A 57,494-nucleotide genomic window follows, 5' to 3' on the forward strand; every position below is an offset into this window, starting at 1 on the left:
CCGAGCCGCCCACCCGCCGAGCCACCCGCCCGCCAAGCCGCGCGCCCGCCGAGCCGCCCACTCGCCGAGCCGCCCACTCGCCGAGCGCTCCGCGCTACGTCGTGTCGTGGTTCCGTTCCGCCTCCGCGATGCGGGCCACCGTCTTGAGGAAGCTGTCCGGGTTGAGCGAGATGGAGTCGATTCCCTCCTCCACCAGGAAGGCCGCGAATTCGGGGTAGTTGCTCGGCGCCTGCCCGCAGATGCCGATCTTGATGCCGGCGGCGTGAGCCTTCTGGATGGCCTCGCTGATCATCAGCTTCACGGCGTCATCGCGTTCGTCGAAGAGGGCGGCAAGATCCTCGGAGTCGCGGTCGACACCCAGCACCAGCTGGGTCAGGTCGTTGGAGCCGATCGAGAAGCCGTCGAAGCGCGTGGCGAACCGCTCGGCCAGGATCACATTGGCCGGGATCTCGCACATCATGTAGATCTGCAGTCCGGCCTCGCCGCGCACCAGCCCGTTCTCCGCCATCACCGCGAGCACCTTGTCGGCCTCGGTCGTGGTGCGGCAGAACGGCACCATCACGATCACGTTGTCAAAGCCGATCTTCTCCCGCACCTGCTTGATCGCCCGGCATTCCAGGGCGAACCCCTCCCGGTAGCGCTCGTCGTAATAGCGTGAGGCACCGCGGAAGCCGAGCATCGGGTTCTCCTCCGAGTGCTCGAAGACCGACCCGCCGATCAGGTGCGCGTATTCGTTGGTCTTGAAGTCGCTCATCCGCACGATCACGGGGTCCGGGTGGTAGGGCGCGGTCAGCTTCGCGATGCCGAGCGCGAGCGCCTGTACGAAATATTCCTTCGGGTCCATATAGCCACGGGTGAGCTCTTCGATCTGACGGATGGCGGACCGGTCGGTGACCCGCTCCGGGTGCACGAGCGCCATCGGGTGGATTTTGATCAGGTTGTTGATGATGAATTCCATCCGGGCCAGCCCCACACCGTCGGCCGGTAGCCGCCACCACTCGAACGCCGCGGCCGGGCTGGCGATATTGACCATCACCTTGGTGCGGGTCTTCGGAACGGTGCCGAGGTCGATCTCCTCGGTTTCGAAGGCCAGCTGACCCTCGAAGACGTAGCCCTCGTCGCCCTCGGCACAGGAGATGGTGATCAGCTTGCCATCCGTGAGCGTGTCGGTGGCGATGCCCGTGCCCACGACGGCCGGCACGCCCAGCTCGCGGCTGACGATCGCGGCGTGGCTGGTGGGACCTCCGTGGTCGGTGACGATGCCGGCCGCGCGGGTCATGATCGGCACCCAGTCGGGGTCCGTCATCTCGGTGACCAGGATGGCGCCGTCGACGAATTTCTCGATGTCGGCCGGGTCCTTGATCACGCAGGCCACGCCACTCGCGATGCTGTCGCCGATCGCGACCCCGGTCACCAACAGCGGCCCGGTTTCGGTGAGGGTGCTCACCGTGAACCGGGTTCCGCTCGCCTGCGAGTGCACGGTCTCCGGACGCGCCTGCACCAGGAACAATTCGCGGGTCACACCGTCTTTGGCCCACTCCATGTCCATCGGGCGGCCGTAGTGGTTCTCCACGATCACGGCCCAGCGCCCCAGTTTCACGATCTCTGCGTCGGTCAGCACGAACGACCGCCGCTCGCGCTCGGGGGTGTCGATGGTTCGGGTGCGGGCGCTACCGCCCTTGGCGTAGACCATCTTGCGGGCCTTCTCGCCGAGGGTCTTCTCGATGATGGGCGTGGCGCCGGGTTGGTCGAGCAGCGCCTTGAACACCAGATATTTGTCGGGATTGACGGTGCCCTGCACCACCGTTTCGCCGAGCCCCCAGGCGGCGCTGATCACGGCCACGCCCGGAAAGCCGGTGTCGGTGTCGATGGAGAACATCACCCCGGAGCCGCCGACGTCGGCTCGGATCATCCGTTGCACGCCGATCGAAAGCGCCACATCCAGGTGGTCGAATTTCTTCACCTCGCGGTAACTGATCGCTCGGTCGGTGAACAACGAGGCGTAGCATCGGCGGCAGGCGTCGAGCAGGTCGCGCTCGCCCGTCACGTTGAGGAACGTCTCCTGCTGCCCGGCAAAGCTGGCATCGGGCAGGTCCTCGGCGGTGGCACTGCTGCGCACGGCCACGGGCAGGTTCGGGTGACCGGCCTTCTCCGACAGCTCCCGATACGCGGCACGGATGCCGTCGGCGACGTCCGCGGGAAACTCACCTCCCAGGAACAGCTCGCGCAGAGCCTCACCCGTGACGCGCAGCGAGGCGCGGCCGGCGTGGAACAGGTCCAGTTGGCGCCGCAGTGCCGGTTCGATCTCGTTCGCCGCGATGAACGCGCGATAGGCGTTGGCGGTCGTCGCGAACCCGTCCGGCACCTGCACGCCGTCGTCGCTGAGGGCACGCACCATCTCGCCCAGCGACGCGTTCTTGCCGCCGACCTGCGGAATGTCGCCCAGACCGATCTCGTTGAACCACACCACACTGCTTTCGAACATTGTTCGTCTACCCCTCTGTGAAGGTCCGGCCCATATCCCCGGGTCGTGCCACGTAGTGGGCAACCTACTCCCCCGACTGTGGCCCCGGTGAGTTGAGCCGCACCCCGAGCGAATTCGACGGAGATTTTGCCCAAAACGACCCCGAGCAGGCTGAAAAGCCGCCTTTCCTCCAGAATCTCCGTCGAATTGGTTCGACGCCGGGCATCCGTCCTGGCCGTGTGCCGCCGGGCATCCGTCCTGGCCGTGTGCCGCCGGGCCGCCGCCAATGTCAGTGGCTCCTGAGACTCTGAAGTACTCCCCACGAGGGAGCCTCAACCAGGAGGTACAGATGACTGATCCCAACTACACCGCTCTGCTGCTCGTGATCGACCGGAGCGGCTCGATGTCGAGCATCCGTGACGACATGGTCGGCGGCCTGACCGCGATGCTTGCCGAGCAAGCCGCTGAGCCGGGCCTGCTCACCGTGGACGTCGTCACCTTCGACGACGAGATCGAGCACACCCACACCCTCGCCGCCCCGAACGAGATCACTATCGAACTCGACCCCCGTGGCATGACGGCCTTGCACGACGCGATCGGCATCGCCGTCACGGGGTTCGGCGAGACGCTTCGGGTGCTGCCCGAACACGCCCGCCCCGGCACCGTGCAGGTCGTGGTCGTGACCGACGGCGGCGAGAACTCGAGCAGCGAATACTCCGCGGCTGCCGTGCGCGCCCTGATCAACCGGCAGACCGAGACGTACAGCTGGGACTTTGTGTTCCTCGGCGCCAACCAGGACGCCGTGCTCACCGGTGCCACGCTCGGCTTCGACGCCGCCAGCTCCATGACGTTCGCCGCAGCTCCTGGCGAGGTCGCCGCGATGAGCGCGAACCTCGGTCGTTACGTGACGGATGTGCGCAAGAAGGACAAGCGCGGCTTCACCGTCGAGGAGCGCGCCGAAGCCGGCGGTGAGGCCGTGTAGACAACGATTCCGCGTCTGAAGGAGCCCGGCGCAACTCAGCCGAGCGGCTCAGGCGGGCGCAACTCAGCCGAGCGGCTCCGGCGGGCGCAACTCAGCCGAGGGACTCAGGCGGGCGCGGCTCGGCCGACGCCTCGTCCAACTCCAACGCGAGGCCGAGCGGCGCGGCCGGAGCCATGATGCGGTTGCGGCCGGCGGCCTTGGCGGCGTAGAGCTGGGCATCGGCGACGTCGACGAGTTGATCAGAACCACCGAGTGGTCCGGAAGCGCAGCCTCCGCTGACGGTGACAGCGATCCCCACGCCCGCCGCGACGATGGGCGTCGCCGCGACGACCCGACGGATGCGGTTGGCCACCGAGAGGGCGCCGGCCAGGTCGGTGCGCGGCAGCACCACGAGGAACTCCTCGCCGCCCCACCGTCCGGCCACGTCCCCATCGCGCAGCTCCTGCCGCAGCCTCTCGGCGAACACCGCGAGCACGACATCGCCCGCGGGATGCCCGTAGCCGTCGTTGACGCGTTTGAAGTGGTCGATGTCCAGCAGCAGCACGCTCAACGGATCCCCGTGGCGCATGGCGCGCGAGTGGTGGTGGGCGAGTTCCTCCTCCAGGTGACGTCGATTGTGGAGGCCGGTGAGCACATCCGTGCGACTGAGCAGGTCGAGTTCGGTGTTGCGCTGGCGCAGCTGGTCCTGCAACTTCTTGACGTGCGCGGCCGCGGCGACCCGGGCTACGAGCTCGGCCGGCTCGAACGGCTTCTTGAGGTAGTCGTGGGCTCCGCCGCGCAGCCCCCGCAGCACACTCTTCATGTCGGTGAGTGTGGTCAGGAAGACCACCGGGAGGTCCCGAAGCAGCGGGTCGGCCTTGAGGATCGCCAGCACCTCGTAGCCGTCGAGCCCCGGCATTTCGATGTCGAGCAGGATCACATCCGGCGGCGATTGTCGGCACCGGTCGAGCGCGTCCAGACCCTCCATGGCCTCGACGACGGTGTAGCCCTCCAGTTCGAGGTGCGAACGCACGACGGCGCGGATCACGAGCGAATCGTCCGTGATCAGCACGGTGATCCCGGCCCCCGCCTCCCCGGTCACAGCACGGTCTGTCACAGCACCGCCGGTCACAGCCGCGCCGCCAGGGCCTGCGGGTCGGCGACGAGCATGAGTTCACCATCCGTGTCGAGCGATCCCGAAACGAACGCACGCCCGTGGCCCGTCGGCAGCGGCCGGATCTCGGCTTCTTCGATGCGTCGTAGCCCGGAAACGCTGTCCACGAGCAGCCCAAACGTTGTCTCGGCGCTCTCGACGACGAGCACGTGGCTGCCGCCGTCGCCCAGCGCCGACATGACCGTCAAGGGCACGGCGCCAGGCAGAATTCCGACGATATCGAAGGCGGCACCCGGCAGAGAACGGATGCCGTCACTCGTGCGCACAGCGCGGGTGGACTCCACGGGAAGGCAGTACGCATCCCCGGCAGCCCGGAAACAGACCATGGTCATCATCAGCTGAACTCCTGCTGTTTGTCGGGCCGCCAGGCGACGGACTGGCCGGTGGCGGAAGGCACCGCGTCGGAACGCGCGGTCTCGGAACGCGCCGCGTCGGGCTGCCGGCCGTCGAGCAGCGCGCGCAGTTCGGCCGCGTCGTAGCCGCCGACGGCGGCGCTGATCTGAGCCGGATCCGACTCGAGCAGGGCACGGCGGGAGGCCCCGAATGCCCGGTGTGCGGAGGCCTGGTCGCCGACTGCTTCGAGGGCGAGGGCGAGATGCAAGTGGGCAAGCGCGTCGTCCTGGGCGAGGTACACCCATTTGCGGAAGAGCACGACGGCGGCCTGGTCGTTACGCGCCGCGAGGGCATCCTGCCCGTCCCGCACCAGTCGGGCGATCGCCGCGGAGTCGTCCGCAACGTCGGCCCCAGACCCGAACCCGGCCCGAGACCCGGTTTCAGGCTCACTCTCAGCGCCAGCCGCCGAGGGCAGCCTCAACACCGATCCCGCCGCCACCGACCCGGCGGCCGGCATCGCCGACACCACCGCGGGAATGGCTCCCTCCTCAACCCGCGGCCGGTAGGCATACGCACCGCCGATCCGCACGGTTTCGTAGCGGTCACCGATCGACCAGATCGTCTCGGCCGCCCCGAGGAACACCCACGCGGTGGGCAGGGCGTTCGCGATCCGGTCGAGGAAGATCCGGGCATGCTCGGTGGAGAAGTAGATCAGTACGTTGCGGCAGAACACGACCTGGCTCCCGCGCGCCTGATCGGGGACCGGTGCGATCAGGTTGTGGTGCAGCGTGCTGACCCGGTCCCGGAGCGACTGGTTGACCTGCCATTCCAGGCCGGCGCGGGTGAGGTGGCGCTTGATGCGTGTGGGTGTGAGGCCACTGATCTCTCGGTCCGAGTAGCGCGCGGCACTCGTGCGACGCAGCGCCGCGGTCGACACGTCCGTGGCGATCACCGAGCCGTCGATCCCGAGTTCCTCCAACAGCATCACCAGGCTGAACGCCTCCTGGCCGTTGGCGCAACCGGCGCTCCAGATCGTGAGCGGCGGGGTCAGCGTGGGCAGGATCTCGCGCATGAGCACGTCGAAATGCTCGGGGTGACGGAAGAACCCCGTCTCCTGCACGGTGACCCGGTTGAGCAGGGCCTGGCGCAGCGTGGTGCTGGTCGTGAGCGCCTGAATGTACGTCTCGGCATCCACGGTCAGGCGGGCGGCCTCGTCACGGATGCACCGGCGCAGCCGGGCACGCAGGGTCGGCTCCGGCTTGAGCCCGACCGCGGTGCGGAGGAGTTCGGCCACCCGGTCCACGATGGTCTCCGACGGGTCGCCGCTGCTCATGACCACACCGGCGTCACGGCGCGCAGGATCTCGTCGGCGAGCTGATCGGGCGGCAACAGACTGGTGACCGCGCCGAGGCGGTGGGCGGCCTGCGGCATCCCGAAGACCGCGCAGGAGGCCTGGTCCTGACCGAAGGTCTTACCACCACGGTTGCGCAGCTCGAGCAGCCCCCGGGCGCCGTCGTCGCCCATGCCGGTCAGGATCACGCCGACACCGGCCGGCCCGGCGTGCTGCGCCACCGAGCGAAAGAGCTCATCGGCGGACGGCTGGTGGATCGAGACGGGAGTGCTCGCCAGCTCGAGGCGCAGGTTAGCGGCCAGCCTCAGGTGGGTTCCACCCGGAGCGAGATAGACGCACCCGGCCCGGGCGATCTGGTTGTGCACGGCCATTTCCACCGGCAGCGCGGAATCGCGGCGCATCCAGTCGAAGAGTCCACCGGTGAAATCCGGATGCAGGTGCTGCACCACGAGCACCGGCGCGCGCAGTCCGCCGAGCCCGGCCAGCACCGTGGCCAGAGCCTTGGGGCCGCCGGTCGATGCGGCCAGCGCCACGACCGCGCGCTGCACTCCGCCGCGCGGCGGCGCATCCGAAGCGGTACCAGCCGAACCCGCAGCAGTAGCCGCAGCACCCGCACCCGGACCCGGACCCGGAACGCTCACACTCCGCAGTTGTCCTCCGCGCGGATGCCGGATCACATGCACCTTGCTGAGTTGGCGAACCGTGTGCCGCAGAGCGGCTTCGCGCTCGGCGTTCCAGACGCCCGGCAGCGGCAGGGCCTCGAGTGCCCCGGCGACGAGGGCCTCGGTGGCTGCCGCCGAGTGCCGATCCATGATCAGGGCGGAGAGCACCAGGATGGGTGTGGGAGCGTGTGCCATCACCTGCCCGATGAAGCACTGGCCGGCGGCGTCGGCCGTGCTGAGGCCGAGAATGATCACGTCGGGCATCTCACTGAGCACCCGGGTGAGCACGGCGTCACCGGTCACGCTCTGGCCGAGCAGCACGATGTCTCCCTCGTGCTGCAGGGCGCGGGTGAGCGGACCGGCCTGGGTGGGAGAGTCCTCCACGAGCAGTACCCGGATCGGTGTGCCGGGCTGTGCCTTCATCATGTTCTCTGGCCAATCAGTCGGTTCACGGCGGTGAGCAGGCTTCCGGCATCGAAGCCGCTCTTCGGGATCAGCCCGTCGGCGCCGGCGTCGAGGCCGCGCTGCCGGTCCGAGTCGCTCGAGCGGGAGCTGAGGATCAGCACCGGGATATTCGCCAGTGCCGGATGCGCGCGCACCGCCTCGGTCAGTTCGAACCCGTCCATGTTCGGCATTTCAATGTCCGTGAGGATCAGGTCGCTGGGTTCCTCGGCCAGGCGCGCCAGGGCATCCGTGCCATCGACCGCGACCCTGACCTGGAAACCGGCTCGTTCGAGGATGCTGCGCTGCAGTTCCCGGATGGTCAGGGCGTCGTCGACGACCAGGATGCGCTGGGCGCCGGTGCCGGCGGCCGCGGCATCCGGTTTCCGCGCGCTCGGGCCGCGGCCCGCCTGCCGGGCGCGTTGGATGAGGCCGGGCGGGTCGAGCACGATCAGAATGGAGCCGTCGGGTTCGACACTCGCGCCCGCGACCGCGGGAAAGTGCGCCAGCAGTCCGTTCAGGCCTTTGACCACCACGTCACGCTGGCCGACCAGGCGATCCACCTGGAATCCGTGGCGCCTGGCGGTGTCGGCGAGCACCACGATCGGGCCGGTCCCGGGCCGTGTTCCCGCCTGTGTTCCAGCCGGCGTTTCCGCCTGCGTTCCCGGCTGTGTGGCAGGCAGGCCGACGGTGTCGGCGAGGATGGAGACCGGCACCGGCTGGTCCTCGACGAAGATCACGGTGCGCCCCTCGACGCTGGACTGGGTTGCCGGGTCGAAACGTCTGGAAAGCACTACGCGGTGAAAAGGCAACGCGAACCGCTGACCGCCCGCCTCCACGAGCAAGCAGCGCATCACGGCGAGGGTGATCGGCACGATGATCCGGAACTCGGTGCCGAGCCCCAGTTTGGAGCGCACCTCGACCCGGCCGTGCGCCGCCTCCACGTTGGCGCGCACGATATCGAGGCCGACCCCGCGACCCGAGACGTCCGTAACGAACGTGGTGGTCGACAGCCCCGGGTGGAACACCAGGTGCAGGAGGTCGTCCTCACTGAGCCCCGTCGTGTCGATCCCCTGGCGTTCGGCCTGCTCCCGCACGCGCAGGGTATCGATACCGTCACCGTCGTCGGTGACGGCGATTATCACCTCAGAGCCCAGCTGCATCGCGTGCAGACGGATGGTTCCGCCCACCGGTTCGCCGGCCTCCGCCCGCACCGCGTCGGCCTCGATGCCGTGGTCGACGGCGTTACGCACCAGGTGCAGCAGTGAGTCGGAGAGTTGCACCAGCACACCGCGGTCGAGTTCGGTGTCGGCGCCGCGCACCTCCCAGTGGATGGTCTTCCCCTGCGCACGCGACAGGTCCCGCACCGCCCGCTGAAGCTTGTCGGTGATGGTGGACAGCGGAACCATGCGTGTGCGCAGGGCCCGATCCTGCAGTTCGTTGAGGGTGCGGGACAGGTCGTTGAACTCGGTGTTCAGGGTCGGGTCGACGCCGAATTTCTCGGTCAGCATCCGGCCGACGCGCAGGTGAGCGGATGCCGACTCGCCGATCAAGCGCACCAGCTCATCGAGCCGTTCCATCGGCACCATGACGACACCGCCCACATCGCGGGCTCCGGCAGCCTCGGCGGCGGCCGCCCCGGGGGCGACGGGCGGAACGTCGGCGGCGGACGGCAGGAGGACCTCGAGCTGCACCAGCTCACTGCCGGCCGGCGGATCGGGCAGCGACTCGGGCTCCGCCGCGACCGGCAGGCCCGCGACCGGCAGGCCCGCGATCGCCTGGCCGAGCCGGTCGGCTCCGGCGAGCAGAGTGTCGATGATCACCGGCGTGACCACCTGGGTTCCCGCACGAAGGCCCTCGACGATCTCCTCGAGCCCGTGCGCGATGGCGCTCACCTGGTCGAGGCCGGCCATGGCCGAGGACCCCTTCAGCGTGTGCAGTTCCCGGAAGATGGAGCGAATCAGGGTTTCGTCGTTGCGGGTCTGTTCGAGTTGCAGCAGCAGCCGGTCGAGGTGCGCGAGGCGCACCTCCGCTTCCTGGGAGAACAGCTCCCGGATCTGGTCCAGGCCGAGCACGCTCATGCGTCCACGCGGCTCGGGGCGACGATCTCACTGCTCGGGGCGCGCCCGAACCGTTCGGCGGCGAGCAGGGTGTCGGGGTCGAGGAGCACAGCCACCCGTTCCCCCACCCGGAAGGTTCCGGCGGTGCCGACGAGTTCCGACGGACCAATCAACCCGTCGAGCATGGCCCGCCGGGGGAATCCCGTCACGGCCAGGCCGAGCAGACCGTGCCGGGTCTGCAGCACAACGGCGAAGGCGACCGCATCGATCACCGGCAGGCCGAGCAGGGCCGCCGTGTCGAGCAGCGGCACGATCTGGCCGCGCAGGTTGAACAGGCCGAGCACGAGCCTGGGTGCGGTGACCAGCCGGGTCAGCGGCGGGGCCGCCACGACTTCCCGGACCCGATCGATCGGAACGGCGAAGAGATCCGGTCCGACCGGGAGGAGCACGGCGTGCACGGATGTCATCGGCTGCTGCTGCCGGCTCCTGCGGTGGACTCGAGATTGTGGGCAAGGTCGGCAAGGTCACCGGCGGAGTCCGCGATCTGCTGCGCCGTGATCGAAACCTGGCGGCTGGCATCCGTGAGCTGTTCCATGGTCTCGACGACCTGGGCGGTGGCACTGCGCTGCTGCTGGGTGGTCAGGCTGACCTGGCCGTTGGCATCCGTCACCGCTTCGAGCAGTTGCAGTCCCTGCTGCATCTGTTTGGCACCCTTTTCCATGGCCATCACGGTGGCGTTGGTTTCCCGCTGCACGGCCGTGACGATCACGGCGATGTCGCCCGCAGAGGTCTTCGAACGTTCGGCCAGGCGGCGCACCTCGTCGGCGACCACCGCGAATCCGCGGCCGTGTTCGCCGGCGCGGGCCGCTTCGATGGCGGCGTTGAGGGCCAGCAGGTTCGTCTGGTCGGCGATGTCATTGATCAGCACCAGCAGAATGTCGATGTCGTTGACCCGGCCGGCGAGGGCGAGGGTGCGTTCGCTCGACCGGATGAAATCGCCTTCGGCCCGCTGGAGGTTATGCCGGGTTTCCGTGGTCTGGCGGGCGACGGCGTCGACGGTGTCCGCGATGGCGACCGACGAGCGGGCGAGTTCCTCGGTGGTTGCGGTTGCCTGGGTGACCGCGGCACTCTGCTGGGTGGTGATCGCCGCCAACTCGTCAGAGGATGCCGACAATTGCGTGGCCGCAGCATTCACGTCGACCCCGGCCGAGCCGAGTTGGGCGATGAGCTGCTGGGAATTGGTGAGCATGGCGTTGAAGGATTCCGCCAGCATGCGCAGTTCCACGGACCCGGTGGGGGTGGCGCGAGCCGTGAGGTCACCCCGCTCGACCCTCCGGGCCACCGCGGTCAGCCGGTTGACGGAACGGGTGGTGCGCCAGGCGAGCCCGATCGACACGGCGACGGCGAGTGCGGCGCCGACCGCGACCAGGAGGATGGCCCGCTCGCGCTGGGCTTCGACGGGGGCCAGCACGCTACTCGCGCGTTCCCGTACGATGAGCACCCAATCGAGGCCGTAGACGGTGTCAAAACCGCCGATCAGGTCGACGCCCTCCTGGTTGGTGTAGCGGGCGGAGCCGGGTTCACCACTTTTCGAGGCCAGTCGGATGGCGGCGTTGTCCACGACGGTGCTCAGCACCCCGCCGGCCAGCAGAGCCGCGTCATCGGTTGCCGCTGACAGGCTCGCGTCGTAGATCAGCCGCTGGTCGGCATCCACGACGACCACGCCCTCCGTTGACCCGAGGTCAGGGTCGAGCAGGCCGGGCAGCATGCCCGGGTCGAGGTTGGCAACGACGACGGCCAGCACGGTTCCGTTGTTGCCGAGCACCGGCTGGGCTAGAACCCACTCGATGCGGTCGCCCCTGCGCAGCATGGAGGTGAGCACCCGGTCGCCGGCGAGCGCGGTGGCGAACCAGTCTTCGCCGACCGTGGCGAGGGCGCCGTCGGGGCGACTGGTCGACAGAACGGTGCCCGAGGGATCCACTATCTGAACCAGGGTGTAGCCGCCGAACGGTTTGTCAATGGCCGCCAGCCGGGCCGTGGTGGCCGGGGTGTCGAACTCGGTGACGGTTTGGGCGATCAGTTTCAGGTCGCTGTGGCGCTCGGCCACCCAGTCCTCGAGGCGCAGCGCGGCCGCGCGCGCGAGGGTGACGCCCTTGCGTTCGGCGGCCGTGGACAGGCTCGCCGATGACTCGGTCGTCAGGAGCACCGCGAGCACGATCATGAGCGGCACCGAAACCAGCAGCATGGCCGAGACCATCTGCACGCCGAAGCGGCGGGGAAGGGAACGCCAGCGGCGCCTCGCGTGCGTTGCCATGTTCTCTTACCGGTCCTTAATTCTGCGGCTGTGCAATTCCGTGCCTGCGTCGATGCAGTCGTTGAGGGCGGTGTTTCCGCGTGAATCCGACGTTCTAAAAGCTGTGGGCCGGGCACCTGCGCGCTGGCCGTTCAGAGGTGTGAAACAAGCATGCGATCGAGAACCGAACCCGAATCGATTCCCGATCGCAATGCCATATCAGGACAAGATCCCTAATCTTGCCCGGCTTCCACCGTTACAGTCGCGCGCCTACCCAAGGGGACGACGTGACGGAGGTTTTGTCCACCGCGCCACGAGGGGACAGAGCCAGGCCTGGACGGCCGCATCTCGTGTCGGCCTCGAGGGAGGTGAAGTTCATCTGGGGCGGTTCCTTCTCATTCGGTAGGCCGGCTAACCCGAGGGTTCCGTGCCTTTGCGACCCCGCCTCACGACGAGTGTGCCCTTGCGATTGACGTGAAAGTGACCGTCTCTCCAGCGACCAGTAGGTCACCTGAGAAAAACTTATCAGTCCGATTCGGCGCACAACCGCCCCGGCGAGAATAATCGCCTCCGAGAATCCCCCCAAATCGAGGGGCACGGCCACCAGCGCGAAAGATGATGCCTTCCGCGGCGCGATTTCTCCGAAAACGGCTTCTAGCACCAAACCTGGGCCCGGGCTAACGTTGCAGACGTGGGTCAGCCGCTCGCACTGTTCCGTTCGTACTGCCAAGGGGGTCTCCATGACAATCACCACCGACGATGCCTATGTCGCCACCGCACAAGCAATCGCCATAGCCGCACATGAAGGCCAGGTCGACAAGCTCGGCGCAGCGTACATCGACCATCCCCGTCGCGTTTCCGAGCGCCTCAACGACCCGCTCGAGCAGGCCACCGCCTGGCTGCACGACGTGCTCGAAGACTCGAGCATCACCCGCCACGACCTGCTCGAGGCCGGCATTCCCGGCGGCGTGGTCGAGGCTGTCACGGTGCTCACCAGAACGGATGCCGTCAGCGACGCCGATTACTACGCCGGCATCCGCGCCAACCCGATCGCTCTCGCCGTGAAGCGGGCGGACATCGCCGACAACCTGGAGCCCTGGCGCGTGGAGCAGCTGGACGCCAGCATGCAGGTGCGGCTCGCGGCGAAGTACGGGGCGGCGCTGGCCGCGCTCAGCTGAGGCCGCCTGGACGGCGGTGAGGCGACAGCTTTGGGGTGTGGCGGCATCCGTGCCCCCAAAGTTGTCGGCTCGCGGCCGGGTGAGGGTCAGGACGAGTAGGTTATGGGAACCGCGAAGGCCTCGGCGCTGGCGAACTCGATGCCGACGAACGGCTCGTCACCCACGACACGGGCGTTGTGGCCCGGCGGGATCGTGTATGAGTCTCCGGCCGAGATGGTGGCCGCAGTGCCGTCGTCCAGCACCGTCTCCAGCGTGCCGGAGACGCAAAAGCCCACGTGCAGCAGCTGGCAGGAATCCGTCTGGACGATGGGCCTGATGCAGTCCGCCCAGGTCCAGCCGGGCTGCATCGTCAGGCGTCCGATCGTGTATTGCCCCAGTCGATTGAGATCGAGGTTGGTCTTCTGCGGCGTGCGGCGTTCGTCGGGTGAGTCGAGAGACTTGACCCGCAACTCGTGTTCTGTGGCAGACATGGGTACTCCTTCGTGCCTCTGGAGGGCCGATCGACAGGGGCCCAGACGACGCGACTCTCCGAGCGTCAACGGTCTGTGCGCAGATCAGGGTAGCCCCGAAGAGGTGAGGGCGAAAGCGGTCTAGGCCTCCATGTCGTCGTGGGTGACGATGCGGCCCAGCTCGATGCCGCCATCCGGGAGCTGCCAGAAGTGCATGCGGCGCGCGGCAGGAGTGTTTTGCTCGATCGAGACGCGCATGCAGCGCGCGCCGTCCCAGCGCAGCAGGTGTGGGTCGGCCGGCCCGGCGCCCTGGCGCAGTGCGTGCAGGTGCCTGCCCTGGAGGGTCTTCACCCGGCCGGTCAGCACATCCACGGATGCCTTGAACGCCTTGGCCAGCTGGCCGTCGTCGAGCCCGGTGAGAGATTCGGCGAACCGCTCCCCCAGCACGTAACTCTGCGGCAACTTCCACTCCTCGCGGTCCGATTCCGGAACCCGGTCGACCCAGGCCAGGAGGATCTCGTGCCGCACCCAGCCGGACGGTTCCTCCCAGGCGCCTCGCCGCGACTCGTACTCACTGACCGCGGCATGGGCGGGGGCGGTGCGGCGGGATTCGCGCAGCATCCGTCGTTGGGCGCGCTGGTCGTCGCGCAGCTCCGCTACCGTGTGGCGCAGGGTGGCGAGTTCGACGAGGGTGTCCCGCAACTGCATCTGGGCGGAGCGGGCCTGCTCACGGAGCTTGGCGATGTCGGAATCGGTGGCGCCGGCCTCAACCAGCTGGGTCTCCAGCCGCACGATGCGTGACTTCGCCTCGGCGAGGGACAGTTGGGTGGACTGCAGCGCCGAATGCGGCGCGGGAGCCGGAGTCGGCGTGACCCGGAACGGGATGGCCCCCGTCGTGGCCGGGCGCAGGGCGTGCACGCGCCCGGGCCCGGGCGACGGGCGCGGGTGCAGGCGGTCCGATGTCGGTCCGGCGGTGATCAGGGCGGAGGCACCGGCAGCGCCCGCCGAACCGAAGAGCCCGGCAGCACCGGCAGCAGGGCCGGCCGCGACGAGGTCGACCACCACCCGATGGCCCGTCGATGCGGAGGCTCCCACGAGCGCGGGTTGGCCGTCGAGTTCGACGACCGCGGCGGCGCCTTCGTCCTCCTCGACCAGAGGCAGCAATGGACGGTTCTCCTGCAGCCAGGGCGGACCGTTCCGCACGGCGCAGAGCGGCGGCAGCACCGTTTCGTCGTCGTCGACGTCGCTCAGGCACAGGTGCAGGGCACCGCTGGGCAGGTGGATGACCCGCGCCGCCACGACGTCGCCCTCGGAGAGGAGGGCGTCGACCTGGTCGAGCGGGTTTGCGGAGATGTCAGCCCGGGTGATCGTGAGGGCCAAGTGCGGGTGCAGGGCCAGAACCGCCCGCCGCGCGCTGACCTTCTGCACCAAAGCGAGGGTGATGCTGCCGTGCGGGTAGCGCCTCGCGATCGCGGCCACGGAGGGCGGCTTGATCTCGACATTGAGGCGATGGGTGGGCGCGTCGAGCGCACCCTGAATGCGCTGGCCGGGCTTCAGGGTCCAGTCGAGGGGAACCGGCGGGTAGGTCAGCTCCTGCCAGACGGTGGCCATGCCGCCGCCGTCGAGTTCGACGAGGGCGCGGGACCCACCCAACATGAACCCCTTGACGGTGCCGTTCACGGTGATGACGGATGCCGGGGCGAGCGCGAAGAGGCCTGCCTGATGCGCGTGGGCGAGGGCATCCGTCACCAGCTGATCGGTGGCATGCTGCGGGTCGCCGTGCGTGAACCGCAGCCGGGACCGGGAGAGTTCGGCGAACGCGTCGCCGACGGGGTAGGACCGGCCGGCGCTGCCGTAGACCTGGAACTGGGCCGGGAGCAGGTCGCCGAGTTGGCGGGTGAGCTCTCCGGTCCCGATCAGGAAGACGCGCGCGACGTCGCCGATCTGGCCGGCGAGCTGGTCGATGCCGATTTCGGGTACAGCAGTGCCGAACGGCGACGACACCACAACCCAGGGACGATCACGGCCCGCATGGTGCAGACCGTTAGCGAGTTGTTGCACCGCGACGCTGGTCTCAACGCGGGTATACACCACTGACTCCCCTTCCAGCCTTCGTGACGGGCTGTGAATGAAGGGTACGCCTGTCGCCTGCGAGAATGACCCCGCGCGTTAAGGTTCAGGGTGTATGCAGCCCGACTCCCCGCTTCCTCACTGGGCTGCGAGTATCTCCACAACCATCGTCGTCGCCGCGTTGAGCACGATGAAGGCGGCCACGGCCGCCGCCGCCGTTTCGAGCGGCAAGAGCACCCTGCGCTGCAGGGCGGCGCCGCGCACCTCGGCGTCGAGACGGGTGAAACCCTCTATCAGGCCCTCGCCTGACCCCAGCGGAACGTCGATCCACATGTCCGGGTCGTCCAACAGTTCGATGATGCCCAGGCGATCCGCCGGTCCCAGCACGATCGGCAGCGCCGTCAGCCACGGAACGAGTTCCTCGGCGTCGAGAACCGTCACGGGAGCCGGCGACGAGCGCACGTGGATGCTGCGCGCCCCGACGAAGACGACGAGGCCGATCACGGGAGTGGACAGCGGGCGGCGCTCTTCCAGCAGTGTCGTGACCCGCTCCGCCTCGAATTTTGCGTGGCGCAAATAGGGCACCGGCCGGGTGTCCACGAGAACGCTGCGTTGCTCCACGATCACGCGCTGGCGGCGGTGCTGCTTGGTGTTGACGGTGACGACCCCGCCGGGGCCCACCAGCACATGGTCGATGTCCCAGCCGTGCCCACCGATCGGCAGCGCGTGGAAGACCGCCCATTCCGGTGACAGTGCGGCCAGCTTCTGGCCCACCTCGATCTCACCCTGGGCACCCAGGTACCAGCCCTCGCAGTTCATGCCGAGCGGGGAACGTCCCAGAAACCGGGCCCACAGGGTTCGCGGAGGTGTGCTGCCCTGCTCGCGCAGCAGCTTCTCGATCATGAACTGGGCCGCGAAGCGCCGGCGCATGGTGGTGCTTTCCAACGTCATCTGTCCTGGTCCCCCATCGTTGAGTGTAACGGCTCACCTCAACGGGTGGCACCCGCTCTGGGGCACGCCTGAACGCCCCCCCTACGATGGTGGGATGGTCAACAACATGAGGGTCGTGCAGACGCAGCTCGGACTGCTGGAAAGCCACATCAACACGATCAAAGAGGATGCCGCCGCACCCCGCGGGGTGGAGGAGTCACTCGTGGCCATCTGCACCGCACTCGACGCGCTGACGGACGAGTTCCGCCGCCGACTGCCCGAGTAGGGATTTCAGGCGGTCGCGAGCGCCGCCTGGACGAGCTGGAACACCGCGTAACCGGCGAGGGCGGTTCCCGCCGCGGCGATCAGGCCCCACAGCATCCGTCGGCGGCCCACCGAGGGAACCCGCGGGTAGAGCGCCGGGAACGGCTCGCGCAGATCGTCGGGAGGGGTGTCGGGCAGTGCTCGCCAGACGTTGGGGCTGTCGAGAAGGTCGGCCACCTCCTGCACCTCACCGGCCGACAGCACCGGATGCAGCCGCACCAACCATCGGCGCAGGTCTTGGGCGTCGAGCACCTTGACCTGCTGGGGCTTCTGCTCGATGGTCAGCAGCCCGGGCTCCACGAACACGAGCACCGGCTGCACGGGCGCGACCAGCGGCATCCGTTCTCGCACCAGGTTCGTGATGCGCTCGGCCTCGTATTCCGCGTTGCGCAGGTAGGGCACCGACTCGCCGTCGATCTGCAGGGAGTCGCGGGCGACACGGATGTCATGGATCGGGTGGCGCTTCGTGGTGATCGTGAAGATTCCGCCGGGGCCGATCACGAGGTGGTCGGTCGCGGCGTTCGGGCAGTCGATCGGCACCGCGTGCAACGCCGTCCACTCGGGCGGCAGCGACGCAAGGATGGTGCCCACCACGATCTCTCCTTCGGCCCCGCGGTACCAGGACATGCTGTCGACGCCGAGCGGGGGACGGCCGAAGAACCGAGCGAACAGCGGGCGGCGGGGCGCGCATCCCTGCACCCGCAGAAGCTGCTCGTCGACCGACTGCGCCTCGAAGCTCCCCTGCATCGTGGCACTGTCGAACGCCATCGCAAACCCCCCTTGCTGTCTCGAATCTAGCGACTGGGGCACGGGAGCACGCAGTCCCCGAAGGGGGGTATCCACGGCGTGGCGGCTGGCGCACCGCGTGCACGGAGCGACGGTGCGGGCACGGCTGCCGACACGGGTGCGGGCACGGGTCCGGGCACGGGTGCGGGCACGGCTGCCGACACGGGTGCGGGCACGGGTGCGGGCACGGGTGCGGGCCTCGCCTACAGCCAGACGTCCCGGTGGTCCGCGGCGAACTGCCGGAAGGTGGTTGCCGGCTCGCCCGTGAGCCGCCGGATCGCCCGGTTCGGGAACGCGGACACTCCGAGGCGAACTACCCGGTAGATCATCTTCTGCACGGCGATGAAGTCGGCCGGAGCGCCCTGCTCGGCCAGCCGGGCCAGATAGTCGCCGGAACTTGGCCGCGCATAGGTGATGCGGCGCCCGAGCACCTCCGAGAGGATCTCCGCCACCTGGTCGTAGTTCAGCGACTGCTCGCCGGACAGCGTGTACGCCGTGCGGAGGTGCCCCGGCTCGGTGAATACCCGCGCGGCGACCCGACCGATGTCGCGCGCATCGACGAATGCGGTGCGCGCCCGGGCGGCCGGCAGATAGATCTCGCCCTGCTCCCGGATGCCGTCGCGGTAGACGGTCGACAGGTTCTGCATGAAGAAGTTCGGCCGCAGAAACGTGTACGGGGCCCGCCGGAGCCGCAGGTGCTTCTCCACGGCGTGGTGCGGGGTGGCCGGGTTGAACTGGACGCCTTGCAGGGAGAGGAAGACGATCTGACGGATGCCGCGCTCCAGTGCCGTGTCGATCACCGGGATCAGGGTGTCCGCCACGTTCGCGATCGCGGGTGGGCGCAGCAGGAACAGCCGGTCGACCCCGGAGAACGCACCGTCCCAGCCGGTCGGGTCGGCGAAGTCGAAGGCGCGGGGCGTGCCGGCCGGAGGGTTCAGGGCGAATTCGGAGCCGGCCGGATTCCGCACCGCGGAGACGACGCTCTCCCCGGCGGAGACGAGCGCGGCGGCCACGGCCCGGCCGACCGTACCGGACGCTCCGGTGACGAGGATGGCGCCCATCAGATGACCGTCCGGGACGAGACCTCGGCTGCCGCGGACTGCACCTTCCGCAAGAGCCGGCCGAGCTCGGTGATTTCGCCGACGGTCAGGCAATCGAAGCGCGGTGCGAGGCTGCTCACGTAGTCCCGCCGGAAGTCCTCGAGTTCGTGCGCGGCGGCATCCGTCAGACGGATGATGCGGGCCCGACGGTCCGCCGGGTTGACCTCGCTCGTCACCCAACCGGCCGCACGCAGGGTGTCGACCAGCTGAGTGATCGCACCGCTGGTCACCCCGAGCGCGGCGGCGAGGCCGCCGACCCCGACGCCGGGGTCATCAGTGACGCCGGCATGGGCGGTGGCGGCGGCGTGGGCGGTAGCGGCAGTGGCGTCGGCGGCCTCCGAGAGCACGAACAGGATGTCCAGTTGGGACCGGCCCAGGGAGCGGCTCTTGAACGGGTAGTTGCCGCGCGCATTGAATTCCCGGGTGACGGAGCCCAGGGCCGCGAGCACCACGGCGAGACCCTGGTCGCGGCTTGCGGTGGAGTCGCCGCTTGCGGTGGAGTCACCGCGAGCCGCGGCGGACGAGAAGCCGGACATGGGCCACGCCTTTCATCGATTTCATTTAGTTTAGCTTCTAATGTAAACCGGCGGCGGAGGCTCGCGGTGAAGGCGCGTCGGAGACCGCCGTGGCATCGGGGCAGCCCGGAGTCCCCCAGACTGGGGGTGTGAATGCAATCAAGGTGCCCGGAATCCGAAAGTCGACTTGGATCGCGGCGGCCCTCGCCGCGACGGTGGCCGTGGGCGCCGGTGCCGCCGGAATCGCGGCCGCCGTGGGGCCGGGAGGCGAGACCACCCTGACCGACGCGGAAATGGCGCGCGCGAGCCGCGCGGCCCTGACCGAGGTCGGGCCTGGCACCGTGACGGATGCCCAGCGCGGCCCCGCCGCGCTTTCCGAGTCCGCGGAATCCGCCGGGTCCGCCGGGTCCTACACGGTCGACACCCGGCTGCCGAACGGGGTCGAGGTCGCGGTTCAGCTCGATGAGACTTTCACGGTCGTGTGGGTGAGCACACCCAGTTGGAGTGGCGACGCGGCATCCGTCGCCGAACCCCGCGTGCTGACCACCGCGGAGACCGCGAGCGTCGAACGCACGACCGCCGGGCAGGCCGCCCTGGCCGAGGTCGGCAGCGGAACCGTCACCGACTTCCGCAGGAGCAAGGCGCTCGACCACGCTTTCGAGGTGGAGGTCACCCTCGAGAACGGCACAAGACGGATGGTCGAGCTCACCGAGCGCAGCCTGGTCGTGCGCTCCGACCGCCCGACGCTGCGCTGAGCCGGCGCATCCGTCGCGGGCGCCGGGCCGCGACCGGTCGGCGCCAATCGTTAGCTCGCAGGTGATGACAAGCGGACCGGTGACAAAGTAACGTGGAGCAGTGGGACCGAAACAATGCCGGATTTACGAGTATCGGTTGCACGACTAGCGTCCACACGAACAACAATGACGTTGGACACACGCACCAGCGGCTCCACCTGAGTGAGCTCCCTCGGGTGGCGCCGCGCGTCCTGGTCGCGGCGTCGGCTGCGAGGCAGATGCAGCTCATCACCACGCGCAGCCCGTCACCGCTCGACGAGGATCCCGTCCTCGTCGCAGAAGATCGTGCGCCCGGGAGTGAACGTCACTCCGGCGAACCGGACGACGGCATCCGTGACGCCCTCGCCTGCTTTCGAACTCTTGCGCGGATTGCTGCCGAGGGCCTTCACGCCCAGCGGCATCTCCTGAATGGCCACCCGGTCGCGGATCGCGCCGTTGATCACCACGCCGGCCCAGCCGTTCTGCACCGCGAGCTCGGCGATCATGTCGCCCATCAGCGCCGTGTTCAGCGAGCCGCCACCGTCGATCACGAGCACCTCGCCGGCGGCGGGCGTCGACAGCACCGACTTGAGCAGGGCGTCGTCCTCGAAGCAGGTCACGGTGCGGATCGGTCCGCTGAAGCGGGCGCGGCCGCCCAGGTTCAGGAACTGAAGCGGCACGGATTGCAGGTCTTCACCGCGCTGGTCGTACAGGTCGGCGGTCAACAGCATTGGTGTCCTCCAGAGTTCGGTGTGGTGGCTCGTCTCCCTCAGGCTAGCGGCACGGCCGGCGAGTGGCACAGGCATCCGTCGCCCGTCATGGTCGGGAAGCAGCCGACTAGAACCTGATCTCAGTGACGGATGCCGTCACGCCGGCCAGCACGTCGGGCAGCACCTCCACGCCGATGCCCGGGCCCGTGGGCACGCGCAGGTGCCCGTTCTCTAGCACGAACGGCGCGGTCAGGTCCTCGGCGTAGTACCGGTTGGAGGCGGAGGTGTCTCCGGGCAGCACGAAGTTCGGCAGCCCGGCCAGGGCGACGTTCGCGGCCCGGCCGATGCCGGTCTCGAGCATCCCGCCGCACCAGACCGGCACGCCGTGCGCGGCCGCCACATCGTGGATGCGACGGGCCTCCAGGTAGCCGCCCACCCGCGACGGCTTGACGTTGATGATGCTGCAGGCGCCGAGGGTGATGGCCGTGGCCGCGTCCCGGGCGGACTCGATCGACTCGTCGAGGCAGATCGGGGTCGTGATCCGCCGCGCCAGGTGGGCGTGACCCAGCAGGTCGTCCTCCGTGAGCGGCTGCTCCATCAGGAGCAGGTCGAAGGGATCGAGCCGGGCGAGGTGGCGGGCATCCGCGAGGGTGTACGCGGTGTTCGCGTCGACCTGGAGGAGCAACTCGTCGCCGAAGCGCTCGCGCACGGCCCGCACGGGCTCGAGGTCCCAGCCGGGCTCGATCTTGAGCTTGATCCTGAGGTAGCCCTCCTCCAGGTAGCCGGCCACGGCCTCGAGCAGCTCGTCGATCGAGTCCATGATGCCCACCGAGACCCCGGCCGGAACCGTGTCGTGCACGGCACCGAGGTAGCCGCCGAACGAGACGCCGGTCTCCTTCAGCTGCGCGTCCAGGATGGCCGTTTCCAGCACGGCCTTGGACATCGTGTGCCCCTTCACCGGTTCCAGGGCGCCGGCGACGCGCTCGGCGGTGAGCCGGTCGCCGAGGGCCTGCAGCCGTGGGATCAGATGGTCGCGGATGACAAGATCACTGCCGTCAAGGAACTCCGAGCTGTAGAGCGGGCGCGTGTCGGCGGCGCACTCGGCCCAGCCCTCGGCATCCGCGGTTTTCACCCGCACGATCGTGATCTCCCGGGCGATCGATGTGCCGAACGAGGTGCGAAAGGGCCGCACGAGGGGAATATGCACGCGCCGCAGCTCGATGTTCTCGATTTTCATGGGAGTTCCTTCTTCGCGGGTGCTTCGGTGCGAGGCTGCTGCTTCGCTGAGGGTACTGCCCCGGTGCCGGTTTTCGGCGCCGCGACCCGGCCGCAACCGGGCGCAACCTGCCACGACCTAGCCTCTAACCCACGGACATAGACGTTCGTCAAAGGAGGATCCACCATGACATCCACCACGCAGACAGACACCACCGTCGACGCCCAGTGCGTCGAAACGGCGACCATGCGTGCCGTCGTCGTCACGACATTCGGTCAGAAACTGACCATCGAAGAGGTGCCGGTTCCGCAGCCCGGACACGGCCAGGCACTCGTCAAGCTGATCAGCTCGGGCGTGTGCCACTCCGACCTGCACGCGGTCGAGGGCGATTGGCCGGTCAAGCCCAGCCCGCCGTTCATCCCGGGCCACGAGGGCGTCGGCCGGGTCGTCGCGCTCGGTGACGGCGTCACCGACGTCGCGGTCGGAGACCTGGTCGGCAACGCCTGGCTCTGGTCGGCGTGCGGCAACTGCCAGTACTGCCGCACCGGCTGGGAGACCCTGTGCGAGGAGCACCAGAACGGCGGCTACAGCGTTGACGGCTCGTTCGGCCAGTACCTGCTGGTCGACGCCCGCTAGGCGGTGCGCCTTCCCGACGGCGTGGACCCGGTCGAGGTCGCCCCGGTGCTGTGCGCCGGAGTCACCGTCTACAATGGTCTGAAGATGACCGAGGCCCGGCCGGGCCAGTGGGTCGTCATCTCCGGCATCGGCGGCCTCGGCCACCTGGCCGTGCAGTATGCCCGGGCCATGGGGCTGCGCGTCGCCGCCGTCGACGTGGCCGACGACAAGCTCGAGCTGGCCCGGAAGCACGGGGCCGAGCTGACCGTGAACGCCATGAACGAGGATCCGATCGAGGTCATCCAACGGGAGATCGGCGGCGCCCACGCGGTGCTCGTCACGGCTGTGCACCCTCGGGCGTTCGGGCATGCGATCGGCGAGGCGTGCCGCGGCGGCACCATCGTCTTCAACGGACTGCCGCCGGGCGACTTCCCCGCGCCCATCTTCGATATCGTGCTCAAGGCGCTCACCATCCGCGGCTCCATCGTGGGCACCCGGCAGGACATGGTCGAGGCCATGGACTTCTACGCCCGCGGCCTCATCCACCCCACCGTGCACACCCGCACGCTCGACGAGGTCAACGAGGTGCTCGACGAGATGAAGCAGGGCAAGATCGACGGCCGCGTCGTCATCGAGTACTGACCGAGGGAGTTGAGCGGGCGACGGCACGGGGGTGGTGCCGGCGCTGGAGGGGTACCGGCGCGAAAGGGGTGCCAGCGCGAGAGGGGTGCCAGCGCGGGGGTGGTGCCAGCGCGAGAGGGGTGCCAGCGCGGGGGTGGTGCCAGCGCGAGAGGGGTGCCAGCGCGGGGGTGGTGCCAGCGCGAGAGGGGTGCCAGCGCGGGGGTGGTGCCAGCGCGAGAGGGGTGCCAGCGCGGGGGTGGGCATCCGTCGCCGGTGGCGAGGTCGACCCTCGCGGTCGACCTCGTGCCAATCGATCGCTCGATCGCCAAACTCGACCGGAACAGTCGAACTCGGCGACCGGGGCGCCGGACAGCCTCGGCCGATGCGGCCAACGTTCGCCGACAATCGCCGTTTTCGCCGAGCGACGCCGCTGCACGGGCGATTATCGGCAGAATCGGCGACACTCGGCGCAATGACGGCCGACGCGACGGCCGACGCGACGGTCGGCGGACGGGATGGGGGGACGTGGACGGGGGGACGTGGACGGGGGGGACGTGGACGGGCAACGGGCAACGGGCAAGGGGCAACGGATGCTGCAGCAACGGACGCGTGAGCAGCGACTCCTCGACAGGATGCTAGTCGACCGCGTCGACCGTGAAGAGCGCGGCCTGCTCCGGAGCGAGCAGCGGCGCGGGCAACCCGACGAGAGCGAGCACCGCACCGGTCAACGTGACGGAGCCACCGGCAGCACCAGCAACGGCACCACCAGCAACGGCACCACCAGCGCCACCAGCAGCACCAGCAACGGCACCACCAGCAGCACCAGCAACGGCACCACCAGCGCCAGCAGCAGCACCAGCACCGGCAGCACCAGCACCGGCACCACCAGCACCACCAGCACCGGCAGCACCAGCGACGGCAGCAGCAGCACCAGCACCGGGCGAGCCCGGCTCCGCCAGCCAGGCCGGCGGGGCATCCTGAATCGTGCGCGGGGGCGCGCCCAGCGGCAGTGACGCCACGCGGTAGCGCCGGTCGGGCGCGAGACCGGGGAACCGCATCCGCTCCGGGAGTGCCGCGCGCGGGGCGGCCAGCGACACCTGGGCGAAGAGGGCCGAGTTCTGGTCGGGGGCGACGACGCCGTGCAGCTCGAGAGCCGGGTCGCTGGGGTCGGCCCGCACGACGACGCCGGAGTGCAACAGGGGCCGCAGCCGCTTGTAGCAGGCGATCCAGTCGGCGATCTGAATCAGCTCGGCCTCGTTCGCACGCGTCAGGTCCCACTCGATGCCGGCACTGCCGAATAGGGCGGTGGCCAGCCGGAAGCTGAGCTCCGAGGTGCGCCCGGTGGTGTGCGCCGTGGCCGCGCCGAGGTGCCCGCCGAGGTATTCCGGCGGCAGCAGCACGCTCGAGTACCGCTGGATCTGCTGCCGTTCGAGCGGGTCGTTGGTGTCGCTGGTCCAGACCCGATCCACGCGCTCGAGGATGCCGAGGTCGATCCGGGCTCCCCCCGACGCGCAGGACTCGATCTCGATGCCCGGGTGAGCGGCGCGCACGGCGTCGATGAGCCGGTACAATGCCACCGTCTGCCGGTGGGCTGAACCGGCCAGCAGGTCACGGTTGTGGTCCCACTTCAGGTAGGCGATGGGGTACTCGGTGAGCAGAGCGTTAAGCCGGGCGAACACCCAGTCGAAGGCATCCGGGTTGCCGAGGTCGAGCACCCGCTGGAACCGCCAGGTCAGCGCAGCCGAGGCAACACCAGCACCGGCACCGGCACCAGCACCAGCACCAGCACCAACACCAACACCAACACCAACCCCAGCCGAGTCCTCCCCCACCCCGCCGAGCACCCAGTCCGGGTGCGCGCGGGCCACATCGGAGTCGAGGCTGAGCATCTCGGGCTCGACCCAGAGGCCGAAATCCATCCCGGCCGCGTGCACGTGCTCGATCAGCGGGTGCAGTCCGCCGGGCCAGGTCACGGGATCCACGAACCAGTCGCCCAGGGCCCGCCGGTCGTCCGAGCGGCCGGTGAACCAGCCGTCGTCGAGCACGAAGCGTTCCACGCCGACCGTGGCCGCGGCGTCCGCCAGGCGGGCCAGGGTGGGCAGGTCGTGGTCGAAGTACACGGCCTCCCAGGTGTTCAGCACGACCGGGCGGGGGCCGGTGATGGTCGACCAGCTCCGGATCCACGGATGCAGCCGCGCCGACAGCCCGTCGAGTCCGGCAGCCGAGTACACGGCCACGGTCCACGGGGTGGTGTGGCTCGCAGCATTGGCCACGCTCAGCTCACCCGGGGCCAGAAGTTCGCCGCTGCCCAGCGCCGAGTAGCCCAGCGCACTGTTCTCGGCCCAGGCGCGCTTGTCGCCGCTCCAGGCCAGGTGGGTGGCCCACACCTCGCCGGTGCGGAAACCGAACCCGGGCGTGCCGACCGCCATCAGGTAGGAGTCGTCGTGGCCGGGGCGGCCGTGGCGGGACTCGCGGCTCCAGACGCCGTGGCCGAGCGTGCTGCGCTGCGGCCGGCGTTCGTGGGTCCACAGCCCGGTGAAGTCGAGCAGTTCCCCGGCCCGGTCCGGCACCGGGAGGATCACGTCGAGCGAGCCGAGCTCGAACGCCGCGAGGTGAGGGTCGGTGCCGGTGTTGGTGAGGGTGTGGCGCAGTCGCAGCACACCCTCGACCGAGAGTTCGAGGTCGGTGCGCACGGCCACCCGGGCCGCGGCATCCGTCAGAAAGATCGCCAGGGACTGCGTGCCGCCCAGCACGCGGCCGGAGCCGGAGCCCCGGCCTGCCTGCACCTCGGCAAGGCGCAGCTCGAGGGCCCCGCCACCGCGCCCGCCGGGCCGGAACCCGCTCACCCCCGGACGTCCACTCCAGCCCTCCGCGAGGGTGGGCAGCAGCGAGAGCCGCAGGGGCACGTCGATCGAGCTCGGCGAGATCGCCGGCACGGATGCGTCGGCCAACGCGGTCAGCAGCTCACCGTTCAGGTCACCCAGGTCGGCACCCCAGTGCACGATGACGGGCACACCCGTGCCGCGGGCATCCAGCACGAGGCTGGTGCCCGCGGCACGGAGGTAGGGAATCGACACGGGGTCGGTCGGCGACGGGGCCGGGACTGGGTGCATCAATTCCGTTACTGCTCACTTCTCATCGTTCACTGCGGTGATGTTGCGGTACTGCCGTGACGCTGATGCTACTTGTTGACCGGGATCGACTGAGCCTCGAGTGCGTCGATCGTGCTCTTCTGGGCGCTCGTGAGAGCATCCGACAGAGTTCCGTTGCCGGTGACCGCACCCTTGAAACCGTCGGAGGTGTCGTTGTACACCTGCGTCATGGTCGGGCCCCAGATGAAGTCGGGCGAGACGTGACCGGATGCCTCGGCGAACACGTCGTAGATGGCCTGGCCGCCGTAGAACTCGACGCCTTCCTTGAGGGCCGGCAGTTCGAGGCCGCTTTTGGCGGCCGGGTACAGGTTGGCCGACTTATTCAGCATCGTGAGCGCCTCGTCGGAGGTGTTCAGCCACAGCGCGAACTGGGCAGCCTCGTAGGGGTGCTTGGAGCCAGTGAACACCGCGGTGGACGAGCCACCCCAGTTACCGGCGGCGTTGTCGCCGGCAGCCCACTGCGGGGAGAGGGCGACGGACCAGTTGCCGGAGGTGTCCGGAGCGCCGCTGGCGATGGAGTTGGCACCCCAGGCTGCGGAGTTCCAGGTCCAGTTGGAGCCGGTGTTGTAGGCGTTGTTCCACTCGTCGGTCCACGGCGGGTTGGTCGAGACGAGGTCGCGGTCGATCAGGTCCTGCCAGTAGTCGGCGACCTTGACGGACTCGGGGCTGGTCAGGTCGATGGTCCAGTTGTCGCCGTCGTTCTCGAACCAGCTTCCGCCGGCCTGCCAGACGAATCCGGCGAACTGGTTGATGTCGCTCTGCGAGAAGTTGGTGATGTACCCGCCGGTGGCGCGCACGGCCTCGGCGGCAACCGCATACTCTTCCCAGGTGGTGGGGATCGCGATGTTGTTGGCCTCGAAGAGGTCGGCGCGGTAGAACATGGCCATGGGCCCGGCGTCCTGAGGCACCGCGTACACGGCGTCGTCTTCACCGAAGTTGACCTGACCCCAGGTCCAGTCCACGAAGTCGGCCTTGGCGTCGAGAACACCCTCACAGGCGGCGAGGTTCATCAGACCGTCCTGCACGCGGAAGTTCGGGAGCGCGTCGTATTCGATCTGGCCGAGGTCGGGCGCGTTGCCGGCCTTGAGCTGGTTGAAGAAGTTCTGGTAGGTGCCGCCGTTGCCGTTCGGCCCGGTCTGCACCTTCACCTGAACGTCGGGGTTCTCCTCGTTCCAGACGGCAACGACCTCTTCCATGCCGGGGATCCAGGTGGTGAACGTGAGGTCGACCTTGCCCTCGGAGGGCTCGCAGGCGGCGGCGTCGCCGCCGGACGACGTGGTCGAACCCGACGCGCAACCGGTCAGCACGACCGTGGCCGCGGTGAGCAAGGCGACGGCGGCTGCTCTCTTCTTGATCTGCATTGTTCTTCTTTTCTCTTGGTGGGGTGGGGTGGGGTGGTGCAGCTTGAGGGGGTGCTACGTCACGGTAACCGGCTACTTCACGGAACCGGCGCTGAGGCCGTTCCGCCAGAAGCGCTGGAGTAGCAGGAAGATGATGATCAGCGGGATGATCGACAGCAGCGCACCGATCAGTACGTAGTCGCGCAGCACGGGGATCTGGTTGACCTGCGAGTTCCAGGCGTAGAGGCCGAGCGTGACCGGGAACAGAGTCTCGTCGCGCAGCATGATCAGCGGCAGGAAGAAGTTGTTCCAGATGGCGACGAACTGGAAGAGGAAGACGGTGACCAGGGCCGGCACCATCATCCGTACCGAGACGGTGAAGAAGGTGCGCAGTTCGCCGGCACCGTCCAAGCGGGCGGCCTCGATCAACTCGTCGGGCACGCTGGCGGAGGCGTAGATGCGGGCGAGGTAGACCCCGAACGGGCTGACCAGGCTGGGCAGGAACACAGACCAGAACGTGTTGGTCAGGCTGATCTGGCTGAAGATCAGGAACAACGGCAGCGCCAGGGCCGTGGCAGGCACGAGCACCCCGCCGAGCACGACGTTGAAGATCAGTTCCCGACCCGGGAAGTTGTACTTCGCCAGCGCGTACCCGCACATGCCGGCGATGATGGTGCCCACGAGGGCGCCGCCACCGGCATACAGCGCGCTGTTGAGCATCCACTTGAGGTAGACGCCGTCGCGGTACGCCATCAGGTTGCCGATGTTCTCGAACAGGGAGAAGTCGGCGAACCAGAGCGGGTTCGTGCTGTTGAACTGGGAGCGGCTCTTCGAGGCCGCCACCAGCAGCCACCAGATCGGCACCAGGAAGTAGAGCGTGAAGACGCCCATCACGATCATGGCGCTGACCCGGGCGAACGGGCTCTCGCGCTGGGCGCGCGGCGCCTTCGCCTCGGTGGAACGGATGCCGCGGGTCGGCTTGGCGGGGGTGGTGGGGGTCAGGGTGCTCACTTGGCTTCCTTCCGCTGCGTGAACTTCAGGAACGTGAAGGAGAGGATGAACGTGGCCAGGGCCAGCACCACGGAGAATGCGGCGGCCAGGTTGAAGTTCGGGATCGATGAGGTGGAGTACACCGTCAGGTTCGGGGTGAACGTGCTGGTCACGGCCGAGCTGAAGCTGCGGAACACCTGGGGTTCGGCGAGCAGCTGCAGGGTGCCGATGATCGAGAAGATCGCCGTCAGGATGATCGCCGGCATGATCAGCGGGATCTTGACCGACCACGCGATGCGCAGCTGCCCGGCGCCGTCGAGGCGGGCGGCCTCGTAGAGCTCCGTCGGGATCGCCAGCAGGGCCGAGTAGATGATCAGCATGTTGTAGCCCACGAACACCCAGGTGACGACGTTGGCGATGGCCCAGAGCACCAGGTCGGCCGAGAGGAAGTTGATGTTCTCGGTGACGGCGCTGAATGGCGACAGGTTGGGTGAGTAGAGGTAGCCCCACATGATCGCGGCGATGACGCCCGGCACCGCATAGGGAACGAAGAACGCCAGCCGGAAGAACTTCTTGCCTCGCACGAGCGGCGAGTCCAGCAGCAGCGCGAACAGCAGTGCGAGGCCGAGCATGATCGGCACCTGCACGGCGCCGAAGGCGAGTACCCGGCCGATCGACTGCCAGAACGGGCCGTTCTGGAACACCAGGATGTACTGGGTCAGCCCGCCGAACACCTCGGTGGCCTGACCGAAGGTGCCTTCGCGCTCGATCACGAGCAGCGACTGGTAGATCGCGTAGCCGATCGGCACGAGGTAGAACAGGGCGAACAGGGTGCCGAACGGCAGCACGAACGCGAGGATCGCGCCTCTGTGCTGCACGCGGGGCCTGGCGGCGCGGGGCCTCTTCCGGGCAGCGCTGCCCGGGGCATCCGTCATGGGGACGGCTGGTGCGCTCATGATGCGGGGTCCTCTCTAATCACGCGGACGGCTCCGGCCGGCACGCGCACAATTCGACCGACGGGTTCGTCGGTGACGAGCTCGTGGCCGGCGGCCGCAAGCTCGACGTCGCCGTGACCGTGGTTGATGATGAACAGATAGCTGTGGGTGGCACCCACGCGGCGCACGACCTCGATGCTGCCGGAGCGCTGCGTGGTTGCGGTGCGCTCCGGGGCGTCCGTGCGTTCCGGGGTTGCAATACGCTCCGGGCCGACGGCGGTGACGCGGGCCTCCTGGGCCACGGTGCGCACGAGGTCGCGCAGGGCGCCGGCCTCCAGCGCGGTCGCGACGTACCAGGCGGTGCCGCGTTCGTGCCGGTTGCGGGTGATGGCGGGGATGCCGGGCAGCGGCCCGTCAAGGTAGCTGGCGAACACCTCGGCGGTGTCGACGCGCAGGCGTTCGCTCCACAGGCTCGCGGCGGCGCCGGAGTCGAGGGCGAGCAGATGGCCGGGCAGCAGCGGGGAGAATTCCTCCACCGTGATGCCGAGGATCTCGCGGAACGCGCCGGGGTAGCCGCCGGTGCGCACCCGGTCGTCTTCGTCGACGATGCCGCTGAAAAAGGTGATCAGGGCGTGGCCGCCGGCCGCGACGTAGGAGCGCAGGTTCTCGGCCTGCGCGTCCGAGACGAGGTAGAGATTCGGGGCGACGACGAGGCGGTAGCCCGAGAGGTCGGCATCCGGGGAGACGATGTCGACGGTGACGCCGAGGTCGTGCAGGGCCGTGTACGCGGCATGCACCTGGTCGAGGTAGCGCACCGCGTGGGAGGGACGGGATTCTCCGTCGCCGGCCCACCAGGATTCCCAGCTGAAGATGAGCGCAGCATCCGCCACGACCCGGCTGCCGGTGACCTCGGCGAGCCGGTCGAGGGTCGCGCCCAGGGCCACGACCTCCCGCCAGAGCACGGTGTCGGTGCCGGCGTGGGGCACCAGCGCCGAATGGAATTTCTCCGACCCCTGCAGGGAGGCGCGCCACTGGAAGAAGCAGATGCCGTCGGCGCCGCGGGCGACATGGGCGAGGGAGTTGCGGGTCATCTCGCCGGGCGCCTTGGCCAGGTTGTGCGGCTGCCAGTTGACCGCGCCTGCGGCCTGTTCCATCAGCAGCCAGGGCTCGCCCTGGGCGAGCCCGCGGGTGAGGTCGGCGGCGAAGGCGAGCTCGGTGGCCGGGTCGGCGAGACGGTGGTCGAGGTAGTGGTCGTTGGCGACGATGTCCATGTCGCCGGCCCAGGACCAGTAGTCGAGGTTACGGATGTGCGCGGTGACCATGAAGTTCGTGGTCACCGCCACGTCCGAGTGGCGGCGCAACACCGCGGCCTCCAACCGGTAGTAGTCGAGCAGCTCGGCGGAGCTGAACCGGTGGAAGTCGAGCACCTGGCCGGGGTTCTGGCTGGACAGGGTGAGCCGCGGGGTGAGGATCTCGGCCCACTGGCCGTAGCGCTGGCTCCAGAACGAGGTGCCCCAGGCGGCGTTCAGGGCATCGATGGTTCCGTACCGCGCCTGCAGCCAGAGACGGAATGCGGCCGCGGTGTCGTCGCAGTAGCACAGCGCGTTGTGGCAACCCAGTTCGTTGGACACATGCCAGAGGGCGATGGCCGGGTGGTGGCCGTACCGCTTCGCGACCTGCTCGACCAGGGCGAGCGCGTGCTCGCGGAACACGGCCGAGCTCGGGCACCAGGCCTGACGGCCGCCCGGGAAGCGGGTGGTGCCGTCGTCGGTCACCGGAAGGATCTCCGGGTGGAGCGTGGTCAGCCACGGCGGCGGCGATGAGGTACCGGTGCCGAGGTTGACTCGGATGCCGTTGGCGTGCAGCAGCTCAATAATCGTGTCGAGGGTGGCGAAGTCGTACTCGCCCGGCCGCGGCTCGAGGTGCGACCAGCCGAAGATGTTGATGGCGACGAGATCGACGCCCGCCTCCCGCATGAGGCGCACGTCTTCGGCCCAGACGTCGGGACCCCACTGCTCGGGGTTGTAGTCGCAGCCGTAGGCGATGCCCTCGTGCACGAACGGGCTGGCCGAGGCCGAGGCCGTGGCCTTCCCGTCCGAAGTGGCTGCTCGCGAATTCATGTGCTCCCTGACTGTGGCTTCCCGGTTCCGCTGCCCTGCGGCAACCGGGATGTCGACGACTCTGTGAACGTGCACAGAGTCGAGAGCAAAACACACCGTCGGGCTTTCTGTGAACGTACACAGAGTAGGTAGGTTTCGGCGGCCGTGTCAAGCGCGGAGTCTGTTCGGGGGCGTTACAGTTATCAAATGGTGACCATCCCGTCTCGACGCAAACGTGCGACGATCCACGACGTCGCCGTCGAAGCCGGAGTGTCCCGCGGCACGGTCAGCCGGGTCGTGAACGACGAGCCCTACGTCTCGGCGGCGGCCCGCATCGCCATCGAGGCCGCCATCGAGAAGGTCGGCTACGTGCCGAACAATGCCGCCCGCAGCCTGGTCATGCAGCGCTCGGAGGCCGTCGGTTTCATCGTGCACGAGCCGCACTCCCTGTTCCTGGACGACCCCAACATCGGCGGTATCCTGCTCGGTGCCAACACCGTGCTCTCCCGCGCCGACTACCAGATGGTCAGCCTCGTCATCGACTCCCAGCGCGACACCGACCGCGTCGCCCGTTATCTCAGCGGCGGCTTCGTCGACGGCGTCATCATCGTCTCCGCCCGGCAGGAAGACCCGATCATCCGCGTGATCGAGAAGCTGCGCCTTCCGGCCGCCTTCGTCGGACATCCGCCCGACCTGCGTCAGCTTCCCTTCGTGGGCATCGACAACCGGGCCTCGGCGCGCGCCATCACGGAACGCCTGATGCAGACCGGCCGCCGGCGCATCGGCATGGTCGCGGCGGCCCTCGACCGCGATTCCGGCGCCGACCGCCTGGCCGGCTTCACGGATGCCCTCGGCGACCGTTTCGACCCGGCCCTGGTCGCCCGAGTACCGCTCTACACGTTCACCGACGGGGCCCTGGGTATGCGCGATTTGCTCGACCGCGACCCGCTGATCGATGGTGTGTTCGCCGCTTCCGACGCGGTCGCGGCCGGAGCCCTGGAGGCTCTCCGCGAGGCCGGGCGCAGCGTGCCCGGCGATGTCGGCATCGTCGGCTTCGACGACAGCTCCTGGGCGCTCCGCACCCAGCCGCACCTGTCCACCGTCCACCAGCCGGCCTTCGGCCTCGGCGCGGCGGCGGCGCAGTGCGTGCTCGGCCAGCTGCGCGGCGAGGAGCAGCCGGCCGGCGGCATCCTGCTGGAGACTCCGATCGTCTGGCGCGACTCCGCCTGAGCCGGGTGTGCGTTGCTGTCCGGCCAGGCGCACAGCGGGTACGGGCGGGCCCACGGCGAGGCCGGCAACGGGTCTGACGAGCATTCCGGCCGTGTCTCCCCGCCCCGTGCGGCTAACTCAGGAGAATGCTCCCGCCGGCTACGCGCATCCGCATAGACCCGCGTATTTCCGGGGGCGAAACGGATGCCCGCGCCGGATCTCCTGAGTTCGCCACCCCGCAGACGGGCAAACAGGTGGGCAGGCACGCAGTCTGACGTGGAGCCCCGCCGAGCACTGATCTGCCGAGTCTCCCCGCCCCGTGCGGCTAACTCAGGAGAATGCTCCCGCCGGCTACGCGCATCCGCATGGACCCGCGTATTTCCGGGGGCGAAACGGATGCCCGCGCCGGATCTCCTGAGTTCGCCACCGCGCAGACGGGCGCGCAGGCGGGCAGACAGACGGGCGGGCAGGCGGGCGGGCAGGCGGGCAGGCAGGCGCGCAGAGAGGCAAGCAAGCAAGCAGGCAGGCGGGTGGGCAGGCGACGGGGGCGGGTGGCGTGCGGGCCGGGTGACGACCGGTGCGGGTGGGCCGGGGGCCGGGCACACTGGAGGAATGGTTCGCAAACAGGCGGTCGTGCGTGGGATGGTGCAGGGAGTGGGGTTCCGCTACTACACCCAGGTCGAGGCACGCCGCCTCGGTCTCGCGGGGTTCGTGCGCAACCGGACGGATGGCGCGGTGGACGCGGAGCTGGAGGGCGACGCGGCATCCGTCTGGGCGATGCTCGCGTGGTTGCAACACGGCCCGCCGTCGGCCCGGGTGGAGGCGGTCGAGGTCACCACTATTCCGCCGATCGGCGAGACCGGGTTCCAGATCGGCTTCTGACCGACGACGCACGACGCACGACCCACGGCCCACGACCCACGACCCACGACCCACGACCCACGACCCACGACACACGGCCCACGACACACGGCCCACGGCCCACGGCCCACGGCCCACGACGCACGACTCACGACTCACGGCGAGGCTGGCGTAGCGTGGAAGCATGTGCGCGCGAGCAGCCGATCCCGCTCGGACGGAAAGAACGAAGCGCGTCCTCGCGCCGGCGACGGATCCGGGCATGCGCGCACTCCCTGCGGCTGCCACCCATCCGGCCCTGGTCGCCCGAGCCCCCCGGACCTTCCCCGTGCACACGGTGCGCCGCGGGTTCGGCATCGGCCGCCTGCTGCTCGCGTTCCTGGGCGTCGTGGCCCTGGCCGGCTACTTCGACTACGTGCTCGGTTTCGCCACCTTCCAGATCGCCAACTACTTCAGCTATTTCACCGTGCTGAGCGGCATGGCCGCGGTCGTCGCCTTCGTCGTTGCCGCGATCGTCGCCTTCCGGCACGCGACCGACCCACCGTGGCTGGACTGGTTCCGGCTGTTGGTCACGACCTACATCACCGTCTCGGGGATCGTGTTCCTGACCATCGTCATCCAGTCCTCAACCCGCGATTACACGATCGAGGTGCCCTGGTCGAGCCAGTTGTTGCACTTCTGGATTCCCGCGATCGCGCTGCTCGACTGGCTGACGGATGCCGGCAAGGCCCGGCTGCCCTGGAAAATTTTGGCCTGGATTCTCGTGGTGCCCTCGATCTGGGGAGTGTTCACGCTTATCCGCGGGTCGGTCGTGGGCTGGTACCCGTACTTCTTCCTGGACCCGGTGCAGGTGCGCGGACCGCTCGAGACCGCGGTCTACTGCCTGGCGGCTCTGCTGCTCTTCACCGCGATCGCAGCCGTACTCACGGCCACGTCGCGGCTGCCCCAGCCGGCATTGCGGCGCGAGCCTATAGCGGCGTGAAGGTGTATTCGCTGGTCAGATGCTCGCCCTGGCAGGCGCCGCAGTAGAGCACACCGGATGCCTGCATCGCGAGGACCCGGGGAGTGCACTGCACGACCTTGGGTCCGCAGCAGGGCGAGACCACCATGAAGGAGCCGGGGGCGGTGGGCTGATGTCCGCTCAGTCCGCGAATGTGGTGGGTGCCCTCGCAGGGCAGGTCAGGGTCGAAGTCCAGAAGGACGACTGATTCGAGGTCGATGTCGAGGAGGGTATCCATGGGGAGCACAGCAATCACGCGGTAAAGCAGAAGAGTGAAGCAGTCGCGGGCGGAGGTGGTGCATCCCGGTGGCGACCGCACCGGGATGGCCGGCGGAACGAGCCCGGTCTGGACCGGGGGTATTCACCCCTCAGGAATCCGTCGGCAGAGCCAGTCAGGGTAACGACTGGACCTCTGGGCGCTGCACCACGACGGGCTGCGCCTGCATGAAAAAGTGCCCTGAATGGGGGCCAGAATTCACCGACTGGACGTTGGAAGGAGCGTACACCACGAATCTTGGAATAGCGAAGGGTTGACTTTTGCGAGGCGCTGGACAGGTGTTTTGGCGGTGGGAGGCGTGTGAGTACCGCGTGCGGGTGCCGCGCTTACTCCGGGGCCGGCGTGGCCGTCGGCACGGTCGAGTTGAACGGCTCGAGGCTGCTCAGGGCGGCGGCCAGGAACTCGTCGTCGTCGACCTCGGCGAGGCGCAGAGCGGTCTCCGCGGCAACCAGGCCCACCAGAACCGGTTCGCCGGTGATCGGAACCATGTTGATCCAGACGCGGAAGTCGTCGTCGCCGCCGACCGTGGCCCAGAGCGGCGCATCCGTGTCCCAGAACGGCTCGTCGAACTGGAGCCAGATCTTGTCGAGCGCGCCCATGCCGAGGGCGGAGATGGCGCCGCGGTGCGTGAAGGGCAGCGGTGGGTCGAACTCCATCACCTTGGTCTTCAGCACCCCCAACGGCACGGTGACGATGACCCGGTCGGCGGACAGGGACTCGCCGTTGCCGAGGCGGAGGCTCGCGCCGGCGTCGCTGTAGGCGATCCTGGTGACCACGCTGGACCCGAGCACGTCGATGCCCTCGCTGAGGTCGGTGAGCAGGGTGGCGAAGCCGCCCAGCACGATGCGGTCCTCGCCGGGGTCGGCGTCAGGGTCGGCCTGGGCGTCTGCTTCCGAGTACCAGGAGGACTGCTCGGCGACGGGGGCACCGCACTTCGGGTCGAGCACCACGGTGATCTGGTAATCGAGCCAGTCGGCGTCGGAAACGCCGGTGTCGGCATCCGTCGTCGAAAGCTTGGACGCACCCGAGTCGGCGAGGGCCTGCGCGATGGACACGTCGGCGGGCTGGTCGGCGGCCCAGGCCAGCGCCGTGCCGACCGCCTGCGAGCCGGTGCCGGGCACCTGCAGAACCGTGCCGGCAGTCGTGCGAACCTCGGGCACAGCGGTGAAGGGGGCCGTGGCGACCCCGCGGTCGGTGAGGTCCTCGTCGAGGGTGGTCTGCCCGGTGCGCCAGACGAACGACGCGCCGAGCTCGATCGGGAACGGCCAGTCCTTGTCGGTGACGGTGTCGATGCGGCCGCCGATGCGGTCGCGGGCCTCGACCAGGACCACGTCGTAGCCGGCGTCTGCCAGGTCGCGGGCCGCCGCGAGCCCGGCGATTCCGGCACCGATCACGGCGATGCGCTCCCCCGGATTCGCGGCGGCGAGCACGTCACGGGCGGCGCGCTCCCCGGAGTCGCGGGCGCCCTGCACCGTGCCGAATGCGTCTGTGGACGTGGCCTCCCCGGCGAAGAACAGGCGGTCGTCGACGGGCTCGCTGAGCGCGGCGCGCTGCTCGGGCGTGGCGCCGACCGCAGGAAAGCTGAAGGATCCGCGGGCGAACGGGTCGGCCGACCAGGACGTGCGGCGCATGGCCGCCGGCTTCGGCACGAGCGAGGTCGTCGTCGGTGTGGGCGTGACGGATGCCGTGGGCCGCGGCGTCGGCGCCACGCACGCGGTGAGCGCGACCAGGCTCAGGCCGGAGACCGAGCCGATCAGAAAGGTTCGTCGTTTCATTGCTGTGTCCGCGCCACGGGTGGCGCCGGCGTACTCCTTTCCGAGCGGGGCCGGGCAGTACGACCAAGTTACCTCAGCGGAGGGTGAAGTGGCTGGTCGGGGCAGGGGCGCGAGGGGCGAGGGGCGCGCGTGGGGCGGAGGGGGCGCGCACGTAACTGCGGAGATTTCCGCGACACCCGGCATCCGTCGCCGAATCACGACGTGTCGCGAAAATCTCCGGGTTTACGTTCGCCGGCGGCGGGCGCGTGGGCGGGCGTCTGGGCTGACGCGTGGGCTGACGCGTGGGCTGACGGGCGGGCGATGCCGCGAGCGCAACCGGCGACCAAACGTCAGTCGAGCGGATGCTGCAGGAAGCCATCGTCGAGCAGCTCCCGCACGCGCGGGAGCAGGTCCGCGGCGAGCTCGCCCTCGTCGACGGTGAGCAGCTGGGCCAGCGCGGCGACGATCGAGCCCACGTCGAGCTCACCGTCGCAGGCTCCGACCAGCGCGGCGAGGCCGGTGTCCAGCGCGATCGAACGGCCGAAGCCGCTGCCCTGGTGCAGCGTCATCAGGGTGGGGTCCTCCAGGCCGGGCCAGTAGTGCCGTTCCTCAGTGACATCGGATGCGGCGGCGAGCCGCGCGCGGGCGAGGCGGGCGTCATCCGTCGCCGCGTGCCAGTCGTGGGCGGCGAGGCAGGCGGCGAGGTGGCTGCCCATGCCCCCCGGATTGTGGCCGAGGGCTCCGGGGATGCGTTCGAGGCGGCGAAGGGTCGGGGTGCCGGCGGCCGGGCGGCGCAGCAGCATGTAGCCGAAGCCGACCTGGCTCACGCCGCGCGCCTCGAAGTCGTCGAGCCAGGCGCCGTAGAGGCGCTCAAAGTCGGCCGTGTCGGCGCGGGTGCCGCCGTCGCGGATCCACGTTTCGGCGTAGAGCGTGGGGGCCTGCACCTCACGTTCGATGATCCAGGCGTCGAGTGCCGCGTCATCCGTGGCCTCTGCAGCCGAGGCAGCCGCGAGCTCGACCCCGACCCCGGCCCCGGCTTCGGCCCCGACTTCGGCTTCGACCCCAGCCCCGACTTCGGCTTCGGCCCCAGCCCCGGCTGCGAACGAATTCGACGGAGATTTTGCTCCCAGAGGGGGCGTCGGAGTCGAATTCGGGGTGTTTCGGGCAAAATCTCCGTCGAATTCGTCAGGGCTCACGGGGGCGGAAGCGGGGACAGAAGTCGGGACGGAAGCCGGGGCAGAAGTCGGGACGGAAGCCGGCGCAGAAGCCGGGACAGAAGCCGGGACGTCGAGCCAGCCGGTCAGGCGCTCGAAGGCGTCCTGCCCGGCGTGGTACTCCCAGTTGCCCAGCAGCTGGGCGATGCCGCCGGGGGTCAGATGGCCGGCCGCACCGCGCACCACCGCCTCGACCAGGGCATCGCCGACCAGGCCGCCGTCGCGATACTCGTAGGCGGGCACACCCGGCACCCGCGGGGTGATCACGAACGGCGGGTTGGAGATGATGTGGTCGAAACGCTCCCCCACGACGGGTTCGAACAGGCTGCCGAGGCGGAACTCGATGTTGTCGATCTCGTTCAGCTCGGCGTTCACCGCGGCGAGCTCGAGCGCCCGCGCAGAGATATCCGTGGCGATCACCCGGTCGGCATGCCGGGACGCGTGCATCGCCTGGATGCCGCAGCCGGTTCCCAGATCGAGGGCGCTGGCCACCGGCGTCGGGATCAGCAGCCCGCTCAGGGTGAGGGATGCCCCGCCCACGCCGAGCACATGGCTTTCGCCGAGCGGGTGGCCGAGTGCGAGTTCGCCCAGGTCGGACAGGATCCACCAGCTTCCCGCGCCGTGAGCGTCGACGAAGCTGTAGGGCCGCAGTTCGAGCAGCGGGCGGACGGCGCCGCCCTGATCGGGTTCAGGGAAGGCGACGACGGATGCGGCGAGGCCGAGCTCCTCGGCCCCGGCGGCGCCCAGTGCGGGGAGGGCGGCATCGAGATCCGCACGGTCAACGGGCAGGCCGAGCACGAACAGTCGGGCCAGCGTAATGCAGGGCTCGGTGTGCCCGAGCCTCTCCCGGAGACCGTCGAGCGCACGCAGCGCCGGGACCCGCTGGTTGCGGCGCAGCGCGGCATCCGCTTCGCTCCCCCACAGCCCGGTGAGGGCCGAAACCGAAAAGTTGGCGGTGGCGAGGTCGGAGCGAAGCCGGGCGATCAGGGCAGAAGTCACCCGTCTATTCAACTGCACCGGCCGCTGCACCGGCCGCCGCACCGGCCGCCGCACCGGCCGCCGGCCCCTACCGGCGCTCCTCGGCCACACTGTTGCCGCCGTCGACGACGATGGTCTGACCGGTGACGTAGGACGCGCCCGGCGAGGCCAGCCAGGCGATCACGGATGCCACTTCCGCAGCGGTCCCGCTGCGCCCGACCGGCACGAGCGCGCCCTCGACCACCTCGCTCTCCAGCTGTGACCCGGTCTCGATCCAGCCCGGCGCGACCGCGTTGGCGGTGATGCCGAGCCAGGCCTCATCCACGGCGAGCGCTCGGGTGAGCCCGGCCAGACCGGCCTTCGCGGCCGCATAGGTCAGGTCCCCGCGCGACGCCATCACCGGCCCCGAGACGCTCGACACCGTGACGATGCGCCCCCACGTCGCCGCGTGCATGAAGCCGATCACGGTGCGGGTGGCGTGGAACGCGGTCGACAGGTTGATTGCGAGGCCACGGTCCCACTCCTCCGGCGACGTGGTGCTCACGTCGCCGTGCAGCATCTCGGGGTCGCCGACCGCGACCATGCCCGCGTTGTTCACCAGAATCGTCGGGGCCAGGCCCGCGTCGGCGAGGGCGTCGGCGAGCACCAGGGCGCCGGCCTCGGTGTCGAGGGTGCAGACGATTCCGGATGCCGCGATGCCCAGTTCCGTCAGCTCGGCCGCGCGCTCGTGCACGCGTTCGGTCGTGGCGGTGAGCACGACGTCCGCACCGAGCTCACCCAGCATCCGTGCCGCGGCGAAACCGATCCCGGAGGCGCTGCCGGCCCCGGTGACCAAGGCGGTGCGGCCGGCGAGATTCCACGCGAGGGGCAGGGCGAAAGCGACAGGCACGGGGAGACCGGCAGAACCCGGGAGCCCGACGGAATCGGGGGCACCGACAACCGGGGCACCGACAACCTCAGGCAACGTCATGGCGCCATGCTAGCGGCTACCGGGCCACGTCCATCGGGATGGCGGCGAACTCCCGAACGACCAGCCGGGGAGTGATCAACCGGTGCCGAGGTTCGTCCGACTCGGGGGCCCCGTGCACCTTGCCGCCGAACTCTCCGGTCAGCAGTTCGAGCACCCCGGCGGCCACCTCGTCGACGGCCTGATCGACGCTGGAGAGCCCGACCGCGGCGGCGACAGGCGTGTTGTCGTAGCCGGTGACCGGCACGCGCTCCGGGTTGGCGATCATGGCCCCGAGGGCGAGGGAGTCGCTCGCGCAGAGCACCCCGTCGACCAGGCCGGCCTGCTGCCGCAGCCGCTGCATGGCGGCGGTGCCCTGGCTGACGCCGTCGGTGGTGACGACCTCGAGCCGGGCGAGTTCCTCGCCCGAGACCTCCCCGCGCTCCATCATCGCGTCGTACCAGCCCCGTCGGCGCTCGTCACCGGTGCCCGACGGGCTGGGCCAGCCGATGTAGGCGATCCGCCGGGCTCCGGCCTCCTGCTGCGCCCGGGTGGCCTCGTGCAGGCCGGACCAGCCGTCCACGTCCACCCACAGGTGCTGCGGGTCGTTCATGTCGTCGGCTCCCCACGGCCGACCGAAGGTGACGAAGGAGATGCCGTTCTCGATCAGCCAGCGGGTTCGCGGGTCACCGGCGAATGTCGACGTGAGCACGAAACCGTCGACATCCGCGCCGTCGTTCAGGCGCCGGAACTGGGTGATCTCGTCTTCGGGGCTCGTGGCCGTGAAGAGCAGCACGCGTAGCCCCTGCGCGTCGGCCTGCTCAGTCAGGGCGTGCAGGAACCGGTCGAGCACCGAACCGGAGATGCCGTCGATCATGGGGTCCAGACGGATGCCGATGGTCGAGCTGCGCCGCGTCCGCAGCCGGCGGGCGGAGGCGTGCGGCCGGTATCCGAGCTCCTTGATGGCAGCCTCGACCCGCTGGCGGGTGTCGGCGCGCACGATGCCGGGCGAATTCATCACATTCGAGACCGTCTGGCGGGAGACGCCGGCCGCGAGCGCGACATCCGTCACCGTGGGGAAACCACCCATAGCCGCTCCTGCCCCAAGCCTCTGCCGGACGCGCCTGCCCCCGTGGATTGAACGATCAAATACTGTTCTGCCGAGACTACCCCGTCCCGTCGGATCGCAGGGAATGAGGGCGCCGCGTCCGATCCGCCTGCCGGTCAGGGCATTTCCCGCTTACCTCCCCGGCCAACCCGGATCCCCGGAAACACGCGGATTGGATCGATCCAAAGAAAAGTTTGATCGATCAAATAAATTCAGCTATCGTGACCTCTACACAAGCAAACGCGCATCGATGCGCGACTCAAGGAGAAAAACGATGCAACGACGCAACTCCCGCTGGTTGATCGGAACCGGGCTCGCCGTGGCCGGCGCCCTCACGCTCAGCGCCTGCGGTTCCGGATCCGGCTTCGGCGACACCGCCGACGCCGGCGGTGAACTCACCAGCGACTCCGCCCAGGGACTCAACGTCCTGATCGGTTCCAGCGGCGACGCCGAGACCGCCTCCGTCAACGCGGCCGTCGCCGCCTGGTCCGAGAAAACCGGCACCGACGCCAAGGTCAGCGTCGCCAGCGACCTCAACCAGCAGCTCGCCCAGGGCTTCGCGGCCCAGAAGCCCGCCGACGTCTTCTACCTGTCGACGGATGCCCTCGCCGGCTACGCGTCGAACGGCTCGCTTCTGGCCTACGGCGACGAGCTGGCCAACAAGGATGACTTCTACCCGAGCCTGGTCAACTCCTTCACCTACGACGGCGAGTTCTACTGCGCGCCGAAGGACTTCTCGACCCTGGGTCTGGTCATCAACACCGACCTCTGGGCCCAGGCCGGGCTGACGGACGCCGACATTCCCACTACCTGGGACGAGCTCGCGGCCGTCAGCAAGACCCTCACCACCGACACCCAGGTCGGACTCGCCCTCGGCGGCGAGTACGCCCGGCTGGGCGCGTTCATGGCCCAGGCCGGGGGCAGCCTGATGAACGAGGACAACACCGAGGCCACCGCGAACAGCGCGGAGAGCGTCGCGGGCCTCGAATACGCGCAAACGCTCCTCAACGACGGAGTGATGAGCTATGCCAGCGAAATCGGCGCCGGCTGGGGTGGCGAGGCGTTCGGCAAGCAGCTCTCGGCCATGACCATCGAGGGCAACTGGATCACGGGCGCGATGAAGAGCGACTTCCCCGCGGTCAACTACACGGTCGCCGAGCTGCCCGCGGGCCCGGAGGGCCAGGGCACCCTGCAGTTCACCAACTGCTGGGGAATCGCCGCCGACAGCCCCAACCAGGCTGCCGCCCTCAAGCTGGTGGAACAGCTCACCAGCAAGGACGCCCAGCTCACCTTCTCCGAAGATTTCGGCCCGATGCCCTCGATCCAGTCGGCCGCCGACGAGTGGAAGAACGCCAACCCCACCCTCGTGGCGTTCCTGGACGGCGCCGACTACGCCCAGGGCGTACCCAATGTGAAGGGCGCCGCTGACGTCACGAGCGACCTGAACGCGCAGCTCGAGTCGCTGAAGACCGGGGACGCTCAGGCGATCCTCGATTCGGTGCAGAAGAACCTCGAAGCACTGCTGAAGTAGTCCACCATGTCGACGCCTGCACGCACGCCTCGCCGCTCCGGTATCCGGGGCGGCGAGACCGCCTCGGGGTGGCTCTTCACCGCCCCGATGATCATCCTGCTCGGCCTGTTCCTGGTCATCCCGGTGCTGATGGCCCTCTGGGTCAGCTTCTCCGACTGGAACGGCCGCGGCAGCCCCTTCGGCGGCACGGTGTCGTTCGTGGGCCTCGACAATTATTCCGCCCTGGTCGGCGGCGGCGGCCTGGCCGAACAGGACTTCGGCACTGCTCTGCGGAACAACGCCTGGTACGTCCTCCTGGTCGTGCCGATCCAGACCATGCTGTCGCTGCTGCTGGCCGTGCTGGTCAACCGGCAGATCCTGCGCGGCCGCGGCTTCTTCCGCACCGCGTTCTACTTTCCGTCGGTGACCAGCTCGGTGGCCATCACCGTGCTCTGGCTGTTCCTGTTCAGTGCCAGCGGCGCCGTCAACAAACTGCTCGCGTTCATCGGCGTCAACGGACCGAACTGGTTCAACGACCCGAGCGGCGTGCTGCACAACCTCCTGGGAGCGTTCGGTGTCGAGACCGGCCCGGCCGCACTCACCGGCAACACGTTCCTCGGCATCTCCTTCTGGGAGTGGCTCGCCGGGCCATCCGTGGCCATGAGCGCCTTCATCCTGATGGCCGTGTTCACCACCAGCGGCACGTTCATGCTGCTGTTCATCGCCGCGCTGCAGAACCTCAGCGGCGACGTCGTCGAGGCCGCCATGATGGACGGCGCCAATGGCTGGCAGCGGTTCTGGCGGGTCACCCTCCCCCAGCTGCGGCCGACGCTCTTCACCGTGCTCACCCTCGGCCTGATCGGTGCCTGGCAGGTCTTCGACCAGATCTACACCGGCACCCAGGGTGGGCCCGGCAAGACCACGCTCACCCCGGCCTATCTCTCCTACCAGGCCGCGTTCACCAACCAGGCCTGGGGCCAGGGCGCCGCGATCGCCTTCATTTTGTTCGTGATCATCGTGGTCTTCACCCTGCTTCAGCGTTGGCTGCTGGCCGAACGCGGGGTCTCAGCCCGGCGGATGCGTCCGTATCTGCCGATCCCGACATCCGGAGGTTCGAAATGAGCAGCACGGTGAAAACCCGCGAGCGCACCGTCTCCCCCTCCCGGCGCCTGCGCGCCCTGAGCCGGGAACAGCTGCCGAACCGCCAGGTCGCCGGCCGGTCGCTGCTCTACGCGATCCTGATCGTGCTCGCGGCCATCTACATCGCCCCGTTCCTGATTCAGGTTGCCACCTCGTTCAAGACGGATGGCGATGCCGCCAGCAATCCCATGTCGCTTCTGCCGCAGACCTGGTCCACGGCCGCGTACGAGAGGTTGTTCCTCAACTCGGACTTCCCGGTCTGGTTCCAGAACTCCGCCATCGTCACGGTCTTCGTCACCCTCGGCCGTGTCTTCTTTAACTCCCTGGCCGGGTACGCCCTGGCCCGGTTGCATTTCCGGGGCCGCAATGTGATCTTCGCGCTGCTCATCGCCGTGATGAGCGTGCCCGGCGTCGTGCTCCTGATCCCCAAGTTCCTGGTGATCAACCAGCTCGGCATCTACGACACCTACGTGGCCATGATCGTGCCGTTGCTCACGGATGCCGCGGGCGTCTTCATCATGAAGAACTTCTTCGAGTCGATTCCGGCGAGTGTGGAGGAGCAGGCCCGCATCGACGGGGCCGGCACCTTCCGCGTGTTCTGGTCGATCGTGCTGCCGATGGCCCGGCCTGCCCTGGTAACCATCATCATCCTGTCGTTCCAGGGGTCGTGGAACGAGCTGTCGCACTTCATCGTCGCCACGCAGTCCCCCGAGTTGACGACGCTGACCAAGGGCGTGGCGTCACTGGCCTCCGGGCAGCTCAGCCAGGGCACGCAATACCCGCTCAAGCTGGCCGCGGCGGCGATCATGACCATCCCGGTCGCGGTGATGTTCTTCATCTTCCAGAAACGCATCATGAACACCACCGACGGGGCGGTGAAGGAGTAGCCGGCCACGCCGGCGCCTCCCGTACCCCCGCTTTCCCTGTCCTTCTTTCCGCAGATCCGCACCACAACACCTCTGGAGTCCCACCTCACTCATGCTCTCTCACCCCGTCCAGCCCTTGCTCCATGACTCCGCCATCGTTCTGGCGGCCCCCACCCAGGCCTGGTCGCGGTTTGACGGGCGGACGGACAAACCCATCCACGGGCTGTACCACGCGGACACCCGCGTTCTCTCCGGCTGGTCCCTGCTGATCGGCGGCCGGGCCGGCGAGCCGATCGGACACGCCCAGCGCGGAGTGGGAGCGGTCACCTTCACGTCGCTGCTGCGCCACCTCGACGACCGCACCGCCGACCCGCGGCTGCGGCTCGAGGTCACCCGCACGGTCACCGCGGGGCGCCTCTCCGAGCGGATCGTGATCAGCTCGGGACTGGGGCAGGCGCTCGACACGACCGTGTCCGTGCGCCTGACGCCCGATTTCGCCGATATGCAGACCGTGAAGGCCGGCCTCGCGGGGGCGGCCGAGCGCGTGGCTTTCGGGGGCGCGGGCCTGCCCGCGGCACCGGATGTCGCCGTCACGGAGGCGAGCGGCGGCATCCGTCTGTCGACTGCCACCGTGTCGGCGCTGGTGGCTGTCAGCGGCGACGGGGTGCTGGCCGGGTCGGCCACCTCTGGGGCAGTCGACCCCGAGGTCACCGGCACCGAGGACACCGGCACCGAGGACACCGGCACCGAGGACACCGGCACCGAGGTCGCCGGCACCGAGGTCACCGGCACCTGGTCGGTCACGGTGCCCGCGAAGGGCAGCGTCGCCGTGGAGTGGTCCGTCGAGATCGCGCACGCGGCGACCGTGGTGCAGGGCGCGTCCGGGCTGCCGGAGTGGTCGGGCGTGTCGGTTCGCTCCGGCGACGCGCGCCTCGGCCGCTGGGTGGCGCGCGCGCTCGACGACCTGACCGGCCTGCGGATGGCCACCCGCGAGAGTCCGGACGAGCCGTTCCTGGCCGCCGGCGCACCCTGGTTCTTCACCCTTTTCGGCCGGGATTCGCTGTGGGCGGCGCGCTTCCTGCTGCCCCTCGGCACCGAGATCGCGGGCTCCACGCTGCGCCTGCTCGCGCAGCTGCAGGGCACCAAGAGCGACACCGAGACGGCTGAGCAGCCCGGCAAGATCATGCACGAGTTGCGTCCCGACGTGTTCTCGATGCCGGGCGAGAGCCTGTCGCTGCCGCCGCTGTACTACGGAACCGTCGACGCCACCCCGCTCTGGATCTGCCTGCTGCGCGACGCCTACCGGTGGGGTCTGGCCACCGACGAGGTCGAGGCCCTGCTGCCTGCGCTCGAGGCGGCCCTCGGCTGGATGCGCGACTTCGGCGACAGTGACGGCGACGGGTTCCTCGAATACGTCGACATCACCGGCCACGGCCTCGCGAACCAGGGCTGGAAGGACTCCGGCGACTCCATCCAGTGGCGCGACGGCAGCCTCGCCGACGGCCCGATCGCCCTCTGCGAGGTGCAGGCGTACGCCTACGAGGCGTATATCGGCGGTGCCGACCTGCTCGACGCGTTCAACCGGCCCGGCGGCGACACCTGGCGTGCCCGGGCGGAAGCCCTCCAGACCCGGTTCCGGGAGTCGTTCTGGATCGACTCGCCGGCCGGCCGCTACCCGGCCGTCGCCCTCGACGCCTTCAAGCGTCCCATCGACACCGTGACCAGCAACATCGGCCACCTGCTCGGAACCGGGCTGCTCTCCGCGGAGGAGTCCGCCCTCGTCGCCGCCCGGCTCGTGTCCCCGGAACTGAACTCCGGCTACGGCCTCCGCACCATGTCGACGGACTCGGTCGGCTACTGGCCGCTGAGCTACCACGGCGGCTCGGTCTGGACCCACGACACCGCGATCGCGATCGCCGGACTGGGACGCGCCGGATTCGGCGCCGAGGCCGGCAGCCTGATCGAGGGGCTGCTCGCCGCGGCCGAATCGTTCGACTACCGCCTGCCGGAGCTGCACTCCGGCGACGCGTCCGGCCTGGTCGCGGCGGCGGTGCCCTACCCGGCCGCCTGCCGCCCGCAGGCCTGGTCCGCGGCGGCGGCCGTGTCCGTGCTCGGCACCGTGCTCGGTCTGGAACCCGATCCGGTCACCGGCCGTGTCACCTCCACCCCGATCACCCCCGCCGTCGTCGGCGACGTCACCGTGCGCGGCCTCCACACCCCGCTGGTCTCGGCCCCGGTCCGCTAGCTGTACCCGGCCAGGGGGCTGGCAGCCTGGCTACCGCTGACTGACCGGCCACGTGTGTGGCCAACTCAGGAGATTCCGGGGAGCGGTGGCTGCGCCCCCGCAGAGTTCCGCGTGTTCCTGCGGAGTTCTGCGGAGTTCTGCGGGGGCTGCCGCACCATCCGCAGGATTCTCCTGAATTGGCCCCCGATGAGCGAACCAACCGAACCAACCGAACCGACCGAACCGACCGAGCCGAGCGCGCACCCCGACCGAGCCCGGTCGGACCGGCGGCGGACTACAGCCAGCGCATGGTGAAGGCCCGGGCGAGCACGGCGCTGGCGGGCGGCACCGCCAGGGTGCGCACGAGCCCGTTCCGCGCGCGCAGCCGCAGCCCCTCCACCGGACCGCCCATCGCCATGTTGAAACCGGCCTGCCGGGCGGCCATCCGGGCGCTGCGCCGACGGCGGCGGTCGTAGTCCCGGAGCACGCTGGTAGCGGCATCCGGTTCCCGCAGCGCCCGTTCCAGCGCCGGGGCCAGCTGCAGGGCGTCGAGCCAGCCGAGGTTCATCCCCTGCCCGCCGATCGGGCTGATCTGGTGCCCCGCATCGCCGACGAGCACGACCCGTCCGGCCACGAGACTGGTCGCGAGGCGCTGCTGCACCGGGAAGGCGCTGGCCGCGGCGGTCGTCGGAGGCAGCTGCGTGCCGGTGCGGGCACGGATGAGCGCAGCCAGGTCGCCGGACGTCGCATCCGTCAGCAGGGTCGGAGTCATGGCCACCCAGCGGCGCCGGCCTCCGGGCAGCGGGAAGGACTCGACCACTCCGTCCCGCTCGAAGTAGAGCACGGCCTCCCCGAGATACTCCCCCGTGTCGGGGTAGTCACTCATCAGATACGTCTCACCGCCAGTGCGCGCCGTGCAGCGGATGCCGAGCAGGTCGCGCACGAGACTGCGGGCGCCGTCCGCTGCCACCACATAGCGAGCTTCGAGAGTCTCGCCGGACGGCATGCCGTCCGCGACCGTCTCGACCGCGACCCGATCGCCCCGGTCGGACACCCCGGTCACGGTGATGCCGCCGCGCAGCCGACCGGGTGCGAGTTCGGCGAGCCGCGCGCGCAGCACGGCCTCGGTCTCGGACTGCGGCAGCGAGATCACGCTTTGCATCCGGTCGGTGGTCGCGCTGAACGCCAGCCGGCCCAGCGTGCGCCCATCCGAGCGCACCACACCGCCGCGGATCCGGACCGCCCGGTCGAGCACCTCTTCCGCCACCCCGAGCTGCTCCAACGCCCGCAAGGACGGCGGGTGGATGCCGATGGCCCGAGACCGCAGCGAGGGCTCGGCCCGCTGCTCGAGCACCTCCACGTCGACGCCGCGCACCGCGAGAAGCCCGGCGAGCAAGATGCCCACCGGTCCCCCGCCGACCACGATCACCTCCCGCATCCGCGGCCCCGAGCCAAGCGGATTGTTGGCCGCTGCTTCCCACGTCCGCTCCCGCTCCCGTCCGTGCCCGTGCCCGTGCCCGTGCCCGCCAGCATCCGCCTCGGCAGGGACAGAAGCATCGGACACCGCGGCCGTCCGCGCCTCCCAGCGCAGCACGAGGCGCGACGGATGCTCACGCGTCACCTGCCACCCGGGCGGCACCGCAGCGCGAAGCTCCCGGGCCGTGAAACTGCGGCGAATGGAGGTGAGCCCGTCGTCGCGGATGAACGACCGGCGAAAGAACGGCCAGGTGCCGAGCCCGAACCCGAGGTACCCGAACCGGCTGCGTTCGATGTCGGCGTGCAGCACCCGCCGCGCAGCGAGCCGCTCCGAGTCGGCGAGCAGCCCGCCGAGCTGTTCGCCGGTGAGGTGGTGCAGCACATGGTTGGAGACGACGAAGTCGAATCGATGCCCCTCGTCGACGAGGTCCGAGCTGAGCGCCCGCCGAAACCGGAGTCCGGGCAGCGGAGGCAGGCCGGTCGCGTAGGCGTGCGCGCGGGCATCCGGGTCGACGGCCGTGATGTTCAGGCGCAGGCCGTCCCGGGCGGCCCAGCGGGCCAGCGACCGCGCCACGTCCCCGCCGCCGCAGCCGACGTCGAGCAGCGTGCTCTCCCTGGTGCTCGACAGTGCCGGCCGGATGTCACGGCGGTACATCCCGCGCCACCCCGACACCACGGCGTTCACAAACCGGAAGTTCGCGTAGGTGCTGGCGAGTTTGCCGGGGTCGCAGTCGGGGTCGTCCATGAGTTCGACGGCGTCGATCGCGCGCCGGTCCAGTGACGGCAAGCGCGGTGACGGCAGACGCGGTGACTTGCCACGCAGCGACGGGATGCCCACGCCCGCTACCCGGCGGCGACGGTCATCAGCCCGGTTTCGACCGTGAGCCCCGGGCCGAACGCCATCGCGCAGACCCGCTCGCCGTCATCCGTGGCCGGGGCGTCGAGGATCGCCTTGAGCACGAACAGGATCGTCGCGCTGCTCATGTTGCCGTAGTTGCGCAGGGTCTCCCGCGAGGGCACCAGCTGCGCCTCACTGAGTCCGAGTTTCGCCTCGGTCTTGTCCAGGATGCTGCGTCCGCCCGGGTGGATCGCCCAGTGCGCGATCGCGGTCGCCGGTGTCGCCGGCGGGGTCGGGGCCGCAACCGGTGCGACCAGGGTCGCGACCGACCCGGCCGACACACCCGCCGACACACCCGCCGGCACTCCGGCGGAAACGAGCGGCGCCACCCCGGCCTGCACTCCGGGCGGTGCCGGCGACGGAGCCAGTGCGGCGGTGAGCGCGGCGTCCCGGGCGAAGAGCGGGGCGAGCGCCCCCTCGATGTGCTGGTCGATGATGTGCGGCACGTAGGTGCTGAGGATCATCTCGAACCCCTCGTCGCCGATCTTCCACGCCATGTCCCCCTCGCCGATGGGGGTGATCACGGTCTCGAACAGGTCGAGGTTGAGGGCCTTCTCGTCTGCCGCGGGGGCGCGGGAGCTCACGATGCCGGCGGCCGCGCCATCCGAGAACAGCGAGGAGGCCACGATGGTGTCGGGGTCGTCCGAGGTACGCAGATGCAGGGAACACAGCTCGGCGCTCACGACCAGCACGACGGCGTTCGGGTCGGCGTCGACGAACTGCTTCGCCGTTCGCAGGGCGGGCATCGACGCGTAGCAGCCCATGAATCCCAGGTGATAGCGCTGGGTCGCGGGGTTCAGGCCCAGCTCGCGCACCAACATGTAATCCGGCCCCGGTGCGTAGAACCCGGTGCACGACACGGTCACCACATGCGTGATGTCCGCCGCCGCGATACCGGGGCACGCCGCGAGGGCCCGCCGCCCGGCCTCGACGAACAGCTTCGTCGCCTCAACGATGTAGAGCTCGTTGCGCACCCGGGTGCTCGGCTTGAGCAGCTCCTGCGTGGCGGCGTCGAAGAACTGGGGATCGGGCGACGCCCCGTCGAGGGTGAGCTCGTCGATGACGGTGTGCCGGGTGTCGATCCCGGACAGGTTGAACGACGCGTTCACCAGACGTTGGGCCAGACGGCTGAGTCCCGGCTGGGCGGCGAAGACGTCGCGCACCTGATCCTGGATCAGTACTGTCGGGGGGACCACGGTCTGGAGCGCTCTGAGAGTGACGGACATAGCCCCCAGTGTTACACGCGGGCCCGGCCCGGCACACCCTGAAAACACCGTCAGATCAGGGCAGCGGGGCAAACAGACGGATGCCCGTGAGCCCGATTCCGAGCCCCGCGGCGACGATCGCGGTGACGCCGCCGATGTAGGCGATGAGGGTTCCCGGGGTGTCCCCGAACGCGCGGAAGTAGGTGACCAGGAACGCGGCGACTGCGACCACGGCGAATGGAATCAGGATACGCAGCTGCAGACGGTCGACCCCGGGCGGGCGCGCGTTCTTCCCACCGAGCGATGCGACGCCTCTGGACCACGGCCCGCGGGTCAGCACAAGCCCGGCCACGCAGCCCCAGAGCGCCACGACGAGCAGCGCCGCGATGACGTCACTGGGACGATGCCAGCCGTTCGCGAGCGTGGCCACCCCGGCCAGGATGGCGAACCCGGATCCGCCGAGGGCTGCGAGACCGCGCGTGCGGGGACTCGCGACCAGGAATACAGCGAGAGCGGATGCCGCCGCCACCGTTGTATGCCCCGAGGGGAATGAATTGCCGTCGTAGCCCTCCACGCCGAGGTCCGGCCGGGTCAGGAGAATCATTTTCAACAGTTGCGTGCTCACGACGGCGGCTAGAGCCGCCCCGAAGGCCACGATCAGGGTCTTGCCGTTGCGCCGCACGACGGTCACGACCCCGGTGAGCAGCAACCCGACGATGACGGAGACCAGCGGAACGGCATCCAACAGCTCCTGTGCGAGCGGCGTGACGCTGCGGCGTCCGAACTCGGCGCCGTCGAAGGCGAGCTGGTCCATCGCCTGGCCGGAGAGGGTGCGCACGAAGTAAAGGTAGAGCCCGGCGAAGAGAATGATCGCGGCGAACGCCGCCACCAGATAGCGAACGGGGCTGATCGTCGAAGAGGTGCGCACGGTATAGCTTCGCACGCGACGGCACGGTTGACTCCGTTCGGCATCGGCGTAGCTTTTCGAGAATGGTCGCAAGAAAGCGTGGGCAGGCACGGGCCGCCCGAAAAGAGCGTCGGCAGCGTGAGGCACAGATCGGTGGTTTCACCGGTCTGGAGGGAGACTTCGAGGCGGAACGGCGTCGCGCCGCCGCGGCGGCCCATGAGCAGACCGAGCCCTACGAGGACGACAGCCTCGACAAGCCGGTCTTCCCCGATTCGACCTCTGGGCTGACTCACCCGTAGTGATTTTCGCCTCTTCGCTGAGCGCGAACACATCGGTACCGTCAGCCGATTGCAGAGCGGGGCGGGCGCGCCGGACCGGGGTCAAGGCCTCGACCGTGCAGCCGTTGCAGGTGAAGGAGAGCACGACGAGGATCCAGTCCTGATCAGCGATGAGGGCGGGCCCGGAGGGTACCCCCCGTGCGACCCTTCACTGTGTTCGCCTGCCATTCACCCACGGTTCAGCCCCTGCTGCTCAAATAATCAGAGTAGAGTCAGCGAACTCATCGAAGAGTTCTTAGCCCCAACGAATGGATGCTCCGTGAACATTCGAACGGCCGAATACCCCAGGCCGGATCATTTTCTGCTCCACCTCAGCGACACCCACCTGCTTGCGAACGGCGGTCGCCTGTACGACCAGGTCGACAGCACCGCCCATCTCGCGCAGCTGTTCGCGGAGGTCGAGGCCTCCTCCGGACGACCTGACGCCATCATCATCACAGGTGACCTGGCCGACAAGGGCGAACCGGAGGCTTACCGTGCCCTGCAGAAGATCGTCGAGCCGGCCGCCGCACGGCTCGGCGCCCGCGTTTTCTGGGTGATGGGCAATCACGACGATCGGGCGTCGTTCCGCAGCACCCTTCTGAACGAACCGGCGACCACCGAGCCGATCGACCACGTCGACTACATCGGCGGCCTGCGCCTGATCACGCTGGACACCTCCGTTCCCGGCCACCACCACGGCGCCGTGACCGACGATCAACTGAGCTGGCTGGCCGACCAGCTGAGTGTTCCCGCGCCGGACGGCACCATCCTCGCCATGCACCACCCGCCCGTGCCGAGCGTGCTCGACCTGGCTGTGTCGGTCGAGTTGCGCGACCAGACCCGCCTGGCCCAGGTGCTCCGTGGCACGGATGTGCGCAGCATCCTCGCCGGGCATCTGCACTACTCCTCGATGGCGACGTTCGCGGGCATTCCGGTGTCGGTGGCGTCGGCCACCTGCTACACGCAGGACCTGAACGTGCCGGTCGGCGGAACGCGCGGCCGCGACGGGGCCCGCACCTTCAACCTCGTGCACGTCTTCGCGGACACGGTTCTGCACTCGGTCGTTCCGCTGGGCGACTTCCCGGCACTGGACTACATCGACGCGACGGAGAGCGCGCGCCGGTTGGCCGGCGACGGCATCCGGATCATGCCCGCGGGTACTCTGCCAGCGTTCCGCGAACCCCCGATGACCACGCCGATCCCGGTTCTGCACTAGACGGCAGGGTATGGGCGGCCTGACCGGGGCCGACCTGGTTCTCGCGCTCCCACGGGGCGACGATCGGGAAGTACCGTTCGAGGAAGTCGGTCACGGCCGCGCGGCGCACCTCGTCGGAAATCTCCGGATTGCTGCCGTCGTTGAGGCAGAACATGTCCTGGTCGCGGCGCTTGCGCAGGGCGTTCATCTGACGCAGCGCGAGCTTGAGCGTGGTTTCGATGTAGAGCGAGCGCGCCTGGGTCTGCTCGACCGCGCGCCCCGTCATCAGTGCGTAGTAGTGGAACAGCGAGTTCGTGACCGAGATGTCGGTCGCCGAGCGGAACTGGCTGGCCGCGGTGCGGGCGAAATCGTCGGGGAACTCGGCCTCGAGTTCCTGCATCACGCTCTTGCGGAGCGGCGCCGCGGTGTGCTCGAGGTGCCGCGTGGTGACCTTGCCGAACCGGTCCCGCAGCAGGGCGCGGTTGACGCGGGCCCCGTTCTCGAAACCGCTGCGGCTGGTGTTGTTCTCACCGAGACCGATCCGGGTGGACGCCTCGATGAACTTCGTCACGCCGCCGGGAGAGAAGAACAGCTCCGGTCCGACGGGGCGACCGAAGAACATGTCGTCATTGGAATAGAGGAAATGCTCGGCCAGCCCGGGGATGCGGTGCAGCTGGCTCTCGACGGCGTGCGAGTTATGCGTGGGCAGAACGCTCAGGTCGGGGAAGAAATCCTCGCTGCGCATGATCGTGACGCGCGGGTGCTCGGCCAGCCACGCCGGGGCAGGCGAATCCGTGGCGATGAAGATGCGGCGCACCCAGGGCGCGAACATGTACACGCTGCGGAGGGCGTACTTGAGCTCGTCGATCTGGCGGAAACGGGCATCCGAATCGTCGCCGTCACCGACGACGTAGGACTTCATGCGCTTGGCCCGTTCACGCTGGAAGTCGCTCGACGACCCGTCGACCCAGGAGAAGACCATGTCGATGTCGAAGCTGATGTCGCTGGCCAAGTCGTCGAACATGTGCTGCAGGGTGCGCCAGCTGCGCCCGAAGAGGTCGATCGTGGTCTCGCGGGCCTCGGAACGCGGCAGCCGGGCCCGCATCAGCGAATTCTCGACCGGCGCGACTATCTCGTCGTCGCCGAAGTGCCAGAGCTCGAACTGGAACGCCGTCTCGGCGCCGTAGCGCAGGCGGCCGATCGGCTCGATGCGAGGGCGGTAGACCCGGAAGACGGATGACTTGCGCAGCGTGGTCAGGGCGCCGTCGGCCAGCAGCAGGGCCGGAGTCAGGTTCCCGTCGAGGGGTTTGGCGTAGAAGGGCTCGTTCGCGAAGGCCTCCGCGAGGATGCGGGTGAGGTTCTTGCGACATTTTCGGTCGACCGCGATCACTGGACGGTCCCCGTCGCCGCGCACGAGCAGGAAGTCGATGCCCGCCCGTTCGAGCGCGTCGCGCACCGCGAGGAGGTCCTTGACCATCGACTCGTGGGGGGTGAAGTGGCCGTTGATCAAGTTGATCTCGCCCTTGCGCACGACCACGTCGTCGCGGTCGAACCGGCGGGTGCGCGGGTCGGGCGAGAGCAGCACGAGCTCGGGTTCCGGACTCAGCGTCAGCACGGGCAGGTTGCCTGCCGGGTCGTTCGAGGAGCGACGCTCGGTTTCCGGGCGATCGAACGTGGTCATGGTCCTCCTCGAGAAGAATTGGGAACACTCGTTCACGAGGCAACCACATGCAATGCCGGGGAGAGTGCGTCCGTTGATGCCGGACAGCGACGACCGGTTCAGAGCCCGGGAGCAGCCGGTGGAACGCGGTGGCGCCGTCCTCATTCTATGCCGCCCGCACCCCGGCCCGGACTCCCGCCCCGGCGGCACTGTGCCCGTTTCGGTCGAGAGTGCCCGTTGCGCCGGTCACTCTCGACCGGAACGGCCACTCTCGCGCGGCATCCGTTACCCGGCGTTGATCCCGAATAGGCCGATGATCAGAGCCATCAGGAGCAGGGTGACCAGCTCGTGGGCAATATTGAGCACGGTGAGTCCGGACGGCCGGCGGTCGAAGGCGTCGTGGGTGACCATGCGAGCGGCGGTGAAGCCGGCCCAGAGGATCACGGCCGTCAGCAGGGTGTTGACCAGGAAATTCCCGCCGTAGAACGCCTGGGCGATCGCAGCGGCACCGGCGAGAACCCAGGCGGTGATGAAGCTGACGACGACGGTGACGACGAGCGGCGCGGTCGCTCCCGTGCGCATGCTTTCCTCGTCGTGACCGACGGCTTTCATCCAGTAGGCACCGAACACCCGGCGGGAATACCAGATCGCGCCGACGATCATGCTGGACGCTGTGGCCAGGAGCACGGCCCAGATGTTGATTTCGGGAACCATCGCAGGAGTCCTTTCGGTCGGCGGCGCCGCCCGGTGAGGTCGGCTGGATTGAGGTTACTGCGGTGGCCGGGCAGCCGGCCCGATTTTTCGTTCCGGGGTCACGTCGGGCCGGACCGGTCAGGCCCCGCCGATCACATACTCGGCCAGGATTGCGGCATGGTTGACCTTCGGGTCGCGAGCGCCGTAGAGCAGCGTGGTGGTCGTCTTCGTCCTCTCGTCGCAGGTGATCAGCGTGCGAAGCTCCTGCACGGCCGCCGCCGTCTCGGGTTCGGTGTCGAGCTCGGCCCGGTAGCGCGCCCCGAACTCCTCCAGGCGGGCCGGGTCGTGGTCCCACCACCGGCGCAGGTCCGGGCTGGGCGCAACCTGCTTGAGCCAGGCGTCGAGCCGGGCATCCTCCTTCGAGACGCCCCGCGGCCACAGCCGGTCGACCAGAACCCGGGTCCCGTCGCTCGAGGATGGTTCGTCGTAGACCCGCTTGATCTGAATGCCCATCCCCCCATTCTGTTCCCGGCGCGGCCACCGTTCGACCAGCCCCGGGACCACGCTGGGTGCCCGTTCCGGTCGAGAGTGCCCGTTGCGCCGGTCACTCTCGACCGGAACGGGCACTCTCGCGCGGCATCAGTGGCCGGGTTCCGGTTCGGGTGCGGGTTCGGGTGCGGGTGCGGGTTCGGGTTCAGGTTCAGGTTCGGGCTCAGGCGGCGGGCAGGTCGGCCGGGTCGGTGACGGGCAGGCGGCAGACGAAATCGCGGCAGAGGTACGCCGTCGGCCTGCCACCCTGCGCGACCCGGTCGCGGAACAGCTCGAAGCCGGCGTCGGCGAAGGCCTGCGCCTGGGCCTCGGTGACGGATGCGACGAGCCCGGCACCGCGTCGGCGCACCACGTCGAGCAGTGCGGCGGGTTCCCCTGCGGCGCCCCCGTCCGGCAGTACCGAGTCCGAACCGGCCGTGTCCGGCCGAACCACCAGGAGTTGTTCCACCGGGCCGGTCAGCACACCCGACAGCCGCAGGGTCGCTCCGAAAGCGAGCGGACGTTCGAGCGCGCGCTCCGCCAGCGCTGCCATCGCTGCGGCGGCGGCCGTGCGGTAGCGGTCGTCGGCGGTCAGCTGGTAGAGCAGGTTCGCCGCCTCGGCGGTCGCCGTGATCCCCGACGGGTAGGCCCCCTCCGACGGGTCCACGTCAAGGGCGAGTCCCTGCCCCTCCAGAACCGGGTCCGGCCCGTCGGTGGCGCGGAACGGCATCCCGCCGACCGTGTCGCCGTCGGCGTCGGCGTGGGTGTCCGTGTCGGCGTCGGTGTCGGTGAGTCCGGCGGCGGGAATGCCGAGGGCAGGAGTGTCGGCGGCGGACGGTACCGTTCGGGCATCCGTTCCCCCCAGCGTGCCGTCGATGAGCCGGCGCGCGGCCGTGGCATAGCGCACCTCGCCTGTGGCCAGAGCAAGCTCGAGGAGACCCAGTGCACACATCCCGAAGTCCTCCAGGGTGGCCTGGGCGGCAGACGTGCGCCCCGCGATGGAGGCCCGCACGAGGCTGCCGTCCCGGCGCAGGTGGCGGTCGAGCAGGTGGTCGGCAGCCGTCGCGGCCGCCTGTGTGAGCGAGGGATCGGCGAATGCGAACCCGGCGCGGGCCAGGGCCGCGATGGCGAGGCCGTTCCAGCCGGTGAGCACCTTCTCATCGAGGGCGGGCGGCTCCTCCCGCCGCCGGGCATCCTCGTCCAGGGTGTAGTAGACGCCCTCCACGCGGCGCCCGGCGACGGTGCTCTCGGAGTCCTGGGCACTGGCGAACCCGCCTCCGGGCAGACTCAGCACGGTGGTCAGGAATCCGGCGACGCCCTCGGCGACAGTGCGCGCCCACTGCTCTCCAGTGAGTCGCCACGCCTGCGTGTAGAGGTCCAGCAGTTGCGCATTGTCGTAGAGCATGCGCTCGTAGTGCGGGTCGCTCCAGTCCCGGTTCACGGCATAGCGGAAGAAACCACCCTCCACCGGGTCACGGAGAGGAGAGGCACCCATGCGCTTCAGGGTGCGCAGGGCGAGCGCCCGCGCCCCAGGGACCTGCGCCGCGATGCCCGCGGGCTCAGAGCCCGCGGTCTCGGAAACCGTGGCCCCGGCACCCGCCCGGCCGAGCAGAAAGCCGAGCACCGGCGCCACGGGGAACTTGGGCGCGCCGCCGAATCCGCCGAAGCGGGGGTCTTCCAGAGCCACGAGTTCGGCCCGGACCCGGTCGAGCGAGGCGGGGCCCGGCAGCGATCCACCGGCTCCCTGCTGCGCGGCGGCGGCCGCAAGGGCCTCGGCGACGCGCGTCGCGCTCTCGGTGACCTCGGCGCGGCGGGTGGTCCAGGCATCCGTCACCGCGTCGAGCACCTGCCGGAACGACGGATGTCCCGGCAGCGGCAGCGGCGGAAAGTAGGTCCCGGCGTAGAAGGCCTGCCCGTCGGGGGTGACGAAGACGTTGAGCGGCCAGCCCAGCCCACTCACGAAGGCGCTGGCCGCGGCGAGGTAGC

Annotated in this window: 46 protein-coding genes, 1 pseudogene and 1 riboswitch (1 of these 48 running past the window's edge); of the genes and pseudogenes, 14 read left to right on the forward strand and 33 right to left on the reverse strand. The window is 69.3% G+C overall.

The features are described from left to right. Positions 1–94 precede the first annotated feature (94 nt). A complete protein-coding gene (ppsA, locus tag E3O67_RS02375; RefSeq protein ID WP_134432883.1) occupies positions 95–2,485 on the reverse strand; it encodes a phosphoenolpyruvate synthase in 2,391 nt (796 codons plus the stop codon). Between the two features lie 328 nt (positions 2,486–2,813). Between ppsA and E3O67_RS02380 the strand changes: the two genes are divergently transcribed. Then, positions 2,814–3,446, forward strand: a complete 633-nt coding sequence (locus E3O67_RS02380) for a vWA domain-containing protein (RefSeq protein WP_134432885.1) — start codon at positions 2,814–2,816, stop codon at positions 3,444–3,446. Between the two features lie 91 nt (positions 3,447–3,537). On the opposite strand, the gene E3O67_RS02385 is transcribed toward E3O67_RS02380, so the two are convergent. The 7 genes from E3O67_RS02385 to E3O67_RS02415 are packed head-to-tail and all read right to left on the reverse strand — an operon-like array spanning position 3,538 to position 11,760. Next, entirely contained in the window at positions 3,538–4,542 is a 1,005-nt protein-coding gene (locus E3O67_RS02385) for a diguanylate cyclase (RefSeq protein ID WP_167726439.1), read from the reverse strand. A gap of 11 nt (positions 4,543–4,553) precedes the next feature. Next, entirely contained in the window at positions 4,554–4,934 is a 381-nt protein-coding gene (locus E3O67_RS16780) for a chemotaxis protein CheW (protein WP_166787060.1), read from the reverse strand. Continuing rightward, entirely contained in the window at positions 4,934–6,265 is a 1,332-nt protein-coding gene (locus tag E3O67_RS02395; RefSeq protein ID WP_135101768.1) for a protein-glutamate O-methyltransferase CheR, read from the reverse strand. Before E3O67_RS02395 ends, E3O67_RS16780 begins: the two co-directional genes overlap by 1 nt. Beyond that, complete coding sequence (locus E3O67_RS02400) at positions 6,262–7,371, reverse strand: chemotaxis protein CheB (RefSeq protein WP_134432893.1); 1,110 nt, start codon at positions 7,369–7,371, stop codon at positions 6,262–6,264. The genes E3O67_RS02395 and E3O67_RS02400 overlap by 4 nt, the downstream gene beginning before the upstream one ends. Next, a complete protein-coding gene (locus E3O67_RS02405; RefSeq protein ID WP_134432895.1) occupies positions 7,368–9,467 on the reverse strand; it encodes a response regulator in 2,100 nt (699 codons plus the stop codon). Before E3O67_RS02405 ends, E3O67_RS02400 begins: the two co-directional genes overlap by 4 nt. Next, the gene (locus E3O67_RS02410) at positions 9,464–9,913 is read right to left on the reverse strand and encodes a chemotaxis protein CheW (protein ID WP_134432897.1); all 450 of its coding nucleotides are present in this window, start codon (positions 9,911–9,913) and stop codon (positions 9,464–9,466) included. Before E3O67_RS02410 ends, E3O67_RS02405 begins: the two co-directional genes overlap by 4 nt. Continuing rightward, positions 9,910–11,760: a methyl-accepting chemotaxis protein gene (locus E3O67_RS02415; protein ID WP_134432899.1), complete on the reverse strand. Its 1,851-nt coding sequence runs from the start codon at positions 11,758–11,760 to the stop codon at positions 9,910–9,912. Before E3O67_RS02415 ends, E3O67_RS02410 begins: the two co-directional genes overlap by 4 nt. 377 nt (positions 11,761–12,137) lie before the next feature. After that, positions 12,138–12,211, reverse strand: a riboswitch (cyclic di-GMP riboswitch). 268 nt (positions 12,212–12,479) lie between these two features. Here E3O67_RS02415 and E3O67_RS02420 point away from each other — a divergent pair. After that, entirely contained in the window at positions 12,480–12,917 is a 438-nt protein-coding gene (locus tag E3O67_RS02420; RefSeq protein ID WP_134432901.1) for a phosphohydrolase, read from the forward strand. Positions 12,918–13,003: 86 nt separating this feature from the next. Here the strand turns inward: E3O67_RS02420 and E3O67_RS02425 are convergent, their stop codons facing one another. The 3 genes from E3O67_RS02425 to E3O67_RS02435 all read right to left on the reverse strand — a co-directional run bounded on the left by E3O67_RS02425 (position 13,004) and on the right by E3O67_RS02435 (position 16,387). Further along, positions 13,004–13,387 (reverse strand): cupin domain-containing protein, encoded by a 384-nt coding sequence (locus tag E3O67_RS02425; RefSeq protein WP_134432903.1) that lies wholly within the window; start codon positions 13,385–13,387, stop codon positions 13,004–13,006. Positions 13,388–13,507: 120 nt separating this feature from the next. Further along, on the reverse strand, positions 13,508–15,457 hold the full coding sequence (locus E3O67_RS02430) for a hypothetical protein (protein WP_134432905.1): 1,950 nt from the start codon (positions 15,455–15,457) through the stop codon (positions 13,508–13,510). A 117-nt stretch (positions 15,458–15,574) separates the two neighbouring features. Continuing rightward, positions 15,575–16,387 carry a nuclease-related domain-containing protein gene (locus E3O67_RS02435; protein ID WP_134432907.1) on the reverse strand — a complete coding sequence of 271 codons (813 nt, stop codon included), beginning with the start codon at positions 16,385–16,387 and terminating at the stop codon, positions 15,575–15,577. Between the two features lie 94 nt (positions 16,388–16,481). Between E3O67_RS02435 and E3O67_RS16785 the strand changes: the two genes are divergently transcribed. Continuing rightward, the gene (locus E3O67_RS16785; protein WP_166787061.1) at positions 16,482–16,652 is read left to right on the forward strand and encodes a hypothetical protein; all 171 of its coding nucleotides are present in this window, start codon (positions 16,482–16,484) and stop codon (positions 16,650–16,652) included. A 5-nt stretch (positions 16,653–16,657) separates the two neighbouring features. Here the strand turns inward: E3O67_RS16785 and E3O67_RS02440 are convergent, their stop codons facing one another. The 3 genes from E3O67_RS02440 to E3O67_RS02455 form a co-directional block, all read right to left on the reverse strand. Beyond that, on the reverse strand, positions 16,658–17,458 hold the full coding sequence (locus E3O67_RS02440) for a nuclease-related domain-containing protein (RefSeq protein WP_134432909.1): 801 nt from the start codon (positions 17,456–17,458) through the stop codon (positions 16,658–16,660). Between the two features lie 221 nt (positions 17,459–17,679). Beyond that, the gene (locus tag E3O67_RS02450) at positions 17,680–18,537 is read right to left on the reverse strand and encodes an SDR family oxidoreductase (RefSeq protein WP_134432911.1); all 858 of its coding nucleotides are present in this window, start codon (positions 18,535–18,537) and stop codon (positions 17,680–17,682) included. Continuing rightward, positions 18,537–19,112, reverse strand: a complete 576-nt coding sequence (locus E3O67_RS02455) for a MarR family winged helix-turn-helix transcriptional regulator (protein WP_134432913.1) — start codon at positions 19,110–19,112, stop codon at positions 18,537–18,539. The genes E3O67_RS02450 and E3O67_RS02455 overlap by 1 nt, the downstream gene beginning before the upstream one ends. A 128-nt stretch (positions 19,113–19,240) precedes the next feature. Between E3O67_RS02455 and E3O67_RS02460 the strand changes: the two genes are divergently transcribed. After that, on the forward strand, positions 19,241–19,846 hold the full coding sequence (locus tag E3O67_RS02460; RefSeq protein ID WP_134432915.1) for a hypothetical protein: 606 nt from the start codon (positions 19,241–19,243) through the stop codon (positions 19,844–19,846). Positions 19,847–20,130: 284 nt separating this feature from the next. Here E3O67_RS02460 and rraA read toward each other — a convergent pair whose 3' ends face one another. Next, on the reverse strand, positions 20,131–20,595 hold the full coding sequence (gene rraA / locus E3O67_RS02465; RefSeq protein ID WP_135101770.1) for a ribonuclease E activity regulator RraA: 465 nt from the start codon (positions 20,593–20,595) through the stop codon (positions 20,131–20,133). 106 nt (positions 20,596–20,701) lie between these two features. Beyond that, complete coding sequence (gene menC, locus E3O67_RS02470) at positions 20,702–21,811, reverse strand: o-succinylbenzoate synthase (protein WP_134432919.1); 1,110 nt, start codon at positions 21,809–21,811, stop codon at positions 20,702–20,704. Positions 21,812–22,036: 225 nt separating this feature from the next. Between menC and adhP the strand changes: the two are divergent. Further along, positions 22,037–23,047: pseudogene (adhP, locus tag E3O67_RS02475) on the forward strand (alcohol dehydrogenase AdhP). Between the two features lie 614 nt (positions 23,048–23,661). Here the strand turns inward: adhP and E3O67_RS02480 are convergent. The 5 genes from E3O67_RS02480 to E3O67_RS02500 all read right to left on the reverse strand — a co-directional run bounded on the left by E3O67_RS02480 (position 23,662) and on the right by E3O67_RS02500 (position 31,563). Further along, entirely contained in the window at positions 23,662–26,139 is a 2,478-nt protein-coding gene (locus tag E3O67_RS02480; RefSeq protein ID WP_135101776.1) for an alpha-galactosidase, read from the reverse strand. 68 nt (positions 26,140–26,207) lie between these two features. Then, the gene (locus E3O67_RS02485; protein WP_134432921.1) at positions 26,208–27,539 is read right to left on the reverse strand and encodes an extracellular solute-binding protein; all 1,332 of its coding nucleotides are present in this window, start codon (positions 27,537–27,539) and stop codon (positions 26,208–26,210) included. A gap of 72 nt (positions 27,540–27,611) precedes the next feature. Further along, positions 27,612–28,520 carry a carbohydrate ABC transporter permease gene (locus tag E3O67_RS02490; RefSeq protein ID WP_370259926.1) on the reverse strand — a complete coding sequence of 303 codons (909 nt, stop codon included), beginning with the start codon at positions 28,518–28,520 and terminating at the stop codon, positions 27,612–27,614. Between the two features lie 5 nt (positions 28,521–28,525). Beyond that, positions 28,526–29,464: a carbohydrate ABC transporter permease gene (locus E3O67_RS02495; protein ID WP_134432923.1), complete on the reverse strand. Its 939-nt coding sequence runs from the start codon at positions 29,462–29,464 to the stop codon at positions 28,526–28,528. After that, on the reverse strand, positions 29,461–31,563 hold the full coding sequence (locus E3O67_RS02500; protein WP_134432925.1) for a beta-galactosidase: 2,103 nt from the start codon (positions 31,561–31,563) through the stop codon (positions 29,461–29,463). The genes E3O67_RS02495 and E3O67_RS02500 overlap by 4 nt, the downstream gene beginning before the upstream one ends. Before the next feature lie 186 nt (positions 31,564–31,749). Here E3O67_RS02500 and E3O67_RS02505 point away from each other — a divergent pair, with 186 nt between their 5' ends. The 3 genes from E3O67_RS02505 (at position 31,750) to E3O67_RS02515 (ending at position 34,591) form a co-directional block, all read left to right on the forward strand. After that, positions 31,750–32,772 carry a LacI family DNA-binding transcriptional regulator gene (locus E3O67_RS02505; protein ID WP_134432927.1) on the forward strand — a complete coding sequence of 341 codons (1,023 nt, stop codon included), beginning with the start codon at positions 31,750–31,752 and terminating at the stop codon, positions 32,770–32,772. Positions 32,773–33,363: 591 nt separating this feature from the next. Next, positions 33,364–33,633 (forward strand): acylphosphatase, encoded by a 270-nt coding sequence (locus E3O67_RS02510; protein WP_134432929.1) that lies wholly within the window; start codon positions 33,364–33,366, stop codon positions 33,631–33,633. Positions 33,634–33,871: 238 nt separating this feature from the next. Then, entirely contained in the window at positions 33,872–34,591 is a 720-nt protein-coding gene (locus tag E3O67_RS02515) for a Pr6Pr family membrane protein (RefSeq protein WP_134432931.1), read from the forward strand. Here the strand turns inward: E3O67_RS02515 and E3O67_RS02520 are convergent. The 5 genes from E3O67_RS02520 to E3O67_RS02540 form a co-directional block, all read right to left on the reverse strand. After that, positions 34,578–34,865 (reverse strand): hypothetical protein, encoded by a 288-nt coding sequence (locus E3O67_RS02520; protein WP_135101772.1) that lies wholly within the window; start codon positions 34,863–34,865, stop codon positions 34,578–34,580. The two genes, E3O67_RS02515 and E3O67_RS02520, sit on opposite strands and share 14 nt — an antisense overlap. Before the next feature lie 347 nt (positions 34,866–35,212). After that, complete coding sequence (locus E3O67_RS02525) at positions 35,213–36,661, reverse strand: NAD(P)/FAD-dependent oxidoreductase (protein WP_166787062.1); 1,449 nt, start codon at positions 36,659–36,661, stop codon at positions 35,213–35,215. A gap of 329 nt (positions 36,662–36,990) precedes the next feature. Continuing rightward, complete coding sequence (locus E3O67_RS17310) at positions 36,991–38,853, reverse strand: methyltransferase (RefSeq protein WP_241979391.1); 1,863 nt, start codon at positions 38,851–38,853, stop codon at positions 36,991–36,993. Between the two features lie 67 nt (positions 38,854–38,920). Next, entirely contained in the window at positions 38,921–39,802 is an 882-nt protein-coding gene (locus E3O67_RS02535) for an SDR family NAD(P)-dependent oxidoreductase (protein WP_134432937.1), read from the reverse strand. Positions 39,803–39,818: 16 nt separating this feature from the next. Beyond that, positions 39,819–40,868 carry a LacI family DNA-binding transcriptional regulator gene (locus tag E3O67_RS02540; RefSeq protein WP_134432939.1) on the reverse strand — a complete coding sequence of 350 codons (1,050 nt, stop codon included), beginning with the start codon at positions 40,866–40,868 and terminating at the stop codon, positions 39,819–39,821. 292 nt (positions 40,869–41,160) lie between these two features. Between E3O67_RS02540 and E3O67_RS02545 the strand changes: the two genes are divergently transcribed. From E3O67_RS02545 to E3O67_RS02560, 4 genes are all read left to right on the forward strand, one after another. Next, on the forward strand, positions 41,161–42,417 hold the full coding sequence (locus E3O67_RS02545) for an extracellular solute-binding protein (RefSeq protein ID WP_134432941.1): 1,257 nt from the start codon (positions 41,161–41,163) through the stop codon (positions 42,415–42,417). A 6-nt stretch (positions 42,418–42,423) separates the two neighbouring features. Then, entirely contained in the window at positions 42,424–43,518 is a 1,095-nt protein-coding gene (locus E3O67_RS02550) for a carbohydrate ABC transporter permease (RefSeq protein ID WP_134432943.1), read from the forward strand. Further along, positions 43,515–44,423, forward strand: a complete 909-nt coding sequence (locus tag E3O67_RS02555) for a carbohydrate ABC transporter permease (protein WP_134432945.1) — start codon at positions 43,515–43,517, stop codon at positions 44,421–44,423. Before E3O67_RS02550 ends, E3O67_RS02555 begins: the two co-directional genes overlap by 4 nt. A 91-nt stretch (positions 44,424–44,514) precedes the next feature. Next, positions 44,515–46,647: a glycogen debranching N-terminal domain-containing protein gene (locus E3O67_RS02560; protein ID WP_134432947.1), complete on the forward strand. Its 2,133-nt coding sequence runs from the start codon at positions 44,515–44,517 to the stop codon at positions 46,645–46,647. Between the two features lie 274 nt (positions 46,648–46,921). On the opposite strand, the gene E3O67_RS17175 is transcribed toward E3O67_RS02560, so the two are convergent. From E3O67_RS17175 to E3O67_RS02585, 3 genes are read right to left on the reverse strand one after another with little or no spacing between them, the layout of a single operon-like run. Next, entirely contained in the window at positions 46,922–48,889 is a 1,968-nt protein-coding gene (locus E3O67_RS17175) for an FAD-dependent monooxygenase (protein ID WP_198418946.1), read from the reverse strand. A gap of 56 nt (positions 48,890–48,945) precedes the next feature. Then, complete coding sequence (locus tag E3O67_RS02580; RefSeq protein WP_241979392.1) at positions 48,946–50,226, reverse strand: type III polyketide synthase; 1,281 nt, start codon at positions 50,224–50,226, stop codon at positions 48,946–48,948. Positions 50,227–50,281: 55 nt separating this feature from the next. After that, on the reverse strand, positions 50,282–51,133 hold the full coding sequence (locus E3O67_RS02585; RefSeq protein WP_134432949.1) for a phosphatase PAP2 family protein: 852 nt from the start codon (positions 51,131–51,133) through the stop codon (positions 50,282–50,284). A 62-nt stretch (positions 51,134–51,195) separates the two neighbouring features. On the opposite strand from E3O67_RS02585, the gene E3O67_RS02590 reads away from it, so the two are divergent. Next, on the forward strand, positions 51,196–51,411 hold the full coding sequence (locus E3O67_RS02590) for a hypothetical protein (protein WP_134432951.1): 216 nt from the start codon (positions 51,196–51,198) through the stop codon (positions 51,409–51,411). A 298-nt stretch (positions 51,412–51,709) separates the two neighbouring features. After that, the gene (locus tag E3O67_RS02595) at positions 51,710–52,648 is read left to right on the forward strand and encodes a phosphodiesterase (RefSeq protein ID WP_134432953.1); all 939 of its coding nucleotides are present in this window, start codon (positions 51,710–51,712) and stop codon (positions 52,646–52,648) included. On the opposite strand, the gene E3O67_RS02600 is transcribed toward E3O67_RS02595, so the two are convergent. The 4 genes from E3O67_RS02600 to E3O67_RS02620 form a co-directional block, all read right to left on the reverse strand. After that, on the reverse strand, positions 52,578–54,308 hold the full coding sequence (locus tag E3O67_RS02600) for a stealth family protein (RefSeq protein ID WP_134432955.1): 1,731 nt from the start codon (positions 54,306–54,308) through the stop codon (positions 52,578–52,580). The genes E3O67_RS02595 and E3O67_RS02600 overlap by 71 nt on opposite strands. A 264-nt stretch (positions 54,309–54,572) precedes the next feature. After that, positions 54,573–55,001: a DUF1761 domain-containing protein gene (locus E3O67_RS02605; protein WP_134432957.1), complete on the reverse strand. Its 429-nt coding sequence runs from the start codon at positions 54,999–55,001 to the stop codon at positions 54,573–54,575. A gap of 117 nt (positions 55,002–55,118) precedes the next feature. Next, positions 55,119–55,493, reverse strand: a complete 375-nt coding sequence (locus E3O67_RS02610) for a DUF488 domain-containing protein (protein ID WP_134432959.1) — start codon at positions 55,491–55,493, stop codon at positions 55,119–55,121. Positions 55,494–55,692: 199 nt separating this feature from the next. Further along, positions 55,693–57,494, reverse strand: partial view of a thioredoxin domain-containing protein gene (locus E3O67_RS02620; RefSeq protein WP_134432961.1) — the 3' portion only. It continues 268 nt past the right edge of the window; only the last 1,802 of its 2,070 coding nucleotides appear in the window; the start codon falls outside the window, past its right edge; it ends in the stop codon at positions 55,693–55,695.

The organism is Cryobacterium sp. TMT3-29-2 (assembly GCF_004564305.1).
GTDB classification, from domain to species: Bacteria; Actinomycetota; Actinomycetes; order Actinomycetales; family Microbacteriaceae; genus Cryobacterium; species Cryobacterium sinapicolor.

Excerpts from the sequence above, each read along its gene's own strand:
- E3O67_RS02515 (WP_134432931.1), top strand. The coding sequence starts at position 33,872 with ATGCGCGCACTCCCTGCGGCTGCCACCCATCCGGCCCTGGTCGCCCGA.
- E3O67_RS02510 (WP_134432929.1), top strand. The coding sequence starts at position 33,364 with ATGGTTCGCAAACAGGCGGTCGTGCGTGGGATGGTGCAGGGAGTGGGG.
- E3O67_RS02560 (WP_134432947.1), top strand. The coding sequence starts at position 44,515 with ATGCTCTCTCACCCCGTCCAGCCCTTGCTCCATGACTCCGCCATCGTT.
- E3O67_RS02535 (WP_134432937.1), bottom strand. The coding sequence starts at position 39,802 with ATGACGTTGCCTGAGGTTGTCGGTGCCCCGGTTGTCGGTGCCCCCGAT.
- E3O67_RS16785 (WP_166787061.1), top strand. The coding sequence starts at position 16,482 with ATGGTCAACAACATGAGGGTCGTGCAGACGCAGCTCGGACTGCTGGAA.
- ppsA (WP_134432883.1), bottom strand. The coding sequence starts at position 2,485 with ATGTTCGAAAGCAGTGTGGTGTGGTTCAACGAGATCGGTCTGGGCGAC.
- E3O67_RS02600 (WP_134432955.1), bottom strand. The coding sequence starts at position 54,308 with ATGACCACGTTCGATCGCCCGGAAACCGAGCGTCGCTCCTCGAACGAC.
- E3O67_RS02400 (WP_134432893.1), bottom strand. The coding sequence starts at position 7,371 with ATGATGAAGGCACAGCCCGGCACACCGATCCGGGTACTGCTCGTGGAG.
- E3O67_RS02580 (WP_241979392.1), bottom strand. The coding sequence starts at position 50,226 with ATGTCCGTCACTCTCAGAGCGCTCCAGACCGTGGTCCCCCCGACAGTA.
- E3O67_RS02415 (WP_134432899.1), bottom strand. The coding sequence starts at position 11,760 with ATGGCAACGCACGCGAGGCGCCGCTGGCGTTCCCTTCCCCGCCGCTTC.
- E3O67_RS02440 (WP_134432909.1), bottom strand. The coding sequence starts at position 17,458 with ATGGCGTTCGACAGTGCCACGATGCAGGGGAGCTTCGAGGCGCAGTCG.
- E3O67_RS02395 (WP_135101768.1), bottom strand. The coding sequence starts at position 6,265 with ATGAGCAGCGGCGACCCGTCGGAGACCATCGTGGACCGGGTGGCCGAA.
- E3O67_RS02485 (WP_134432921.1), bottom strand. The coding sequence starts at position 27,539 with ATGCAGATCAAGAAGAGAGCAGCCGCCGTCGCCTTGCTCACCGCGGCC.
- E3O67_RS02605 (WP_134432957.1), bottom strand. The coding sequence starts at position 55,001 with ATGGTTCCCGAAATCAACATCTGGGCCGTGCTCCTGGCCACAGCGTCC.
- E3O67_RS02545 (WP_134432941.1), top strand. The coding sequence starts at position 41,161 with ATGCAACGACGCAACTCCCGCTGGTTGATCGGAACCGGGCTCGCCGTG.
- rraA (WP_135101770.1), bottom strand. The coding sequence starts at position 20,595 with ATGCTGTTGACCGCCGACCTGTACGACCAGCGCGGTGAAGACCTGCAA.
- menC (WP_134432919.1), bottom strand. The coding sequence starts at position 21,811 with ATGAAAATCGAGAACATCGAGCTGCGGCGCGTGCATATTCCCCTCGTG.
- E3O67_RS02590 (WP_134432951.1), top strand. The coding sequence starts at position 51,196 with ATGGTCGCAAGAAAGCGTGGGCAGGCACGGGCCGCCCGAAAAGAGCGT.
- E3O67_RS02550 (WP_134432943.1), top strand. The coding sequence starts at position 42,424 with ATGTCGACGCCTGCACGCACGCCTCGCCGCTCCGGTATCCGGGGCGGC.
- E3O67_RS02500 (WP_134432925.1), bottom strand. The coding sequence starts at position 31,563 with ATGAATTCGCGAGCAGCCACTTCGGACGGGAAGGCCACGGCCTCGGCC.
- E3O67_RS02540 (WP_134432939.1), bottom strand. The coding sequence starts at position 40,868 with ATGGGTGGTTTCCCCACGGTGACGGATGTCGCGCTCGCGGCCGGCGTC.
- E3O67_RS02450 (WP_134432911.1), bottom strand. The coding sequence starts at position 18,537 with ATGGGCGCCATCCTCGTCACCGGAGCGTCCGGTACGGTCGGCCGGGCC.
- E3O67_RS02435 (WP_134432907.1), bottom strand. The coding sequence starts at position 16,387 with ATGACGTTGGAAAGCACCACCATGCGCCGGCGCTTCGCGGCCCAGTTC.
- E3O67_RS02410 (WP_134432897.1), bottom strand. The coding sequence starts at position 9,913 with ATGACATCCGTGCACGCCGTGCTCCTCCCGGTCGGACCGGATCTCTTC.
- E3O67_RS02380 (WP_134432885.1), top strand. The coding sequence starts at position 2,814 with ATGACTGATCCCAACTACACCGCTCTGCTGCTCGTGATCGACCGGAGC.
- E3O67_RS02455 (WP_134432913.1), bottom strand. The coding sequence starts at position 19,112 with ATGTCCGGCTTCTCGTCCGCCGCGGCTCGCGGTGACTCCACCGCAAGC.
- E3O67_RS02505 (WP_134432927.1), top strand. The coding sequence starts at position 31,750 with ATGGTGACCATCCCGTCTCGACGCAAACGTGCGACGATCCACGACGTC.
- E3O67_RS02555 (WP_134432945.1), top strand. The coding sequence starts at position 43,515 with ATGAGCAGCACGGTGAAAACCCGCGAGCGCACCGTCTCCCCCTCCCGG.
- E3O67_RS02495 (WP_134432923.1), bottom strand. The coding sequence starts at position 29,464 with ATGAGCGCACCAGCCGTCCCCATGACGGATGCCCCGGGCAGCGCTGCC.
- E3O67_RS02420 (WP_134432901.1), top strand. The coding sequence starts at position 12,480 with ATGACAATCACCACCGACGATGCCTATGTCGCCACCGCACAAGCAATC.
- E3O67_RS02610 (WP_134432959.1), bottom strand. The coding sequence starts at position 55,493 with ATGGGCATTCAGATCAAGCGGGTCTACGACGAACCATCCTCGAGCGAC.
- E3O67_RS16780 (WP_166787060.1), bottom strand. The coding sequence starts at position 4,934 with ATGATGACCATGGTCTGTTTCCGGGCTGCCGGGGATGCGTACTGCCTT.
- E3O67_RS02480 (WP_135101776.1), bottom strand. The coding sequence starts at position 26,139 with ATGCACCCAGTCCCGGCCCCGTCGCCGACCGACCCCGTGTCGATTCCC.
- E3O67_RS02405 (WP_134432895.1), bottom strand. The coding sequence starts at position 9,467 with ATGAGCGTGCTCGGCCTGGACCAGATCCGGGAGCTGTTCTCCCAGGAA.
- E3O67_RS02425 (WP_134432903.1), bottom strand. The coding sequence starts at position 13,387 with ATGTCTGCCACAGAACACGAGTTGCGGGTCAAGTCTCTCGACTCACCC.
- E3O67_RS02525 (WP_166787062.1), bottom strand. The coding sequence starts at position 36,661 with ATGAAACGACGAACCTTTCTGATCGGCTCGGTCTCCGGCCTGAGCCTG.